The organism is Ruminococcus hominis (assembly GCF_014287355.1).
Lineage (GTDB): Bacteria > Bacillota > Clostridia > Lachnospirales > Lachnospiraceae > Schaedlerella > Schaedlerella hominis.
On the sequence record NZ_JACOPE010000001.1, the window covers coordinates 1787814 to 1845484 of the forward strand.

37 protein-coding genes (2 of these 37 cut by a window edge) are annotated in these 57671 nt (G+C 38.9%); 9 read left to right on the forward strand and 28 right to left on the reverse strand.

Features of this window, described 5'->3' with window-relative positions; all coding sequences use genetic code 11:
* Window positions 1–1943: the 3' portion of a transglycosylase domain-containing protein gene (locus H8S40_RS07970; protein WP_186864991.1), read on the forward strand. 631 nt of this gene lie to the left of the window's left edge; the window shows 1943 of its 2574 coding nt (coding positions 632–2574); the start codon falls outside the window, past its left edge; the stop codon is at window positions 1941–1943.
* Between the two features lie 138 nt (window positions 1944–2081).
* On the opposite strand, the gene hprK is transcribed toward H8S40_RS07970, so the two are convergent.
* From hprK to ftsH, 3 genes are all read right to left on the reverse strand, one after another.
* Window positions 2082–3011, reverse strand: coding sequence for an HPr(Ser) kinase/phosphatase (gene hprK / locus H8S40_RS07975; protein WP_118723526.1), 930 nt, complete (start codon window positions 3009–3011; stop codon window positions 2082–2084).
* A gap of 86 nt (window positions 3012–3097) precedes the next feature.
* The gene (uvrC, locus tag H8S40_RS07980; RefSeq protein WP_022075587.1) at window positions 3098–4948 is read right to left on the reverse strand and encodes an excinuclease ABC subunit UvrC; all 1851 of its coding nucleotides are present in this window, start codon (window positions 4946–4948) and stop codon (window positions 3098–3100) included.
* A gap of 138 nt (window positions 4949–5086) precedes the next feature.
* Window positions 5087–7177 (reverse strand): ATP-dependent zinc metalloprotease FtsH, encoded by a 2091-nt coding sequence (ftsH, locus tag H8S40_RS07985; RefSeq protein WP_186864992.1) that lies wholly within the window; start codon window positions 7175–7177, stop codon window positions 5087–5089.
* Window positions 7178–7382: 205 nt separating this feature from the next.
* On the opposite strand from ftsH, the gene H8S40_RS07990 reads away from it, so the two are divergent.
* Together H8S40_RS07990 and pyrG are read left to right on the forward strand one after the other, a co-directional pair.
* Entirely contained in the window at window positions 7383–8861 is a 1479-nt protein-coding gene (locus tag H8S40_RS07990; protein WP_022075589.1) for a DUF1846 domain-containing protein, read from the forward strand.
* 96 nt (window positions 8862–8957) lie between these two features.
* On the forward strand, window positions 8958–10586 hold the full coding sequence (pyrG, locus tag H8S40_RS07995; RefSeq protein WP_022075590.1) for a CTP synthase: 1629 nt from the start codon (window positions 8958–8960) through the stop codon (window positions 10584–10586).
* 208 nt (window positions 10587–10794) lie between these two features.
* On the opposite strand, the gene H8S40_RS08000 is transcribed toward pyrG, so the two are convergent.
* The 13 genes from H8S40_RS08000 to H8S40_RS08060 all read right to left on the reverse strand — a co-directional run bounded on the left by H8S40_RS08000 (window position 10795) and on the right by H8S40_RS08060 (window position 26417).
* The gene (locus tag H8S40_RS08000) at window positions 10795–12081 is read right to left on the reverse strand and encodes a diaminopimelate decarboxylase (RefSeq protein WP_186864993.1); all 1287 of its coding nucleotides are present in this window, start codon (window positions 12079–12081) and stop codon (window positions 10795–10797) included.
* Window position 12082: 1 nt separating this feature from the next.
* Window positions 12083–12790 (reverse strand): TrmB family transcriptional regulator, encoded by a 708-nt coding sequence (locus H8S40_RS08005; protein ID WP_186864994.1) that lies wholly within the window; start codon window positions 12788–12790, stop codon window positions 12083–12085.
* Window positions 12791–12951: 161 nt separating this feature from the next.
* Window positions 12952–13815: a DMT family transporter gene (locus tag H8S40_RS08010; protein WP_022076181.1), complete on the reverse strand. Its 864-nt coding sequence runs from the start codon at window positions 13813–13815 to the stop codon at window positions 12952–12954.
* A gap of 1 nt (window position 13816) precedes the next feature.
* Entirely contained in the window at window positions 13817–14647 is an 831-nt protein-coding gene (thiD, locus tag H8S40_RS08015) for a bifunctional hydroxymethylpyrimidine kinase/phosphomethylpyrimidine kinase (RefSeq protein WP_186865640.1), read from the reverse strand.
* On the reverse strand, window positions 14647–15324 hold the full coding sequence (locus tag H8S40_RS08020; protein ID WP_022076179.1) for an HAD family hydrolase: 678 nt from the start codon (window positions 15322–15324) through the stop codon (window positions 14647–14649). Before H8S40_RS08020 ends, thiD begins: the two co-directional genes overlap by 1 nt.
* A 26-nt stretch (window positions 15325–15350) precedes the next feature.
* The gene (thiE, locus tag H8S40_RS08025) at window positions 15351–15992 is read right to left on the reverse strand and encodes a thiamine phosphate synthase (protein ID WP_022076178.1); all 642 of its coding nucleotides are present in this window, start codon (window positions 15990–15992) and stop codon (window positions 15351–15353) included.
* Between the two features lie 29 nt (window positions 15993–16021).
* Window positions 16022–16840, reverse strand: a complete 819-nt coding sequence (gene thiM / locus H8S40_RS08030) for a hydroxyethylthiazole kinase (protein WP_022076177.1) — start codon at window positions 16838–16840, stop codon at window positions 16022–16024.
* 127 nt (window positions 16841–16967) lie between these two features.
* A complete protein-coding gene (carB, locus tag H8S40_RS08035) occupies window positions 16968–20171 on the reverse strand; it encodes a carbamoyl-phosphate synthase large subunit (protein WP_186864995.1) in 3204 nt (1067 codons plus the stop codon).
* Window positions 20171–21241, reverse strand: a complete 1071-nt coding sequence (locus H8S40_RS08040; protein WP_117989438.1) for a carbamoyl phosphate synthase small subunit — start codon at window positions 21239–21241, stop codon at window positions 20171–20173. The genes carB and H8S40_RS08040 overlap by 1 nt, the downstream gene beginning before the upstream one ends.
* Before the next feature lie 222 nt (window positions 21242–21463).
* Entirely contained in the window at window positions 21464–22744 is a 1281-nt protein-coding gene (locus tag H8S40_RS08045; protein WP_243238207.1) for a peptidoglycan-binding domain-containing protein, read from the reverse strand.
* 143 nt (window positions 22745–22887) lie between these two features.
* Window positions 22888–24039, reverse strand: a complete 1152-nt coding sequence (locus H8S40_RS08050) for an NAD(P)H-dependent flavin oxidoreductase (protein WP_186864996.1) — start codon at window positions 24037–24039, stop codon at window positions 22888–22890.
* Window positions 24040–24243: 204 nt separating this feature from the next.
* A complete protein-coding gene (locus H8S40_RS08055) occupies window positions 24244–25011 on the reverse strand; it encodes a type III pantothenate kinase (protein WP_118723518.1) in 768 nt (255 codons plus the stop codon).
* A gap of 77 nt (window positions 25012–25088) precedes the next feature.
* A complete protein-coding gene (locus tag H8S40_RS08060; RefSeq protein WP_186864997.1) occupies window positions 25089–26417 on the reverse strand; it encodes an MATE family efflux transporter in 1329 nt (442 codons plus the stop codon).
* 410 nt (window positions 26418–26827) lie between these two features.
* On the opposite strand from H8S40_RS08060, the gene H8S40_RS08065 reads away from it, so the two are divergent.
* The gene (locus H8S40_RS08065) at window positions 26828–28312 is read left to right on the forward strand and encodes an AAA family ATPase (protein ID WP_022076170.1); all 1485 of its coding nucleotides are present in this window, start codon (window positions 26828–26830) and stop codon (window positions 28310–28312) included.
* A 144-nt stretch (window positions 28313–28456) separates the two neighbouring features.
* Here H8S40_RS08065 and bilR read toward each other — a convergent pair whose 3' ends face one another.
* From bilR to H8S40_RS08085, 4 genes are all read right to left on the reverse strand, one after another.
* Window positions 28457–30463 carry a bilirubin reductase, long form gene (bilR, locus tag H8S40_RS08070; RefSeq protein ID WP_186864998.1) on the reverse strand — a complete coding sequence of 669 codons (2007 nt, stop codon included), beginning with the start codon at window positions 30461–30463 and terminating at the stop codon, window positions 28457–28459.
* A gap of 91 nt (window positions 30464–30554) precedes the next feature.
* Window positions 30555–32480 (reverse strand): oxidoreductase, encoded by a 1926-nt coding sequence (locus tag H8S40_RS08075; RefSeq protein WP_186864999.1) that lies wholly within the window; start codon window positions 32478–32480, stop codon window positions 30555–30557.
* 159 nt (window positions 32481–32639) lie between these two features.
* Window positions 32640–33416, reverse strand: a complete 777-nt coding sequence (locus H8S40_RS08080) for a S8 family peptidase (protein WP_186865000.1) — start codon at window positions 33414–33416, stop codon at window positions 32640–32642.
* 110 nt (window positions 33417–33526) lie between these two features.
* Window positions 33527–41893, reverse strand: coding sequence for an InlB B-repeat-containing protein (locus H8S40_RS08085; RefSeq protein ID WP_186865001.1), 8367 nt, complete (start codon window positions 41891–41893; stop codon window positions 33527–33529).
* A 235-nt stretch (window positions 41894–42128) separates the two neighbouring features.
* Between H8S40_RS08085 and H8S40_RS08090 the strand changes: the two genes are divergently transcribed.
* Window positions 42129–42848, forward strand: coding sequence for a LytR/AlgR family response regulator transcription factor (locus tag H8S40_RS08090; RefSeq protein ID WP_186865002.1), 720 nt, complete (start codon window positions 42129–42131; stop codon window positions 42846–42848).
* Complete coding sequence (locus H8S40_RS08095) at window positions 42845–44119, forward strand: sensor histidine kinase (protein ID WP_186865003.1); 1275 nt, start codon at window positions 42845–42847, stop codon at window positions 44117–44119. The genes H8S40_RS08090 and H8S40_RS08095 overlap by 4 nt, the downstream gene beginning before the upstream one ends.
* Before the next feature lie 12 nt (window positions 44120–44131).
* Here H8S40_RS08095 and H8S40_RS08100 read toward each other — a convergent pair whose 3' ends face one another.
* The 5 genes from H8S40_RS08100 to H8S40_RS08120 all read right to left on the reverse strand — a co-directional run bounded on the left by H8S40_RS08100 (window position 44132) and on the right by H8S40_RS08120 (window position 51358).
* Entirely contained in the window at window positions 44132–45817 is a 1686-nt protein-coding gene (locus H8S40_RS08100) for a Na/Pi cotransporter family protein (protein ID WP_186865004.1), read from the reverse strand.
* A 141-nt stretch (window positions 45818–45958) separates the two neighbouring features.
* Window positions 45959–48097 (reverse strand): ATP-dependent helicase, encoded by a 2139-nt coding sequence (locus H8S40_RS08105; protein ID WP_186865005.1) that lies wholly within the window; start codon window positions 48095–48097, stop codon window positions 45959–45961.
* A gap of 57 nt (window positions 48098–48154) precedes the next feature.
* Window positions 48155–48991, reverse strand: coding sequence for an energy-coupling factor transporter transmembrane component T family protein (locus H8S40_RS08110; RefSeq protein WP_022076164.1), 837 nt, complete (start codon window positions 48989–48991; stop codon window positions 48155–48157).
* The gene (locus tag H8S40_RS08115) at window positions 48981–50705 is read right to left on the reverse strand and encodes an ABC transporter ATP-binding protein (protein ID WP_186865006.1); all 1725 of its coding nucleotides are present in this window, start codon (window positions 50703–50705) and stop codon (window positions 48981–48983) included. Before H8S40_RS08115 ends, H8S40_RS08110 begins: the two co-directional genes overlap by 11 nt.
* A 101-nt stretch (window positions 50706–50806) precedes the next feature.
* A complete protein-coding gene (locus H8S40_RS08120) occupies window positions 50807–51358 on the reverse strand; it encodes an ECF-type riboflavin transporter substrate-binding protein (RefSeq protein ID WP_022076162.1) in 552 nt (183 codons plus the stop codon).
* 297 nt (window positions 51359–51655) lie between these two features.
* Between H8S40_RS08120 and H8S40_RS08125 the strand changes: the two genes are divergently transcribed.
* Window positions 51656–53014: an MATE family efflux transporter gene (locus H8S40_RS08125; protein WP_186865007.1), complete on the forward strand. Its 1359-nt coding sequence runs from the start codon at window positions 51656–51658 to the stop codon at window positions 53012–53014.
* Window positions 53015–53110: 96 nt separating this feature from the next.
* Here the strand turns inward: H8S40_RS08125 and H8S40_RS08130 are convergent, their stop codons facing one another.
* The 3 genes from H8S40_RS08130 to H8S40_RS08140 are packed head-to-tail and all read right to left on the reverse strand — an operon-like array spanning window position 53111 to window position 55868.
* A complete protein-coding gene (locus tag H8S40_RS08130) occupies window positions 53111–53908 on the reverse strand; it encodes an ABC transporter ATP-binding protein (protein ID WP_186865642.1) in 798 nt (265 codons plus the stop codon).
* An 8-nt stretch (window positions 53909–53916) separates the two neighbouring features.
* Entirely contained in the window at window positions 53917–54855 is a 939-nt protein-coding gene (locus H8S40_RS08135) for an ABC transporter permease (protein ID WP_186865008.1), read from the reverse strand.
* An 11-nt stretch (window positions 54856–54866) separates the two neighbouring features.
* Window positions 54867–55868, reverse strand: coding sequence for an ABC transporter substrate-binding protein (locus H8S40_RS08140; protein ID WP_186865009.1), 1002 nt, complete (start codon window positions 55866–55868; stop codon window positions 54867–54869).
* Window positions 55869–56082: 214 nt separating this feature from the next.
* Here H8S40_RS08140 and H8S40_RS08145 point away from each other — a divergent pair, with 214 nt between their 5' ends.
* Together H8S40_RS08145 and H8S40_RS08150 are read left to right on the forward strand one after the other, a co-directional pair.
* Window positions 56083–56766 carry a helix-turn-helix domain-containing protein gene (locus H8S40_RS08145; protein ID WP_117992213.1) on the forward strand — a complete coding sequence of 228 codons (684 nt, stop codon included), beginning with the start codon at window positions 56083–56085 and terminating at the stop codon, window positions 56764–56766.
* Window positions 56767–56798: 32 nt separating this feature from the next.
* A protein-coding gene (locus H8S40_RS08150; protein ID WP_186864265.1) for an IS3 family transposase crosses the window boundary here: on the forward strand, window positions 56799–57671 show its 5' portion. It continues 57 nt past the right edge of the window; 873 of the gene's 930 nt are visible here — the first part of the coding sequence; its start codon is at window positions 56799–56801; the stop codon falls past the right edge of the window.

Genomic DNA, 57671 nt, shown 5'->3' on the forward strand with positions numbered 1-57671 from the left:
TTGGTGTTCAGGCTGCTTCGATGCGTTATTTTGGAAAAGATGTTTCACAGCTGACACTTTCTGAATGTGCTGTTATTGCCGGTATCACTCAGAACCCAACCGAGTTTGATCCGGTTGTATATCCTGATAATAATTCGAAACGTCGCAACAAAGTTTTGAAGAATATGTTAGAACAAGGATATATCACTCAGGCTGAATATGACGAAGCAAAAGCCGATCCGGTTTACGAACGCATTTTGCCTAATGCTTCTATAACTGATACAACACCTTATTCTTATTTCAATGATGATTTGTCTCAACAGATTATCAAAGACTTGATGGAACGAAAAGCTTACACAGAGACGCAGGCTTACAACGCTCTTTACAGTGGTGGTCTTACAATTACTTCTACTCAGGATCCTGCAATCCAGCAGATTTGTGATGAAGAAGTTGCCAATGATGCTGTTTATCCTGTTGGAACTGAATATGGTCTGGAATACGCAATGACAATTTATCGTGCTGACGGCTCTGTTGAAAACTATAGTAAAGAGATGCTTGCTGATTATATTCGAAATGCGTGGGGACGTGAATATCCACTTATTTATTCTTCACCGGATGAAGCTTATACTGCTATCAATGAATACAAATCAACATTGAACATTGCTGAAGGCGAAACTGTTGATGAAAGTGTTGATATCACTCCACAGCCACAGGTTTCTGTCGTAGTTATGGAGCAATCTACCGGAAAAGTAAAAGCAATAGTCGGCGGCCGAGGTCAAAAAACATCCAGTCTTTCATTGAATCGTGCAACCGATTCAACCAGACAGCCTGGTTCATGTTTTAAAGTATTATCCACATATGCTCCGGCATTGGATTCAGCCAAATATACACTAGCTTCTCCACTTAAGAATGCTGGTCCTTATGTGTATTCAGACGGCTCGAAAGCTGAAAACTGGGACAAAGTATATCCGGGAACTTCTACAATGCGCTACTCTATCGAACACTCGATCAACGTTGCCGCATTAAATACAATTACAGACATCGGTCCACAGACAGCTTATGATTATTTGATTAACTTTGGATTTTCTACTCTGGTAAATTATGACAACGATAACTTCCCTGGAATGACGGATGTTCTGCCTTCTACAGCTTTAGGTGGTATTACACGTGGTGTATATAACATTGAGTTAACAGCTGCATATGCAACAATTGCAAACAATGGAACTTATATCAAACCAATTTTATATACAAAGGTTGTCGATCATGATGGAAATGTTCTGCTGGATAACAGCACTCCTGATTCACATCAGGTAATCAAGGATTCTACTGCTGCTTTACTGACAAGTGCAATGCAGGATGTAATCAATAAAGGTACCGGTACTGCTGCTCGTCTGGATGGTATGCCAGCTGCAGGAAAGACAGGTACAACTGAAAAAAGTAATGACTTATGGCTTGCTGCTTATACTCCTTATTATACCGCTTCTGTATGGGGTGGATACGACTGTAACAAACCAATGGAAAATATTTATAATCAGTATTGGCATGAAGTAATTTGGAAGAACATTATGACAAGAATTCATGCAGGACTTCCTTCTAAGGACTTTACGATGCCATCTTCTGTTCAACAGAAAACGATTTGTACACAGACAGGATATTTGGCAACTTCAAGTTGTCCGTCATTCACTGAATATTTTGCAGAAGGAACCGGTCCGACTCAGAGCTGTGCCGGTCACGTAACATCAAAACCAGCTGATTCGGATAAGACAAAGAAAACAGAGGACTCGGATGAGAAAAACGATGATAATGACAGTTCATCAGACAATAATACATCATCCGGCACTAATTCAGGTAGTGATTCTTCCAATAGTAATAGTAATACTACAACTACCACTCCTGGTGGTGATTCTAGCGGAGGTACAACCTCTGGCGGTGATAGTTCAGGAACTGATAGTTCAGGTCAGTAATTTATCTCAGTGGGAGTCCAATCTCCGACTGAGATAAACGCTCCGCGAGGATGCACAGTGATTCTAAAAATATTACAAAAAGAAATCCGGCAAAGGTATATTTCCCTTGTCGGATTTCTTTTTATATCTCATTTAATATTATCTGTTCTTTGCAAGATTCTCCTGTACTCTCTTATATAATTCCTGAGCTGCGTTATATCCCATCTGTTTTTGTCTATGGTTGACAGCTGCTGATTCTACTATAATGGCAAGATTACGTCCCGGACGGATTGGAATATTATGGCATACCACTTTATTTCCAAGGAATTCTGTATAACTTTCTTCAAGTCCTAAACGATCATATTCTTTTTCTCTGCTCCAGTCTTCCAAAGTAATAACCAAATCAATATTCTGCGTTTCACGTACACTTTGAACACCAAACATAGATTTTACATCCACGATACCAATACCTCGAAGCTCGATAAAATGTCTTGTAATATCCGGTGCTGAACCTACAAGTGTCTCATCACTTACTTTACGAATCTCCACCACATCATCTGTCACAAGACGATGTCCACGTTTGATCAGTTCCAAAGCGGCCTCACTTTTTCCTATGCCACTCTCACCCATAATCAAAACACCAACACCATAAACATCCACTAATACTCCATGAATAGAAATACATGGCGCAAGTTTTACGTTCATCCAACGAATCAATTCTGCCATAAATCCAGATGTCTGTTTTTCTGTCTGAAAAATCGGAATATCCTGTTTCGCTGCTTTCTCGATAAGTTCCTTATCCGGCTCCAGATTTCTGCTAAATACAATACAAGGAACTTTATATGTCACCAATTCATCGTATATTTTTATCTTTCTTTCATAATCTAAAGTCTGCAAATAAGTGTATTCCACGTATCCGATAATCTGCACACGATCTGAATCAAAATGATCAAAGAAACCTGATAGCTGTAATGCCGGTCTGTTTACCTCCGGAATACTTACCTCTTTTCCTTTCAACTCAACTGTTGGTGTCAGATTTTTTAATTCCATTTTTTCTGCTAATTCACTTAATTTCACACCATGTCCCATAACTTTTCTCCTCTTCTAGCTATTATTTTCATTCATTTTACTGTAGTCTTTGGACTTTTTAGCTTAGCTTTGTATCTATTTTAACACTAATGAAAAAATTTGTATACAGATTCTGCTGCCTTTTCATTCATTGATGGTATTCGAGCTAATTCTTCAACTGTAGCAGCTTTAATTGCCTCCAGGCTGACAAATTCTCGCATTAAACTCTTTCTTCTTGAAGGTCCGATTCCTTCAATATCATCTAATATTGAATGTACCTGTCCTTTTCCTCTCAATTGTTTATGATATTCGATTGCAAATCGATGTGCCTCATCTTGAATTCGCGTAATCAAACGAAATGCTTCTGAAGAACGATCAATTGTAATCTCTTCATTTTGAAAATAGAGTCCTCTTGTTCTATGATGATCATCTTTGACCATTCCACAAACCGGGATATTCAAATGAAGTGCATCTAAAACCTCCAACGCAATATTTACCTGTCCTCTTCCTCCATCCATTAAGATTAAATCTGGAAATACTGTGAACCCGCCTACCTCTTTACTTTCTTCTTTTTCTTTCAGTCCATGCATAAATCTTCTTGTCAAAACCTCTCGCATACTTGCATAATCATCTGCACCTTTTACACCTTTAATCTTGAACTTACGATAATCATTCTTCTTTGGTTTCCCACGTTCATAAACAACCATTGAGCCTACCGATTCAAACCCATTTGTATTTGAAATATCATATGCTTCCATACGATATATATCCTGCACTCCAATTAATTTTTCGATTTCCTTTACGGCACCGATTGTCCGTCCTTCTTCTCTTTTAAGACGTTCCTTATCTTTCGTAAGAACCATTTTTGCATTATTTTCTGCGAGTTCCACCATTTTTTCCTTGGTTCCTTTTTTAGGGACAAGAATAGACACCTTAGCACCACGCTTTGCAGAAAGCCACTCTTCAAGTAAACTACTATCCTCCAGCACTTCCTGAACCATTAAAACACTTGGAATAAATGGCGTTCCTGCATAATACTGCTTGATAAAACTATCTATAATATTTGCTTTTAATTCATCCTGCTGAATTTTTAAATAAAAGTGATCACGTCCGATCAGTCGTCCGCCACGTATAAAAAAGACTTGCACAACGGCATCTTCCTTATCCGTTGCCACAGCCAGAATATCTCTATCCTCCCAACTGCTGTCCGTAATCTTTTGTTTCTGTGCAATTTTATTCACACTATTCAATAATTCTCTGTATTCTATTGCTTTCTCAAATTCCATTTCTTCTGATGCCTTAAGCATTTTCTCTTCCAGCTCTTTTTGAATCGGTGCATAATTTCCTCCCAAAAAGCGTAACACTTCCGCTATTGATTTTCCGTATTCTTCTTGTGATATATACCCCTGACAAGGTGCATCGCATTGTTTAATATGATAATTTAAGCAAGGTCTTTCTTTTCCTATATCCTTTGGAAGGCTTCTATTACAGCTTCGTATATGATATAGCTTATGCAATAATTCAATTGTATCTCTTACCGCCTGACTGCTTGTAAATGGTCCAAAATACTTTGCTTTATCTTTCAACATCTTCCGTGCCAGCATAACTCTTGGATAGGGTTCGTTTGTTGTAACCTTTATAAATGGATATGCCTTATCATCCATCAGCATCGTATTATATTTTGGATGATGTTCTTTAATCAAATTACACTCTAAAACCAGCGCTTCCAATTCAGAATCCGTTACGATATATTCAAATCTACGAATATGCGTAACCATTTGTTCAATTTTCACACTTTTATTTCGGCTGCTTTGAAAATATTGACGAACACGATTTTTCAGACTGATGGCTTTTCCCACATATATAATGTGATCCTTTTCATCATGCATCAAATAGACGCCAGGCTTTCCAGGTAATTTCTTTAATTCTTCCTCTATATTAAAATTCTGTTCCTGCATTCGTTTTTCACCTCTCCCACTGAGACAAATTTGCTGTTACTCACCACCTGAAAGAGGTGGGAGTCTTCTCGACTGAGATAAAAAAACAGGGATAAACTCATCCCTGCTTTTTACTACTCTTCCATCACATCTGGCTTTTTAAGCTTCTGCATCTTCTGTCTCATCTGTATTATCAACTTCTGCATCTTCTGTCGGTTTCATCACAATTCTGTCTTCTTTCTTTTCTTGTGACTCATCTGGTTCAGGGATTCCCTTCACTTCACGGAAAATCTTCATAAATTCTTTTCCTGTGATGGTTTCTTTCTCAATCAAGAATGCTGCGATTTTATCCAAAACTTCTCTGTTCTCGGTCAACAATGATTTTGCCTCATCATAAGCTTTCTTCAGCATCTCCATAACTTCTTTATCTATCTCTGCAGCCGTTGCTTCCCCACAATTCATGACCGCACGACCATCCAAATATCTGTGCTGCACGGATTCCAGACCAATCAAGCCAAACTTTTCAGACATACCATACTGCGTGATCATTGCTCTTGCAATCTTTGTAGCCTGCTCTATATCATTAGATGCTCCTGTTGTAACAGTATCGAAAACAATTTCCTCTGCCGCACGACCTGCCAATGCCCCTACAAGCATTGCCTCTAATTCTTTCTTTGTATTCAAGAATTTCTCTTCTTCCGGTGTTTGCATTACATATCCAAGAGCCCCCATTGTTCTAGGCACGATTGTAATTTTCTGAACCGGCTCTGCATCTTTTTGAAGAGCACTCACCAACGCATGTCCGACTTCGTGATATGAAACAATTCGGCGTTCCTCGTTGCTCATAATTCTGTCTTTTTTCTCTTTTCCAACCAGAACTACTTCAACTGCCTCAAATAAATCTTTCTGACTTACAACCTGACGTCCATGCTTAACTGCATTGATCGCAGCTTCATTGATCATATTAGCAAGATCTGAACCAACCGCTCCTGATGTAGCCAATGCAATTGCTTCCAAATCAACAGTCTCATCCATCTTAACATCTTTTGAATGTACTTTTAAAATCTCCACACGGCCTTTCAAATCCGGTTTATCAACAATGATTCTTCTGTCGAAACGTCCTGGTCTTAAAAGTGCCGGATCCAGCACTTCCGGTCTATTTGTTGCTGCTAAAAGCAAAAGACCTTTATTTGTATCAAATCCATCCATCTCCGCCAAAAGCTGATTCAATGTCTGCTCTCGTTCATCATTACCGCCGCCCATAGCTGTATCACGGCTTTTACCAATCGCATCAATCTCATCAATAAACACAATACATGGTGCCATCTGCTGAGCCTGTTTAAATAAATCTCGTACTCTGGATGCTCCTACACCAACATACATCTCCACAAATGCAGAACCCGATAACGAGAAAAATGGAACCTTTGCCTCTCCAGCAACAGCCTTGGCAAGCAAAGTCTTACCTGTTCCCGGAGGGCCTACAAGTAATGCTCCTTTTGGAAGTTTTGCTCCGATACCTGTATATTTACCCGGGTTATGCAGGAAATCAACTACCTCCTGCAAAGACTCTTTTGCTTCATCTTCACCTGCAACATCCTGGAATGTCACTCCGGTTTCTTTCTCCACATATACTTTCGCATTGCTCTTTCCTATTCCCATCATACCGCCACCTTTGGTCATGCGTTTCATAAGGAAATTAAACAATATCATAAGTAATACAATTGGAAGAATTACTGTTACAAACATTTCAAATATGATAGAAGACATTGTATCAGGAATTTCCTGCTCATAGTCTACCCCGGCATTATACAAACGTTCTGGCAGTGAATCATCATTCACTATCCCCGTATAATAATCCGGTTCTTTTGTGCTCTCCATATCACTTTCTGAAACACCAAGCTGCTTTGCCAGATCATCTGCCAAGTCTTGTGCTTCCTGTAATGTACTGTTCTCAGTTGTCGCAGACTCAGTTGAATTCTGCGTAGTATCGTCGTCGTCCAGTTCTTCTTTTACTGATACGCCATCTTTTAATGTAATATAAATTCTTGATGAACTGATCTTAACTTTATCAACTTTTCCATCATCTACCATTTTCAGAAATTTATAATAGCTGATTTCCTGCGGATTCTTATCCTGCATCAATGAATACAGCCCCATTACAACAAAAATAGCCAGTAAGGTGGTAATTATGATCACACTCCATCCCTGCCGGTTATTTCTAGGCTTATTGTTATTATTTTGATTATCCATTCTGTTCCTCCTAAAGTCCACTGTTATCATTATAAATTCCACAAACTTATAAATCAATAAAAAAATAGTGAAAATATTGTAAACAACAGCAATTATATAGTATACTATAGCATGTAGGATTTTTTCTTGTTACTTTTTGTCATAAAATGTAAGGAATCTTCCTATCAAGAAAAATCAATGTCATTAAATATAAAGAGAGGTCAACATGAAAATAGGTTTTGATAATGAAAAGTATCTAAAAATGCAGTCCGAACATATTCGTCAAAGAATTGAACAGTTTGATCATAAATTGTATCTTGAATTTGGCGGTAAACTTTTTGACGACTATCATGCATCCAGAGTTCTTCCGGGATTTCAGCCGGACAGTAAACTTCAGATGCTGAAGCAATTAAGTTCTCAGGCGGAAATCATCATTGTAATCAGCGCTAAAGATATCGAAAAAAATAAAGTGCGTGGTGATCTGGGGATCACTTACGATTCCGATGTTCTTCGTCTTATGGATTCTTTCCATGATAATGGACTTTACGTAGGCAGTGTCGTAATCACTCAATTTTCCGGTCAGGAAAGTGCACTGATGTTTAGAAACCGTTTGGAAAAACTCAACATTAAAGTTTATATGCACTACAATATCCCTGGTTATCCTTCCAATGTGGCACAGATTGTCAGTGATGAAGGCTATGGAAAAAATGATTATATTGAAACAACCAGACCTCTGGTCATTATTACTGCACCAGGTCCTGGAAGCGGTAAGATGGCAACTTGTCTGTCTCAGTTATATCATGAGCATAAAAGAGGAATTCATGCAGGATATGCCAAATTTGAAACATTCCCTATCTGGAATCTTCCATTAAGCCATCCTGTTAATCTTGCTTATGAAGCTGCAACTGCCGATTTAAATGATATCAACATGATTGATCCATACCATTTAGAAGCATACGGGGAAACAACCGTAAATTACAACCGTGATGTAGAGATTTTCCCTGTACTCAATACTATTTTCCATAAAATTTATGGAAAGAGCCCTTACAAATCTCCTACTGACATGGGAGTCAACATGGCTGGAAATTGTATTTGTGATGATGAGGCATGCCGCGAAGCATCACGTCAGGAAATTATTCGTCGCTACTATGAAGCAAAGAACGCGATTTTAAAAGGAACCTGTTCTGAAGAGACAATACAAAAGCTGGAACTTCTTATGAGTCAGGTAGACGTAACAGTTCAGGATCGCCCTGTTGTTGCAGCAGCAATGAGCCGTGCCGAAGAGACAAATGGTCCTGCTGCTTCTCTTGAACTTCCTGATGGTAAAATCGTAACCGGTAAGACATCTGCTCTCCTTGGTGCGTCCGCTGCACTTTTGCTTAACGCAATCAAGGAACTCGCTGGTCTGGACCATGAACTCCAGATTATTTCACCAGAGTCTATCGAACCGATTCAAAAGCTTAAGACAGAATACTTAAGAAGCCAGAACCCTCGTCTGCATACAGATGAAGTATTGATTGCACTTTCTGCGAGTGCTGCTTCAAGAAAGGATGCTGCACTTGCATTACAGCAGCTTCCTAAATTACGTGGATGTCAGGCTCATACTTCTGTTATGTTGTCTAATGTCGACATTAAAATATTTAAAAAATTAGGTGTTCAGCTTACCTGTGAGGCAGTCTATGAGAACGGACATGTCTATCACTAAAAAATAGGACTGTACTTTCCTTTATCTAAGTATACTTTTTGTAATTTAGGGGAATATAACAAATTTACTTTAGAGATTTATACTAAGGAGGATAATATGGCAGTAAAATATGTATTTGTCACCGGAGGTGTCGTATCCGGTCTTGGAAAAGGAATCACAGCAGCATCTCTCGGTCGTCTTTTGAAGGCCCGCGGATATACTGTGACAATGCAAAAATTTGATCCTTATATTAATATTGATCCGGGAACAATGAATCCCGTTCAGCACGGAGAAGTCTTCGTAACAGATGATGGTGCTGAAACAGACCTTGACCTTGGACATTATGAACGTTTTATCGATGAGAATCTTACTAAGAACTCGAATGTCACAACAGGTAAAATTTATTGGTCTGTATTACAGAAAGAACGTCGTGGCGATTTCGGTGGAGGTACCGTTCAGGTTATTCCACATATTACAAACGAGATCAAAAGCAGATTTTACCGTAATCCTGCTGCTACAGATACTGAAATCGCGATTATTGAGGTCGGTGGTACTGTCGGAGATATTGAGAGTCAACCATTTCTTGAATCCATCCGTCAGTTTCAACATGAAAAAGGAGCAGAAAATGTTATTCTGATCCACGTTACTTTAATTCCTTACCTGAGAGCATCTCAGGAGATGAAAACAAAACCAACTCAGGCAAGCGTAAAAGAATTGCAGGGAATGGGAATTCAGCCGGACATCATCGTATGCCGCTCTGAATACCCATTGGACGCGGGAATGAAAGACAAAATTTCTTTGTTCTGCAATCTTCCTGCTAATCATGTATTGCAAAACCTTGATGTGGATTACTTATATGAAGCTCCACTTGCTATGGAAAAAGAGCACCTGGCACAGGTTGTCTGCGAATCCCTGCATTTGCCTTGTCCAGAGCCAAATTTAAAAGACTGGACAGAAATGGTAGATAATTTGCGTCATCCGACACAGGAAGTTACTGTTGCACTTGTCGGAAAATACATCCAGCTTCATGATGCTTATATCAGTGTGGTAGAAGCATTAAAGCACGGAGGTATCTATAGTCATACTACTGTAAATATCAAGTGGGTTGATTCTGAAACTGTTACATCTGAAAATGTGGAAGAAATCCTTGGTGATGTAAGCGGTATTTTAGTACCTGGCGGATTTGGAGATCGTGGTATTGAAGGAAAAATCGAAGCAATTAAATATGCCAGAACACATAATGTTCCATTTCTTGGTCTTTGCCTTGGTATGCAGCTTTCTATTGTTGAATTTGCAAGAGACGTTATCGGCTACAATGATGCTCACAGCATGGAATTAAATCCAAATACAACGCATCCTGTCATCCATATTATGCCTGACCAGATTGGTATCGAAGATATCGGAGGAACATTAAGACTCGGATCATACCCTTGCGTACTGAAAGAGGATTCTAAAGCTTATGCATTGTATGGAACAAAAGATATCAACGAACGTCATCGTCATCGTTATGAAGTCAACAACGATTATCGCGAAGTATTGGAAGAGAACGGCATGATGCTTTCAGGTCTTTCTCCTGACGGACGTATTGTAGAGATGATTGAAATTCCATCTCACCCTTGGTTCATTGCAACACAGGCACATCCTGAGTTAAAATCCAGACCAAACAAACCACACCCACTATTCAAGGGATTTGTGGAAGCATCTTTAAAATTTTCAAATACAGCATCAGGAAAGACGCTTTCCTAATATAAGACAATAAAAAAAGAGCCACGCGGCTCTTTTTTTATTATTATTTATCTTAGTCGAGAAGACTCCCACCTCTTCAGGTGGTGAGTAATAGCAAATTTGTCTCAGTGGGAGTCCAATCTCCGACTAAGATAAACGCTCCGCGAGGATGCGCAGTGATTCTGATAGGAATATGTCAGCTTCGCTGACCAGAATCACGCGCTAAGTCTCACGGACGTTCGACTTTATTTATTAATTTCTTTCCAATATCAAAACAATCAAATGTCGCAAAATAATCTGCCGGTGTCTCTGCACGGCGAATCAGCTGTACACTTCCATCTTCTTTCAAAAGCAATTCTGCTGATTTTAATTTTCCATTATAATTATATCCCATTGAAAAGCCGTGTGCCCCTGTATCATGAATAACCAGGTAATCTCCTTTATCAATCTTTGGAAGCATACGGTCAATTGCAAATTTATCATTATTTTCACACAGGGATCCTGTAATATCGTATTTATGATCACATGGCTGGTCTTCTTTCCCCATTACAGTAATATGATGATATGCACCATACATTGCAGGACGCATCAAATTCACAGCACATGCATCTACACCGATATATTCTTTATGTGTATGTTTCTCATGGATTGCTTTTGTAACCAGACATCCATAAGGTCCCATCATAAAACGACCTAATTCTGTATAAATTGCAACATCTCCCATTTTGGCAGGAACAAGAACTTCTTCATATACACGACGGACACCTTCTCCAATTGCACGAATATCATTTGGTGTCTGGTCTGGTTTATAAGGGATTCCAATACCGCCTGAAAGATTAATAAACGTAATATGTGCTCCAGTCTCTTTCTGAAGTTTAACTGCTTCTTCAAACAACACCTTCGCAAGCATTGGATAATAATCATTTGTCACTGTATTACTTGCAAGAAATGCATGAATTCCAAATTCTTTTGCTCCTTTAGACTTCAGGATCTTATATGCCTCTGTCATTTGTTCTGTTGTCATTCCATATTTTGCATCTCCGGGATTATCCATAATATCGTTACTTATCTTAAACAATCCACCCGGATTATAACGACAGCTGATTCTTTCCGGAATATGTCCAATTGCTTTCTCCAGGAAATCAATATGTGTAATATCATCTAAATTGATTGTGGCACCCAATTTATCTGCATACTGGAATTCTTCCATCGGTGTATCATTTGATGAAAACATAATATCCTGTCCTACTGCTCCCATTGCCTCTGAGAGCATCAATTCAGTATATGAAGAGCAGTCGCACCCACATCCATATTCTCTTAAAATCTGGATTAAAAATGGATTTGGTGTTGCTTTGACAGCAAAATATTCTTTATATCCCGGATTCCATGCAAATGCTTCTTTCAATGCCTTTGCATTTTCACGAATTCCTTTTTCATCATAAAGATGAAAAGGTGTTGGATATGTTTTTGTAATTTCTTCAATCTGCTCTTTTGTCACAAATGGTTTTTTACTCATCTTATTGCTTCTCCTTACTTAATGTCATTAGTTTTATCTCATTCGCCAATGCATTTTTATAAAGCATCACGAAATTCTTTTTTCCGGAATAAAGGCAGGTATTCATACTTCCTTTCCCATACTCACCTGTCAGCACATGTTTGGAATCTGTAATAATTCCAATCTGTTTTCCCTTTGAATCACCGATATATACTTGTACATTTTCCAATGGACAGACTCCATCCGTAATGATCACAACCTTTTTGCCCTGCTGTTCCAATTTCATTAATTCCTCTTGAAATTCACTTAAATATAGATATGAACAGGAAAGATATACCCTCTCCTCTGTCTCATTCAAAAGATTATGTATCTTATTACTGATATTGCTCTCTCCTTCAATTGTAATATACCCTTCCTCATCCACATAAGAACTCGGAAGATTTTCAAGCATCCAGGCTTTCTCTTCTTGCATGCGTCTGATACTGTTTTCACAGAACTCTTCCAGTGCAACCGGAATATACTTCTTGGCATTCTCCTCTAAAATATAAGCCGCACCTTTTTCTGTCAGTGCAGCCAGTGCACTATAAGCATTCGATCTGGAAATTCCTGTTGCTTTCGCTATCTCATACCCTGTCTGTTTCCCATCTGTCAACAATCTGTGATACACAATTGCCTCTTGTCTTGTCAATCCATAGTGGATCAAACATTCTATAAACTGATGTTCATCCATTGTAGTACACCATCCTTGTTTTTACTAGTAGTTCTTTCTAGGAACACTATACAGCCAGTCTTTCTATTTGTCAATATTTAAGAGCTATTTTATGAATTATTATCAACTACGAGAAAAAGAGTTACTATTTTCTTTTCCAAAAATAGTAACCCTTTTGTATTTTATTCTTTATTCTTATTATATAAAAACATGACTACTGCCATTGTGCAGATGATAATATATCCAATCCAGCTATAGATATCCGGAACCTGTCCAAATATAATAAATCCAAGCAATGCTGAAAAAATAATCTGTGAGTAGTCATATACAGAAATTTCTTTTGCAGGTGCATGAAAATACGCTGCTGTAATACTAAACTGTCCGCCACTTGCCGCCAGACCTGCAAAAAGTAAACACACGATCTGCATTATTGACATCGGATGATAATCTACGATTAAAAATGGTAATGTAGCAATACATGAAAATGAGGAAAATACAAATACGATAAATGGACCTTTTTCACCTTTTTGACCTAACACACGTACGTATGTATATGCGACTCCTGCCCCTAATCCACCTAACAAACCAATGAGTGATGCCGGCTCTGAAAAGATTGCAGGTGTCGGTTTAATGATTAACAAACTTCCCAGAAATGCACCGATAACAATCAATGCCTGCGGAATTTTCACCTTTTCTTTCAATATCAAAGCACTAAATATAATAGCAAAAAACGGAGACATTTTATTAAGCATAGAAGCATCTGACAGCACCAGATGATCTACTGCATAAAAATTGCATAAAATCCCGATTGTTCCTGCAAGTGAACGTATAAATAAATATTTTACATTTTCTTTTTTTCCTGAAAATCCAATCCTATCTTTCTTTAAGAGTACAAATGCAAATATCAACGCTACCAGGTTTCTGAAAAAACTTTTTTGAACAGATGGCAAATCTCCGGCTAATCTCACAAACATCGCCATCAGTGCAAAACAAAATGCAGAAATAATAATATAAAGAATTCCCATATATTTCTTTTTTGTTTTCATCCTATGCTTCCTCTTCCTTAGAGTCATCATTTACACATGTCACATACTTTCCCGTAATATTAAAACAATGCTTCATAGGACCAGAGCCTTTTCCCAAATCCAACATTGCCTCCAAAGCTTCTGAAATATAATCTTTTGCTCTTTTTACGGATTCGTCCATGCTATATCCCTTTGCAAGGTTCGAAGCAATGGCACTGGATAATGTGCAACCTGTTCCATGGGTATTTGAATTTTGGATTCGTTTTCCATGAAACCATTTATATTCTCCGTCTCGATACAAAAGGTCATTTGCATCATTCAACTGATGACCTCCTTTACAGAGCACCGCACAATGAAATGTTTCACTGATTTTCTTTGCCGCAAGGATCATCTCCTCTTCTGTCTCCACCTTCATTTCAGCCAATACTTCTGCTTCCGGAATATTTGGTGTTAAAATAGAAGAAAGTGGCATCAAGCATGTTTTTAGAGTTTCAATTGCATCATCACTAATTAATTTTGAACCACTTGTAGCGACCATGACCGGATCAACCACAATATTTTCTGCTTTATATTCTTTCAATTTTTCTGCAATTACCTGAATTAAAGCAGAAGAAGATACCATTCCTATTTTTACCGCATCCGGACGGATATCTGTAAAAATACTATCCAATTGCTGAGCCAGAAATTCCGGTGTCACTTCCATAATCCCTGTCACACCTGTAGTATTTTGTGCTGTCAATGCCGTAATTGCCGTCATAGCATATACTCCATTTGCAGTCATGGTCTTAATATCAGCCTGAATCCCGGCCCCTCCACTAGAATCACTTCCGGCAATTGATAATGCTGTTCTCATCATACTTCATCTTCTCCTTTTTCTGTCATACTCCACCAAAATTTTTGAAAATCATCATATCCCGGCAAATATACATCCGCCGTATTCCATATCTTAGCCAAATCTCTGTCATTTGCCTGATCGTACACTCCTACTGTAATAAATCCAGCCTTCTTTGCTGTTACAATTGCGTGATATGCATCTTCAAAAACAATTACTTCATCCGGATCACAATCCATCTGAAGTGCTGCCGCAAGGTAAATATCTGGTTTTGACTTATCTGTCTGCATCTCTGTACATGTCAAAATTCCTTCAAACAGATTCCTGATTCCCAATCGCTTTAGGGCTTCCTCAAGATTCTTTCGATCTCCCGTTGTAGCGATTACCATCGGAATATGTAACTCACGAAATCCTTCAAGAAAACTTCGGACGCCTTCTTTTAAAGGTACCTTCTTTGCATAGTATTCTTCTATCTCACGATTCAGTCCATCTATGATTTCTTCTTCTGTCAGATTCAAATGATACTCTTGAATCAAATACCGGGCTGCCTGCGGAAGACTCATTGTAAAGAGGACTTCCCCGAGACCCTGTTTTGCTTCAATCCCCATAGATTTTAAATAAAGCTCTCCTAAATTCTCCCAGATAGGCATGGAATTCAAAAGCGTTCCATCCGCATCAAATATTATTCCTTTCACCATTTCCTTTACCTCATCCATTTGCAGTGTTATTTTGCAAGCATCTGTTCCGTACGGCTCCTTAAATCTTTTGTTGCCTGTTCAATATCCGGCTGAGCAAACAACGCGCTGATAACTGCAATGCCACTAATACCACTTCCTGCAAGTTCTTCTACATTATGCGCTCCAACGCCTCCAATTGCAACAACCGGAATAGAAACCGCTTCACATATTTCCTTCAGAACCTCTTTTCCGACTTCAACTGCATCTTCTTTGGTCCCTGTTGGAAATACTGCCCCAACTCCTAAATAATCTGCACCTCTTTTTTCAGCTTCCACTGCCTGCTGTACAGTCTGTGCTGAAACTCCGATAATTTTATCCGGACCAAGTTTTGCACGAACATCACCGGCTTCCATGTCACGCTGTCCTACATGTACTCCATCTGCATCAATTGCTGCTGTGAGTTCAACATTATCATTAATTATAAATGGAACATGGTATTTACGGCAAAGCTCCTGGATTTCTTTTGCCTCTTCCATAAAATGTTCTTCATCCAGATTCTTTTCGCGCAGCTGAATAAATGTCGCCCCACCCTTCAATACTTTTTCAACCTGACTGTAAAGTGTCTCTCCATTTAGCCAATGACGATCTGTTACTGCATATAAAATCAAATCTTTCTTCTCACAATTCATTCTATTTTACCATCCTTTTTGTACAAAATTTATCGAATTTCGTAGTTTGCACCCTTTTCTAAAATATCTCCTGTCATATTATAAATAGCATCTATAATACGATTGCGATAGGTAGCGTTGCCGTCTCCTGTTTGCATCCTGCTCCATCCAATCTCCCCGGCAAGTCCCATAGCGCAGACCGCCGCTGCTGCCGCTTCGAGCATTTCATCTGGATTCGCAGTAATAAATGCTGTCATCATACCGGATAACTGACATCCTGTCCCGGTGATTTTCCCCATCTCCGGACGCCCATTACGGATCACATAACATCTATTTCCATCTGTAACCAAATCGATTCTACCTGTCACAGCAATAATCGTTCCCGTCTTCTTAGAAAAAGCTTTCACAAACTCAATTGCCTGTTCTAAATTTTCTTCTGTTACGGCATCCGACACGTCTGCATCTACACCCTTTGTTGTCCCACTTCCAAGTGCCAGAGTTTTTATTTCGGAAATATTCCCCCTGATAACTGCCAGATTTAATTCTTGCATTAACCGCAGGGCCGTTTCTGTACGGAATTTACTTGCACCTGCTCCTACCGGATCTAATAAAATCGGATGATGCAAATCGTTTGCCTTTTTTCCTGCACGCAGCATACCTTCGATACTTGATTTATGTAATGTCCCGATATTGATATTCAATCCATTACAAATAGATGTGATATCTTCCACATCTTCCACCTCATCTGACATGATCGGACTCCCTCCACACGCAAGCAGGATATTGGCGACATCATTCACCGTCACATAATTTGTAATATTATGTATCAAGGGCATTGTTTTTCTAAGCAGATCAAATTGTCTCTTCATGAATGCTATCTTCCTTTCAACAAACTCCAAAAAGCGGACATTCCACTCAAGTGATGTCCGCTTCAATTACCTTTACTATTATAACTCACATTTTGTAAATGTAAAGTTTTTTATCTCTCACATTTTCTTACTGCACTTTTGCAATGTCGATCAATGTCAGTTTCTGAATATCTGTATTTTCAAGACTGGTGATCAAGGCTTTTGCTGTGTCCATTGCTGTCAATACATTAACACCTGTCTCAATCGCATTTCTTCGGATAATAAATCCATCTTTTGAATGCTCTGCTCCCTGTGCCGGAATATCAATAACAAGATCAATTTCATGACCAAGAATTAAATCCAGAAGGTTTGGAGACTCCTGTTCAATCTTACGAACCGGGATTGCCTTCACGCCTGCCTCTCTTAAAGTAGCCGCTGTTCCGCTTGTCGCGAAGATACGATATCCGATATCAGCAAATCTACGGCCAATCTCCACTGCCTCTTCTTTTTCTTCATCACGAACTGTCATGATCATATTTTTATATTTCGGCAATTTGATTCCTGCACCGATAAATGCTTTGTATAATGCTTCGTCGAATGTCTTTGCAATTCCAAGACACTCTCCTGTCGATTTCATTTCCGGTCCAAGGCTGATATCTGCTCCTCTAATCTTCTCAAATGAGAATACCGGCATTTTAACCGCAATATAATCTGCTTCCTTCTGAAGTCCCGGTGTGTAGCCTAATTCACGTATTTTCTTACCGATGATAACCTGCGTTGCAAGTGGTACGATCGGAATGCCTGTTACTTTACTGATATATGGCACCGTACGGCTGGAACGAGGGTTTACTTCGATTACATATACATCGTCCTCTCCGCATACAATAAACTGAATATTGATCATACCGATTACATGCAGTGATTTTGCAAGTCTTCTTGTATATTCTGCAATCTTATCCTTTGCTGACTGTGTCAGGCTCTGTGCCGGATATACTGAAATACTGTCTCCCGAATGGATACCTGCTCTCTCAATATGCTCCATAATTCCCGGAATCAGAATATCCTCTCCGTCACATACAGCATCTACTTCGATTTCTTTACCTTGTAAATATTTATCTACAAGAATTGGGTGATCCTGTGCAATTCTATTGATGATTCCGATAAATTCATCAATATCATGATCATTGATTGCAATCTGCATACCCTGTCCACCAAGTACGTATGAAGGACGAACCAGTACAGGATATCCAAGTCTGTTTGCTACTTCTTTTGCTTCTTCTGCTGTAAATACAGTTCCACCTGTCGGTCTCGGAATCTCACACTCTTCCAGGATTTCATCAAAGAGCTCTCTGTCCTCTGCTTTGTCTACATTTTCTGCAGATGTTCCAAGAATCGGAACTCCCATCTTCATCAGACTTTCTGTTAATTTAATCGCTGTCTGTCCACCAAACTGAACAACTGCTCCATCTGGTTTTTCAATATCCACAATGCTTTCCACATCTTCCGGTGTTAATGGCTCAAAATACAACTTATCTGCAATATCAAAGTCAGTACTTACTGTCTCCGGGTTGTTATTTACAATAATTGTTTCATAATTTTCTTTTGAAAATGCCCATGTACAATGTACGGAACAGAAGTCAAACTCTATACCCTGACCGATACGGATTGGGCCGGAACCTAATACCAGTACTTTCTTTTTATCATTTGTCTTCTCGACTTCTGATTCACAACCAAATACAGAATAGTAATATGGTGTCTCGGCTGCGAACTCAGCTGCACAAGTATCAACCATCTTATATGCTGCAACGATACCATTTGCATGACGCATATCATGAATCTCACGTTCATCTTTTCCTGTCAAATCGGCAATCACATTGTCTGGGAATTCAATTCTCTTTGCTTCTTTTAAAAGCTCTGGTGTGAGTTTCTCTGTTCTCAGTCTTTCTTCCATCTCTGTAATAATCGCAAATTTATCGATAAACCAGATATCAATCTTTGTAATATCATGAATCGTCTCATATGACACTCCGCGGCGGATTGCTTCTGCTATTCTCCACATTCTCATATCATCTACTATATGAAGTTCTTCCATCAGATCATCATCTGACAGATTTGTAAAATCATAAGACATAAGACTGTCTACATGCTGTTCCAGAGAACGTATTGCTTTCATTAATGCACCTTCAAAGTTATCACAGATACTCATAACTTCTCCGGTTGCTTTCATCTGAGTTGTCAATGTTCTCTTTGCACTGATAAATTTATCAAATGGAAGTCTTGGGATTTTTACTACGCAATAATCAAGCATTGGTTCAAAGCTTGCATATGTTTTATGTGTGATTGCATTTTTAATCTCATCCAAAGTATAACCAAGCGCAATTTTGGCAGCTACCTTTGCAATCGGATAACCTGTCGCTTTGGAAGCCAAAGCAGAAGAACGGCTTACACGTGGATTTACTTCAATTACACAATATTCAAATGAATCCGGATTCAAAGCATACTGTACATTACATCCACCTGTGATATTCAATTCGCTGATGATATTTAATGCAGAAGTACGGAGCATCTGATACTCTTTATCTCCCAATGTCTGCGATGGTGCTACTACAATACTATCTCCTGTATGAACTCCGACAGGATCAATATTTTCCATATTACATACTGTAATGCAGTTTCCTTTACTATCACGCATCACTTCATATTCGATTTCTTTCCAGCCGGCGATACATCTCTCAACCAAAACTTGTCCTACTCGAGAAAGACGAAGACCATTTTCCAAGATCTCGATAAGCTGCTGTGAATCATGGGCGATACCACCTCCGCTTCCTCCTAATGTATATGCCGGACGAAGTACAACCGGATAACCGATGCTATTTGCAAATGCAAGACCATCCTCTACATTCTCGACAACAAGTGAAGCTGCTACAGGCTCCCCGATTTTTTCCATTGTAGCTTTAAATTCAAGACGGTCCTCCGCCTTTTTAATTGTCTCTGAAGTTGTACCGATCAAACGAACATTATTTTCCTTTAAAAATCCTGCCTCTTCCAATTCCATTGCAAGATTGAGTCCTGCCTGTCCTCCAAGTGTTGGAAGCACACTGTCAGGCTTCTCTTTTTTGATCAGCTGCTCAACTACTTCTATTGTAAGTGGTTCGATATATACGCGGTCTGCAATATCTTTATCTGTCATGATGGTCGCCGGATTTGAATTCAAAAGAACAACTTCAAGACCTTCCTCTTTTAATGAACGACATGCCTGTGTTCCTGCATAATCAAACTCTGCTGCCTGTCCGATAACAATCGGACCTGAGCCAATAACCAATACTTTTTTTATACTATTATCTCTAGGCATTATTTGACTCCTCCCATCATATTAATAAATCTGTCGAATAAGTATCCTGAATCCTGTGGTCCAGGGCAAGCCTCCGGATGGAACTGTACAGTGAAAATATTCTTTCCTACATATGCAAGTCCTTCATTTGTTCCATCATTAACATTTACAAATGCCGGTACTGCAATATTGGAATCTACGTTTTCAGCATCTACTACATAACCATGGTTCTGTGATGAAATATATACACGACCTGTCTGTAAATCTTTTACCGGATGATTTCCACCTCTATGTCCATATTTTAACTTGTGTGTAGACGCACCTGTAGCAAGGGCCATCAACTGATGTCCTAAACAAATAGCAAATATTGGAATATCTGTATTGTATAATTTCTTGATTTCTTCGATAATAGATGTGCAATCTGCCGGATCTCCAGGTCCATTGGATAACATAATTCCGTCAGGATTAGAAGAAATGATTTCTTCTGCTGTTGTATGTGCCGGATAAACAGTCACCTCACAACCGCGTTCATTTAATGATTTTGCAATATTATTCTTTGCTCCAAGATCTAAAAGGGCAACTTTTTTCCCTGTTCCCTCTAATGTATACTTCTCATCGCAGGTTACTTTAGAAACGACATCACCTACTGTGTAAGCTTTTAATTTAGGAAGAATCTCTTCTAAATTATAATTTTCGTTTGTTGTAATCATTCCATTCATGGTACCCTTTTCTCTTAAAACTTTAGTAAGAGCACGAGTATCAATACCAGCAATTCCCGGAATATCCTGTTCTTTTAAGAAATCCTGAATTGTTCCCTGGCATCTAAAATTACTAGGAATACGAGATAATTCTTTAACAATATAACCGTCCGGCCATGCCTTTCTCGATTCCATGTCTGGTGTAATTCCATAATTACCAATCAGTGGATAGGTCATCACAACGGCCTGTCCCGCATAAGAAGGGTCCGTTAACACCTCTAAATATCCTGTCATTGAGGTATTAAATACGATTTCACTGATCATATCCTTTGTTGAACCTATGCTTGTTCCAGTAAACACGGTTCCGTCTTCTAAAATTAGAAACGCTTTCATCTGTTCATCTGCTCCCTTCATCTTATTGTGCTATTTTCTTTAAGCATTATAACCTTTATTGTTTTACTTCTGCTCAAATTGTTAAGATTATACTATATCCTTTTTTATAATTCAACCGATTTCTAACAGCTTTTTTTTTTGATTTATCTAAAAATTTTTTAGATATTTTCAGCTATAAGAATTTCTAAATTTCTATAATTAGTCATTCTTATAGCTGTCATTTTATCTAAGCTCTGCGATTCTTGATACTCCTACATAAATTTCTGATATTTTATACCAGGTACGATAATCTACCACTCCGGTTTGAGGTAATCCAAATACAGATTGAAAAACACGAACAGCTTCTGCTGTCGCCGGTCCATATATCCCATCCACTGCAATTTTAGGAATTAACGGATAGGCTTCTGCCACCACATTTAATTGTTCTTGTATCTGCCGTACTTTCTCCCCGCTCGCCCCATTTTCCAGATCATATCCCGGCCATGATGAAGGAACCCCTGACACCTCCTGCGCTGTATTAATATAAATATCATCGCCATAATAATATCGCAGGATTTCTATTGCCGAATACCCCTGTTCTCCAAGACTTTGACTGCCCCATTGTGTTAACCAGTTCGGACACTGCACCCTTCTGCCGTCACAATACTGTGTTAATATCGGCTGTCTTACATTCGGTCTGGACAAATAATCTGCAAAAAGTTCATCTACAATAGTTGATATCGTATCGAAATAATTTCGATTAGGAATCCATTTATGGTCAAATGCTGTAGATGATGTGATTGTAAAATCGTATCCCCGATTACGATAGTATTCTGTATAAACGCGATTTAACGTAAAAGACATAATTGCCAGCACATTTGCCCTAATTGCATTCTCTGTCCATGTCGCATATATTTCACTCGATGCAACATTTTTAATATAATCTTTGTATTTCACATAGTAATTTGTGGCTGTGCTGTCCCGTGGCGAACCATCGTGTACAATAACATATTCAGGGATTACTACTCTGCTAAGTACAATTTCCCCGCTTTCATCAATTGGCTTTATTTCATCTTCCGGAATTTTAGGTGGGTATTCTCCGTATAATGTATGTGCCGGAATAACATACACTTCCGGCTCTGCATCTTCTATGAGCGGATGCAGTCGTACATCCTGCAGTGCTGTAACATCTGCTAAAATCTCAGCTCCTGCTATGCTGATTGGTTCAAATCCCGGAGCATTCACCTGCAATGTATATTCTGAATATGGCTGCTCCTCTATTGTCTGGTCCAGACTATATTCCAATGGCGGCGCATCCAGCTCCACAACCTCTGTCTGCCCTACCTGGTTCGTCTGCAATTGTTCTAGTGTACTATTTGGCACACCCGTATAAGAGATTGAAATTGTCGCATTTTCAATAGGATAAGCTGTAATTTCTGATGTTACATTAATTTGCAGCCTGCCCCTGTCCACTGCCTGGTCTTTATTTCGCTGCACACCTTCCTGCATCATTTTCACCAGCATAAACGATTACCCTCTTTGATACTGTTCTTATGATTTTTACAAACAGTAATATCTACTTTCATACACTCTCTGCTTAGTATATGTTTCCCACTTCCACTTTGTGCATTTTTTATTATTTTTTACGCAGCACATCATACGCTGCCCTATCTTTCTATTTCTCCTGTCAACTCTTTGATTACATCCTCAACATGCATCATTTCCTGGATTTTTCCTACATTGGAGCCGCAAAATATCAATCCATGCTCTACATCACCTTTCACTGCATCTACCAATGCCTTTGTTATACAGTATGGAACTTCTGCAGGATTACATTTTGCCAGACATTGATAGCATTTTTGAATTTTACATTTTTCTTTTTCTGTCTTTTCCACAAATGCGTTGCGTACTGCACGCCCCGGCAATCCAACCGGACTTTTAATTATTTGTACGTCTTCTTCTTTTGCATGCAAATATGCCTGCTTATACGCCTCAGAAGCATCACATTCATAGGTTGCAACAAATCTGCTTGCAACCTGTACTCCATCTGCTCCTAATTCGAATGCATGCTTCACATCTTTGTACTCAAAAACACCACCTGCCATAATCACAGGTATATTACATTGGTATTTTTCTTCATACTCTTTTTTTAATTTAATAATTTTCTGTATCTCTTCGTCCATTGCAGCCTGTCCTTTTTCATTGGCCTGCTCCATACTTTCTTTATCTTTTTTCTGCAAATAACCATATTCTTCCAACTCATCCATGTGAAAACCAAGATGTCCTCCTGCTGCAGGACCTTCCACTACAATAAAATCTGCTGTTCGCTTGTATTTTCTGTCCCACTGACGGAAAATAAGCCTGCATGCTCTTGCACTTGATACAATAGGTGCAATTTTAGTTTCACTTCCTTTCACTAATTCCGGAAGCTCCAGCGGTAACCCCGCCCCGCAAATTATTACATCACTACCTGCTTCCACTGCAGCTTTAACATGTTCCTGATAATGCTTCAATGCAACCATTACATTGACACCGATCAGTCCATGACATTCTCCATTCTCGTCTTTAGCAATTTCTTTTGCACGTTCAATATGCTTACGTATTGCCTTTAGATTTGCTTTTGCCTGATCCTTTTCAAATCCTTCTTCATCATAACCAATCTGTGCTGTGGAAATAATTCCGACACCGCCTTCTTTCGCCACTGCTCCTGCCAGTGAAGAACGGCTGACACCAACCCCCATTCCCCCCTGGATAATCGGAATTCTTGCTTCTTTCCCTCCGATTTTTAAACTTGGAAATTTTTCTCTTATTTTATTCATTTGATTACCCCATTTATATTTATTTTGATATTAAAACTATTTTATAATATAAGTATTTTCTTTTAAAATGTCAAGCTAATCTTGTTTTTATTTCTTTTTTATATGGTTTTAAATACTATATTCTTGCCGGTAAATTATTTTCAGAAAAAAAAGAAGCAGAACACACTCTATGTACTCTGCCTCTTATATCTTCTCTTTTGTTGTTTATTTTCTATTTTTTTCGTAAATAATCTGCAGCCCTTTTAATAACAGCTCCTCGTCTATTATCATCTTTCTCTTGCAATATGGGACTACTTTATTCGCCAGACCACCGGTTGCAATGACCGTTATTGATTGTCCGAGCTCTTCTTCCAAACGATCAATAATACCATCTAATGCTGCTGCATTTGAATAAATAACTCCGCTCTTCATACAATCTATCGTATTTTTACCGATTATTTTCTTCGGAGCTTCCAGACCAATTCCCTGAAGCTGAGATGCATTGGAAGTTAATGCATTCAATGAAACATTGATTCCGGGATAAATCATACCTCCCAGATAATTTTTCTTCGCATCAATGACACAAACTGTTGTAGCCGTTCCAAGATCACATACTGCAAGTGGAGTTGGATACTGTGCAATTGCAGCTACTGCTCCTGCCACAAGATCGCTTCCAAGCTGGGATGGATTATCAATCAAAATATTTAATCCAGTTTTTACTCCCGGACCGATAACTAACGTTTCTCTTTTCAGAATCTTCTCTGCAGCTTCTTTAACCACATAAGTAATCTGTGGAACTACGGAGCAGATAATTGCCCCATCTAATGTCTCCACATCAATCTCATGAATATCAAGTACCATCTTAATATCAATTGCATATTCCAATTCCATTTTCGTCTTGTTTGTGGCAAGTCTTTCAATAAAATATGTCTTTTGATTGTCTACACATCCGAGAACAATATTTGTATTGCCTATATCAATTGCTAAAATCATATGAATTCTCCTTCTTTTATTAACAAATCCAATTTGTCTTTGTAAATTATAACATGTCAATTTAAAGTTCAAAAGTATTATTCTTTCACTTTTCCATTTTTTACTTTTTGATAAAAAACAATCGTCAATACTGTTGCAACAATCCAACCAAACGGCCATGCCATCCAAATTCCTGTACTACCGAAACGAGATGATAAAACAAGTGCGAAACAAATTCGCAGAATCAGATCCGGTACTGTTGCGATAATGAAATACATCATGGCGCCTGCACCTCTGATAATTCCGTCCGTCATCAATTTTACCGCTATAATAAAATATAGTGGAGAAACAATTCTTAAAAAAGCGATTCCTGCCTGGATTGCTTCCATGCTTCCATCATCTAAAAATAATCCCATCATCTGACGACTAAATATAAAATACAATATAAAAAATGGAATCACTGTAATCTCTGACAGTTTAACTCCTGTTTTAAACCCCAATGGAATCCGTTCCTGCTTTCCTGCTCCAATGTTTTGTGCTGTATAACTAGATAAACAAGAACCCAGACACATAAATGTATTGATTGCAAATGTATTTAGCTTGATTGCTCCCGAATATCCGGCAATCACCGATGAGCCAAATCGATTCACAATATCTTGAACAAATAAATTTCCTACACTTAATACACTTTGCTGAATAATACTCGGAACTGCAATTTCTATAATCTGCCACAATAAGTGTTTATCCACAAATGGCTGTTTTTCATTTGATATATGCCTAAGTCGCACAGACATTGTAACAAGAGCAAAAATCGCTGCACCTCCCTGTGCTATAAATGTTGCCCAGGCAACTCCGGCAACTCCCCAGTAAAGCTTTGCAACAAATATGTAATCTAATATGATATTTCCGATTGATGAGCCAATCAAAAAATATAACGGTGTCTTTGAATCTCCCCATGCTGTAAATACACCTGTGCAAACATTATAAAACATCAGAAAGAAAAAGCCGAACACATAGATCCGTAAATATAAAATTCCTTCTGCCATAATGTTTTCCGGCGTATGTATCGCACTCATCATCCATCTACAACAAAACACCCCAAATATACAAAGTATCATGCTAAGCAGCAAGCACGCCGTCAATGCAGTGGTCACTGCACGTTTGACACCCTTTTTATCTCCTGCCCCAAACAAACGTGAAACAACTACCGATGTTCCGAGATTCATTCCTACAGCAAAAGCCATAAAAATGATTGTAATCGGATAAGATGCCCCGACAGCTGCCAATGCATCCTCCCCTGCAAATCTTCCGACGATCACACTGTCTGCAATATTATAAAACTGTTGAAACATCACACTTATCATCATTGGCAACAGAAACTTCCATAATGTTTTATCAGGATGTTCCTTTGTCAGATCCATTACCATTCTTATCCCTCCCTCTGCCACTGTTTTTATATTCAAGAATGCCTCTGCATTCTTGCTGCGAGATGCGCGTCATGCAATGCATGACATACTTCTTCTGCGCATCTCTGCAATCCTGCCGGAGGCTATATCAGATGGGGGATTGACTCCCACCACTGATACTGATTTATTACTCGCCACCTACAGAGGTGGGAGTCATCTCACATCTGATATAAAACAGTAACATTTTTCATTGTATCACTTCTTTATATAAATGATAACATATTTTACAAAGATATTTTTACAAGATATTTTAATTCCCATCTGGTCATATGGACATGAAATTGCTATAATCAGAATATTAAGATTTTCAATTTAATTGAATTTCAAACTTATAAACAGACTCAATTAGCATTACACAAGGAGAATGAATCATGCCAGTATTTGATTTTAATGACACAACAGACGCTAAAAACAAATCCATTTGTACCTATACAACATTTCAATCCAGTGAATCTGACCCTTCCCCGGAAAAACCGATTATGTTACTTGATAACACAAGTAGAAAATGGGAGCATTATTCCTGTGGTGTTTTCACTAACCCTGTAAAGCGTACTTCCTTTGAATTTGATACAGAAGAAGGTACTTATACAGCAGATATTCTTCAAATCGACAGCCGCTTTGTAAGTCTTTTAAAATGGCTTGGACAGAACCATATCAACGTTCGCTTATCAGGAGAAAACCGACCAGATGGCTATGCGATATATCGTATACGTGAAATTGCATTTGGAGGAGGCACAAAGCTTTCAGCTGAAGATGGTTTTTTACAGTTTATGATTGACCGTCTTTTAGCAAGCAGTGCCCCTACAGAGGAAGCTGAAGATGAAGAAGCAATGGAGGACGGCGATGAAATGAAGCTTACAAGTCTTCAGAGCATCACTGACTTCATGACTTGTGCAGGTCGTACACTGCCAGATAATATCCGGCTCTGGGCAAGACGTAACCTTGCTGTTGCCCGTTCACACGAAGTTTCTCCTGAAGAGCGCCGCCATGCACAACGTGCACTTTCCATTATGATGAATATCCAATGGAAAAATAATTATTTTGAGGCAATTGATCCTGTTGAAGCACGACGCATCCTTGATGAAGAATTATACGGCATGGAACGTGTAAAACAACGTATTATTGAAACAATCATTCAAATTAACCGAACACATACACTCCCTGCGTATGGACTTTTACTGATTGGTCCTGCCGGAACCGGTAAATCACAGATTGCCTATGCCGTAGCACGTATTCTGAAACTGCCTTGGTCAAGTCTGGATATGAGTTCCATAAATGACCCGGAACAGTTGACAGGAAGCTCACGTATTTATTCCAATGCAAAACCGGGCATTATCATGGATGCTTTCTCTATGGCAGGAGAATCTAATCTCGTTTTCATCATTAACGAATTAGATAAGGCTTCTTCCGGAAAGGGAAATGGAAATCCTGCCGATGTACTCTTAACATTACTCGACAACCTTGGATTTACTGATAACTATCTTGAATGTATGATTCCTACTTCCGGTGTTTATCCGATTGCAACGGCCAATGATAAAGATCAGATCAGTGCTCCTTTGATGTCACGTTTTGCAGTAATTGAATTACCGGATTACACTATCGAAGAGAAGAAAGTCATCTTCTCAAAATTTGCACTTCCAAAGATTTTAAAGAGAATTGGATTAAAGGAGAATGAATGTATTATTCCTTCTGATGCTTTGGATGAAATTATGAAAATCTATACAAACACTTCCGGAATACGTGATCTTGAACAGGCAGCTGAACATATTGCAGCGCACACACTCTATCAAATTGAAGTGAATCACGTTACTTCTGTTACATTTACAGCAGATATGATTCGAAAACTGCTTGTATAAAAACATATAAAATATTCGTTATTTCTTAATTTAAAAAAGATGATGTTGCCAAGCTTATAAAGAAAGCTTAAACAACATCATCTTTTTATTTCATTTTATTAATCAGCAATATAAACTTTTCCGAAATTAAATTTAAAACCTCTGTTATATTTCATTTCCTGCTTGATATCCACTGCGGATAGCTACCGAAATATCTGCTGTTCTTTCACCACTACAGTCTCCAACATATTCAAATGGAACTGTCAGCTTACTGTCATCAAAGAGATTTTTCTTTGAGCCAAGAGCATTGATGATTGTATCAGCTTCGATTGTTATATCTGCTCCGTCTTTTGTATTCGTTGCAAAAATCACATTATTTTCAATAGATTTTACTTTTGTATTTACATATTGTTTCACATCATGCTCTTCAAAATCTTTCATAATCAGCGGCATTACTGTCTCAGATTCTCCAGTTGCAATCTGAGACAGCATTTCAATAATACTGACTTTCAATCCTTTTTGTGCTAAGAATTCTGCGGTCTCTGTTCCTACAAGTCCCCCACCGAGAACGACACAATTTCCACTTACAGCCTCTCCATTTAAAACATCCCACGAAGATACCACATTACTATTTTCTACAGACATTGGAAGTTCCATATTATGTGCACCTATCGCCAGAATTACATTGTCATACTGATTCAATTCTTCATAGGCCGGCTCTGTATTCAATTCTACTTTTACAGAAAGTTCTGGGAGAATTTTTTCATAATATTCTATTGCTCTTAAAATCTCATTTTTTCTTGGTGGAACTGCTGCCAAATGAATCTGTCCGCCAATTTTTTCTGATTTTTCATAAACAACAACGTCATGTCCGCGTTTTGCTGCAACTCTTGCGGCTTCAAGCCCTGCAATCCCGCCGCCTACAACTGCAACTTTTTTCTTATCCTGTGCCGGTTTAATAAATACTGTACCTTCGTTTCCATTTTCTGCATTTAATACACATGAAATATAACGGCGTCCCTGAATCGCATCCACACAGCCTTTATTACAATTAAGACATTCTCTAATACATTCTCCGGATTCTGCTTTATTCGCAATATCCGCATCAGCTAGCATAGACCGTCCATAAGCTACGATATCAGCATCTCCGTCTTCAAGGATTTTTTCTCCTGCTTCTAAGCTGACAACACGGCCAACTGTTGCAACCGGAACAGATACCAGTTTTTTCACTTCTCTGGCAACCGGAAGTGTCCAGTTATATGGAACATCTCCCATCGGCGGGATTGTATCTCCCATGTTTCCTGTATGGTTTGCCTGAGCAACCTGGATCATATCAATTCCTGCTTCATCAAGCATCTTAGCAAACTGGATTCCTTCTTCTGCCTCAAGTCCTCCTTTTCCACGAAGTGTTCCGTCAGGATTTACTGTAATAATTGGCAACTTGTACTCAATCATAAGATCCGGTGCTGCTTCTTTGATTGCTGCTACTACTTCAAGTGCGTATCTTGTACGATTCTCAAGGCTTCCTCCATACTGATCTTCTCTATGGTTCAGAATCTTAGAGCAAAGAGAACCAAGGAGACGGTCTCCATGTACTTCAATCGCATCGATTCCGGCTTTCTGTGCCTTTTCTGCACATGCAGCGATGCTGTTTTTAATATCTTCTAACTGTTCAACAGTTGCCTCTGTTACAAAATGCTGCATATCATGATGAAGTTTTGCATAAGCGCCTTTTGTAAGTCTGTCGCATTCTTCCATCTGTTTCTTTGCTTCTTCTGCATTTCCCTCAGCCTGTGCTTTTGCCGCAGCCTGTCTTGCGATACCTGCTTCCATGATCATGCGTCCTACTCCCGGTACATCATACTCCGGATGGAATAGCTGAAGTGCAAGCTTACAATCATACTTATGTAATGTGTCTGCCAGATTTTTATATACCGGAATCTGACTGTCATCATAAAGCTTCGGTGTCGGTGAAGCTGTTCTTACAGGAGCTACATCTCCGATAACAACATACGCTGCTCCACCTTTCGCAAGTCTTTCATAAAAGTTTAAGCTTCTCTCCCCAATAGATCCGTCTCTTTCTTCATATCCTGTTGTAAGCGGTGGAAACATGATTCTGTTTTTTAAAGTAAGATTTCCAACTTTAATTGGTTCTAATAATTTCTTTCCCATCTATATTCTCTCCATTCTTTATTTCTTAATCTCTTTCAAATTAACACACTTAGGATTCTTGTCAGCATTTGCTGACACATTCTTTTTTCGATTACAGTTCTTCTGCCAGTTTATGTCCTGCAGCAATTGCATCTTTCAAAGTTCCGACTTTATCACAGTCTCCGATAAAATGAACTCTTTCTTCGGTATTCTCTACCTTGTTCGGTGCATATCCGACTGCAAAGATCAGCGTATCAGCATCTGTAATATGGTATTCCTTTCCGTCCTTCTCATAAGTGATTGTAGTCTCATCAACCTTTGTTACCTGACTGTTTAATTCAATCTTTACACCTTTTCTCTTGAGTCTCATTGTCAGCTGACTCTTCGCTGCCCCGCCTTCTCCCGGCATCAGCGATGGGGTCATCTCGATAATTGTAATGTCACGGTTTGCAGGGAACATATCATCAATCAATGGTGCAAGGTAATCTGCTGTTTCACATCCTACAGATCCGCCGCCAAGAACAACGATTTTTCTTCCTGGATATTTTCTTCCGGCAAGTACATCATCTGCTGTCATCGTCTGCTTAAAGACCTTAAAAGGAGGGATTTCCTTAGGAACTGCTCCTGTTGAACAGACAACCTCATAATCCTTAAATTCTCCGGCAAGCATTTCTGGAGTTACTTCACAATTCATACGAACTTCAATTCCTTCATTCTTCAGACGACGTGTCATGAATTTGATTACTTTACAAAGTTCCTGCTTTGCAATTGGAACGGCTGCAAGTCTGAGAAGTCCTCCCAGCTCTCCACTCTTTTCACAGAGAACAACTTCATGTCCACGTTTCTTCGCAACATACGCTGCTTCCATTCCTGCCGGTCCTCCACCGATCACAAGAATTTTTTTCTTATCTTTAGCTTCTTCGATTTCTTCAGATTCAACCGATGGATTCACTGTACAGCTAATCGGATTACCAAACATAATTCCCGTCAGACATCGGCCACATCCAATACATGGACGAATATCATCCGTCTTTCCTGCAGCCGCTTTATTTGCAAATTCACTGTCACATAAGTTTGGACGGCCAATCATACAAATATCTGTTTTTCCATTTGCAATCAATTCTTCAGCTACCCAAGGCTCATTAATTCTTGCAACTGTAGATACCGGAATATTCACATGTTTTCTGATTTCTTCACTTGCATGCGCATGAGGTGCAGGTGATGTACCAGGTGCCGGCATAGAACTTCCTCTTTTGATCGTGTTTCCTCCGGAAACATGGATGAAATCAACACCTGTCTTTTCAAGCTGTTTTGAGACATAAATCATGTCATTGAGTGTCAATCCGCCTTCACTATACTCATCACCCGAAATACGGACATCAATGATAAAATCATCGCCGCAAAGTTCACGAATCTTGGCAATTACTTCCAGTGTCAGTCTAAGACGACCATTAATATCTCCGCCGTACTCATCTGTTCTCTTATTATAAAGTGGAGTAAGGAATCCTCCAAGCAGACCATGTGCATGTGCACACTGAATCTCAACTCCGTCTCCACCTGCAATCTGGAAACGACGTGCAGCTTCTCCGAACTGCTGAACCAATACATGCAGCTCTTCTACTGTGACTGCTCTCGGTGCAGATTTTGCATAATATGGTCCTACATTAGATGGTGCAATCAGCTGTGGTGTTCCCGGAATTGGAAATGCCATATAAGCCGGGTGGAATAACTGTGCCAGAATTTTTGTATCATACTGATGCACAGCATCTACCAGTTTCTTCCAGCCAGGAATATAAGAATCATCATAAATAGACATATCTCCCGGCAAGTAAGTATATACAGGTTCTACTGTCGTAACTTCTGTAACAATAAGTCCGACCCCACCCTTTGCTCTGGCTGAGTAATGCTCAACTAATGCATCTGTCACATATCCTTTGTCTGCCATGTTAGTAGAGATTGGTGGCATAAAAATTCTGTTCTTTACAGTTGTTTTTCCAATTTTGATTGGCTCAAATAAATGTGGAAATTTTTCGTTCATTTTTTCTTTCCTCCGCTTTTGTTACAAATTGCTTTCCAAAAACAATTTGATATTTTTTTATCATCACTGCATTATAACATTGTTTTCTCTATTTGAAAACAGCTTGGTTTTCCCTCCCATAAAATATTTTCTTCGTTAAATTATATCTGCGTTTTATTGTCAATTACTTAGCATCTTTTTCAATTCATCCACTGTGATTTCCGCATCATTTTCTATCTTTAAAGCTGCCTGTCCGGTCATCTTTGCCGCTGAATAAGATGTTCCATCCCCCACACTGGTATTCCCGCTCAAGGTCTTAATTTCCACCTGCTCGCCAACTGTGTAAACATCTACCCATTCCCCTCTTTGAGAAAATGCTGCAATTTCAGTTCCGTCTTTATTCAAAGCTCCTACTGCCAGAACACTCTCATAAGCTGCCGGGTAATATCTTACAGCCCCGTTTTCTGCATAATCATTTCCTGCAGATGCAATAATAAGAACATTCTTCTTTTCTGCGTATTCTACCGCCCGCCTTACAGATTCTTTATCTAAAACAAGTCCCGCACTCAAATTGATAACCCTGCAGTGGTAGATGTCCACCGCATCCCGTATCATTTGTGCCAATGTATCATTATCAACCTGTTTTATTTTTCCATTTTCAAATACATTACTTACCAATGGAACAATCTGTGTATTCTTTGCTTCTTTTAAGATAATAGATGCCACCGCTGTCCCATGCCCGTAGGTATCTTCTGTGGATAATTTAGTATCTACATAATTTTTTCCCTTGGCTATATGTTCTTTTGAAATGGCATTCGTGGAAATACCTGTATCAATCACTGCAACACGAACCGATACTTTTGTTTTTTGCTTCCCGCATCCCTGAAATAATAATGCCATTATCACAACCATCAATATTACTATGATTCTATATTTTTTATAATTTTTCGCATTCATCTATAACACTCTTTTACGTTTATTTACTCCTTTATAATACCATAGGACACCACATAAATGGTGCCCTATCGGTATTTTTCACTTTGAAATTTTGCTATTTTTATGACCTATTAATTGCCAAATACATCCTTAACTGTACCCGTTACCGGCTTCAGATTCTTAATGTCGTTGTTCACATTCGGAGTCACTTCAAAATCCTGTGCCAGTGTCGCTGTAAATGTAAGTGCATTTGTTCCTTCTCCTCCCGCATATTGCACATTTGTCAAAGGAATATTTGCTACTCCCAAAAGCCCTATATTCGATGCTGACTTGATCACTTCATCATAATGAACTGTAATTGAAATCTGTTCACCTGCTTTGTACTGTCCAAAGGCAAGGCAACTAACTCCAACCTGCTGTGGTGCCCGGTTATCAAGAATCATATAATGTAAATCTGTTGTACCGAACTGCCAGGCATTTTTTCCTTTTCCACTTTCTGCAAGTTCAAGCTGTACTCTGTCATTGATTCCGATCCTTGCATAGCACGGTGAGCCAAATACAACTTGTCCATTATGACTTTTACTCTCATATTCTGCTCCATTTGTCTTTGATCCGTTATATGGGAATGGAACATCGATTTTCCATCCCTTTCCCTGCAGATCGAGCTTATACTCTGCAAAATATGCTCCGCCGCCATAAAATCTAAACCATAGATATCCATCATTTACTTCCTTCAAATCCGAAGTCATACGGAAACCGGCATTCGTTGCTGTTCCTGCAATGTATTTCTGCTTTGCTTCATTAACATTCTTGCTTCTCAAAACTTCCATCAAACTATTAAATGTATATGGAGTTCTTTCATTATAATGATAATTGTTTATCTTCGGATCTCCTGTACGGATTGTATAACTATGCCATTGATTATAGCATTCCTTTATCAAATCTTCCAAGCAGTATGCTTTTTCTGCATCAATCACGCGCTGAGAAGAAGTCTGCTCTCCTAATACGCCTCCGCAGGTTCCTATTGTATCTACAATTTTATAAAGCTCTATATTATAATAACGAGCTGTATTATTTAACTGGAATCCTGCTGCACTATCCGCTGTTGTGTTCATTCCCCATTCTTCAATCGTGAATGTTTTTTCCATATCGTTCTGTCCAAATGTCAAATATACATCTTCTCCTCCAACATGTTTGAAATGACATTTATCACTCTCTGAATCAACGGTAGAACCATATGCAGTTCCATTTACTGTACGATAATAAATGTGCTGTGGATTTGTTGTTGGCACAGTACCTTCCGGTAATGTTCTAGTCACTTTGTAGGTTAAACGAGTACCCTCTTTTCCTACGTATACCAGATTAAATGTACCTCCATATCCCCATTTTGCTGTCAGCCTATAATCTTTTTGTGTTCCTTTTACAATCTCAGATACCAATGTATCTGCGTCGTACCATCCAAGGAACTGATAACCGTCTTTTGCAGCCGGTGCTTCCAGCTGTATGTCATTATCTTCAATACTATAGCTTTCTGGATTTGTCTGACTGATTCCTCCTGCTCCAAGATCATATGTGATTTTAAATACATTCAGCTCCCATACAGCATATAATGTTACATTGCCTTCACCTGCAAGATTCTTAACGTTTTGACCGTCTTTATAAACAACTGCTCCATCTTTTTCCAGTGCCCATCCGGTAAATGTATATCCCGGTTTCTTAAAGTTTCTCATTTCAGAAACCAGATCCAGATTGTCCGCTTCATCGTACATCATCAGCTGTGTTTCTACCGGCACTGTATCACCCAGACAACTGTCAAATGTAACGGTGTATGGGTTTGGATTCCATTTTGCATAGAATCGCCAGTCATGTAGTGCATCCAGTATGATTGTTCCACTAACCTTCTTTGTAAGAGATGAATCACTATACCATCCATCAAATGTATAGCCTGGTTTTCCTACCGGTTCGTGTAAATTAAATGTATTCGATACAACGGTAAATTCAGTCGGGTTATCCGGTGCATTTTCTGCTCCATCCATATTTTCATATAGAATCTGATATGCCTTCGGCGTCCATACTGCATACAAATGTACTTCACCCTGATTAACTGCCGACAATTTACTTACTGTCTGACAATCCGCATATACAACTTCTTGGTTTGGTATCAATGACCATCCGGCAAATGTATAGCCTTCTCGCACATATCGATTTGTATCCAGCATTTTCACTTCTGTATATGAGAAATTTTGAACCTTACTTCTGTCTTCCTCATTGTTGGAATGGAATACAACCTTATAGCGATTCTCACTCCATTTTGCATAGAGAATGATATCACCTGTACTCTTTGCAGGAATTGCCACAACAGCATCATCACTTAAATCCGCCTTTTCGTGCCATCCTTCAAATCTGTATCCTTCTTTTTCTGCCGCTGATAGTGTAAGCAAGCCTGTTTCAATATTATATTGTGCCGGATTCGTATTTGTTGCTCCATCTGCGCCGTAATAATCAATCTTGTAATTGATCGGTATAAAACGTGCATAAATGGTGTGGTCGCCTGTCGCTGTTACCAGTGTCTCACCTGTAATCTCTGTGCCGCCTTCCGGCTCTGAATACCATCCTGCGAAAGTATATCCTTCCTTTTCAAGCTTCGGTAGCGTATCATAAGCTGTTCCGTATGTAACCGTTTTTGTCAGAAGCTCACCATCACCTGTTACATATCCGCCGTTTGGCTCCATTGTAAGCTGATAGCTTTGAGGAGTCCATACTGCTTTATAAGCAAGATCCTTCGCCGGCATATTCTGCTCTATCTTCATGTTCCATACACAAGAATTTCCATCCTTTACAGCTGCCGGTGCTATGATTGGTGCGTCATAATAGACTTGTCCTTCTGTATAGCCGGACACTGCCATACCGCCATCAAGATCCCAGCTTAAGGAGTATTTATTTCTCGTATAATAATAGTCTGCCACATTTGCCCGCTCATCTGTTGTTACTATGATCTGCTTTGCTTTTTCCGGTGCTGTAAATCCTGTATATTGTTTTAATTCCGGCTCGATAACACTATCCATTGCCGCTGTTTGGTGAACGGATTCTTTTAATGTATAATTTTCAGAACCATCCACATTTTGCTGATAATAATTCACTGTATATCCATACTGTCCTGCCACCCATCTTGCCTGTAATACCGTATCTTCTGCCGGCATTGTATGACTTGTGAATTTTTCTTCTCCTACATACCAGCCTTCAAATCCATATCCTTCTCTTAGCGGAATCGGAAGCTGTAATTCTGATTCATATTTGCCATAAATGACAGAGTCGACACCCTCTGGAAGTATACCGCCATCCACATTCAATGTAACTGTTACATCCTTACGTTTGTACTCATAACGGACACACGTACTTCCATCTGCTGCAATTGACACAGTCTGCACTTCCGGTATTATAAATCCTTCATAATTCTTTGTTTCTAATGTTACCAGACTGTCAGATGTACCTTTCAGCTCATCTGTATCTGCAAGAACCATGTTCCAATCGAGTGCTTCTTTGTAATGCTCTACTTTATAAGGAGTGTCTGTATTCGCCTCCCATTTTGCATAGAATATCTTATCTCCTACAGAGCCTTTTTTAATTTCCCTGACCACTTCTCCTTCACATGCTTCATTCTCATACCATCCCTTGAATGTATATCCTTTTCGTACAGGATCCATCAACGTAATGGTTTCTGTCTCAACATTGTAATTTGACGGATTAGTATTTATCAGTCCTTCTGCTTTGTTGTAAATGATGTTGTAATTCTTCATATTCCATACTGCATACAGTGTAACGGCTGCTTCATTTTCTGCCGTCAAATTCAAGACACTTGCAGTATTTTCATATTCCACGCCTGTTCCTTTTCGTGTGGTCCATCCTAGAAAATCATATCCATCCAGTACAAATGCATTTTCATGTAAATTCTGTCCTTCATCGTATGCAAACTGCATCTGCTCCATCTCGCCTGTAGCCGCATCATGATTCTTATCAAACTTCACTGTATATGTATTCGCTTTCCATAAAGCTGTGTATGCAACATCTCCGGTTCCCATCTTATTTTCCGGTTCAACTACATTTACCCCGTCTATGCTCCAACCGATAAATGTATATCCCGTCCGCTGCATTTTTTCCGGACTGTGGATATGATCTCCATAATAAGATTCCTGACTTGATGACTGTTCTCCGTCTCCGGTGTCATAACCATAAGAGAAGCTTATTTTGTACTTCTCACGTTTGTAGTTGATCTTGATTATAGATTTTCCACTTCCCTCTACAACCGCAGTTTCTTTTGCCAGTCCATTTACTGTAAGATTTTCAAATACAACTCCATTTTCTTCCACATATTTTTGCTCAGCAGTCGTCTCACCGTCGATTGGAAGATTTCTCAATGTGTCTGCCGAAATCTCTTCTCCTGTGAAGCCCATGCCTTCATACAGATGTTTCAGTTTATATTTTCCGTCGACATCCTGTACATAATACTCTACTCTGTAAGCAGTATCCGGATTCTTCGTCCACTGTGCGGTATAGACAAGATTCTCTGTTCCCATGTTTGAAACAACTTCGCTGTCCCATCCGGTAAATGTATATCCTTTTGCTGCCATCATTGGTGCAATGATCGTTCCGCCATATTTCAAATCGTAAGTAATCTTTTCTCCTCCGACTTCGCCCGGATCAAATGTAACTGTATGATTTTCTAATGCGTAATAATAACGTAATACAGAACTTCCATCTGCAATGATCTTGATTTCCTGTTCTGCCGGCATCCGATAACCAACATATTCTTTTATCTCTGGTGTCACGAAACTTTCCGTTGTACCGGTCAGTTCCTCTGCTTCTGCCAGCTCGTATTCTCCTGAACGCAACTGCTCTGTATAATATTCTACACGATATGGTGTATCTGCTTTGGCAACCCATTTTGCATAGATATTTGTATCTGCCGCAGGCATGCTCTCCGGAAATTCATAAGCTTCTGTCAATGCCTCATCACTATACCAGCCTGCAAAATCATATCCCGGTTTTACCGGATCTGCCGGTTTTTCTACTTTTGCTTCAAATTTTGCATTGATGATATTGATATATGTTCCACCGTTTGTATACGGAACAATGACATATCCGTCACGCAGATTGTCCCAATACAGAGAAATTGTTCTCTGTATTGGTCTTGATGAAAATGCCAGTGGGTAACGAATCCACGTAATAATCATCTCGCCTTCCAGTTTTTTGTCGTCTTTTTCCGGATTTACACTGACCGTGTTTGTCTTCGGATCATATGTGAATTTATCATTTGTCATGCGGATATCAAAATTTTTACGATTCGTCAGGCTTTCTGCCTTATTGGAATCATAATCATCATTGTAAATTGCCTGCTTCTCCTGGCCGTCCTTCAAATCCAGATAATCCATAGAGAATACTGCATCCGGAAGCATCGCATCCCTCACATGCTGCTTCAACTTGATATCCGGCATCTCTTCTTGTTTTGTCGCAAAATCCAGCACATTATCTTGTCGGCCGACCGTCCACAGTGACCATTCATTATCATACAGCTTCAATTCTGTAGAGAAGGTATCCTTTAGTGCCTGGGCTTTTAATCCGACCTCCAGATATGCTCCCACATCAATAAGCATTGCTCCATTATATTGCTGGTCGCGTCCATTACTTGTGCTATACCTCAACTCATAATAGAAATATCCCCATAGCTTACTATACGCACCGGCTTCCGACCTAAATCCGACCGATGCCAGATCTGTTGAAAATAATCCTATTTTAAATTCAAATTCTAATCCTGCTTTTATTTCCAGTCGTCCCATTGTATAGAAATCAAACTGATATGTCTCTTCTAACAATGTAACGGTATCGTTATAAACCGCTCCTGCAAATACATCGATCGTATATGTATATCGTTTTCCTGTCATATATTCAAAATCGAATCCAACAGAAATGCATGCATTCATTTTTACAACAAAATCGATTTCTGTATTAATTGCAATAATCGGGAACGGCGGTGGAACCTGCTGTTCATTATCTACAATATTCTGTTCAATGACGCGTACCCAATCCGAATCTCCTTTCATCATTTCACTGTAACGTTTGATCAGATTGCTTTTTCCTTCTTCCGATTCGTCATCTTCTCCGTTTTCCTTATTGCTGTCGATCAACTCTTTAATCTGTCCTGCAATCTCTGCTCCTTCATCAAAATGTTCATTTCCACTTTCATCATTTGACTGGGTCATCATCATAGCATTGACTTCCACGCTGGTATAATTCAATACATCAACATTGGCTGTCACGCGATATTCGGCAATATACGGGAAGATTCCCCATACCTTCCAGACTGCTTTACTTCTTACTCCGAGGTCAATCCCTACCTCTTCTGCAAATGTTCCGCTAATGTTGATCACAAGCTGATTATCAGAGCCCTGCTTGCCAATCGTAATCTTTGCCTGCACTTCCAGCTGAACGCTAAGACCTTTATCCTTTGCAGCGGTTCCGTTCGCCTGATTAAGCTTGGTCGGGTGTGTGCTAATGGTTGCTTTCGGATATCCTTGTTCCATCTCACACTTTGCAGAAATATTAGATGCCATCAGCTGTAACTCTTCCGGCGAAACAGGTGTTCCATCTTCCAGAGTTACTTTATAATCTTCCAGATTGAGATTATCACTAAGTTTCGTAAAATTCTCTGTTGCAAGTGCCATTGAGCCAAGATATTGTGCCGCTTCTTCTGCGAATCCACTTTCAAGGGCCTGCTGCTCAATCTGTGCTTCAAGGGCTGCTGTATCTACGCCTTCCAGCATATCTGTACCGGTCATCGTATCTTCTGCGTAAATATCCATCGCCTGCTGTACTTCATCCCAGCCAACCTCTTTGAATCCGATGGTTGTCGTATCACCTGCTCCTGTCTTTACTCCTGTAATTTTTCCATATCTCTCAAGCTTTGCCGCATCGCTTCCGCTTTCGACTCCAAATGTTCCGCTATAGAACATAATGAAATCTCCGACATCCACTGTTGTCTGACTATCCAATTCGATATTTGCATACACATCGGCAGAATAATCAAGCAGTTGATTATCCACTGTGATCGTATCTGCTGCTTCATCCATATCTGCCCCTATTGGGATCGGCAACATATCCGGCTCAAAAATAACATCTTCCGGCTGTGCATTTTTATAACTATATCTGTTTCCATTTCTTGCAGTAATCTCTACATATGCAAGCTCACCGTTCTCTTCCTTCGGCGTATCCAATGTACGTTTGTCCGGTCTTAATCCCGCATAAATAGAAACGATATCGCCTAAATGGAGTTCCCCTTTTGTATAATCAAATTCTCCCTGCGTCATATTGGCAGGTCCAAGTGTTCCATCTTTGTCTGCCTGATAAAGTGCAATACTCAATGTTTCAACACTCTTATCTCCTGACGTGATATTGCTGATATCCTCTATCGGGATATATACAATCCCGTCATTTAAAGATGTGTTCAATACTTGTTTCTTATCTGTTGTAAAATTATATTCTCTTACTGTCTTCGGCTGATCTTCAAAACAAAGTCTGGTATCTGTCAAGGCAACCCGATATGTACAGCCTTCGGCAAATCCATCCACAGCGTCCATTTTTCCATCTTCTGAAACCGGATTCTTACCTGAGATTGTAAACGTTCCACTTTCGCCTGTCACCTCTATAATATCTGTCTGCTTTGGATCTGTTAGATTCGAAGCTGTAATCCCGGCTTTCACAGCATCCAGATTCAATTTTTTATTCTTCGCTTTTACTATAATCTTAAAATCTGTCTTAACTCCTGTTGCACTGGCAAATGTCACCTGTTCTACATTTTCAAGTGGTGTCTGTGCCGCGTATTCTGCATAAAGACTTACATTGCTGTTAATCTCATCTTCTTTTGAAGCAAGCTTTTCCCTGTTCTTATCATAATACCAGCTGACAAAAATATAATTATCGCGATAAGGTGTCGGCAGTGAACTAATCTTTGTTCCTTTGTTAACTTTACGTGCTTTTAATTTACTTCCGCCTTCTGTATAAAATGTAACCTTATACTGTTTTATTTTTGTATCTTCCGGCTTCTTATCGTCGTTTCCTGTAATCTTATCGACAACTTTGTCTATAAAAGATTTATTCGGATTCTCCGGCTGCTTGCTCTTTTTTTTGGTATTCACATTTGAAGAAGCGACCTTTTTATTATCCGCAGAAGTTCCCTTTGCTTTTTCTTTATCTGTCGAGGATTGAATGCTCTTATTATCCAGCTGTTTGCTGCTACTTTGTGCCGGCTGTTTCTCTTCTTGCTGTTTCTCTGCCGTCTCCTTCTTTTCTTCCGCTGTCTTCTGGTCTACCGTAATATCTGAATCAGCCTTCATCTGCTTCCCGTTTTTATTTGCGAAAAATGCTGCCGCAGACAACGATACTACCGTCAATACAACGATAAGTATTATGATCCCTTTCTTATCATTCCAAAATTTTTTCCACATATGCGTTCCCCCTGTGTTCTTTTTTTCCTGCGCTATATTTGTAAAAACATGAATGAATCTTTGTTTACAAAATACCTGATTTTCCTATATTCTATAGTACAAAATTTCATTCTTTTTGAGGAAACACCTACATGAATTACACTTTTTTCGACATGAACGATACCTTATCTCTATGGCATTTTATTTCATTTCAAGTTATAATAAATTCACATGAAACTACAGGAGGAAGCGACTTATGAAAATCGCTATATGCGACGACGATAAAACAGAACAACTTCAAATTTTAGAACTATTGGAAGGATATTTTAAAGGAAGAAAAAACAAGCCCGCTATCAAAACTTTCAGCAGCATTGAGCTTGCTTCCATCGCCCGCTATGAACAGTTTGACCTCTATCTTCTTGATGTTATCATGCCTGTATTAAATGGCATCGAGCTGGCAAAAGAAATCCGTGGATTTGACAAAGCTTCCGATATTATTTTCCTTACATCATCACCGGAATTTGCTGTCGAAAGCTACACAGTCAAAGCTTCCAATTATCTTGTGAAACCAATACAAAAAGCTGCTTTTTTTCAGGCTTTAGATGATATTTCGGAAAAGAGAATGGAAGAATCCGGCAAATCAATTATTGTAAAAAGTTCGTTTGGTGTACATAAAATTTATTTGTCCGGATTGATTTATGTAGAAGCACTGAATCGAAAAGTAATTTATTATCTAAAGAATGGAGAGCAGATTACAACTGCGGAACGTTTTTCATCGGTATGTGATATACTGATGCAAAACTCAGAATTTATTCTTCCGCATCGTTCCTTCCTTGTAAACATGAATTACATCCGTTCGATCACTACTACAGATATGCACTTACAAAACAATAAGATCATCCCTTTAGCACAGAGAAGGGTGGCAGATATTAAAAAACATTATCTTGCATTTCAAATGGAGGAGGTTTCACCATGAATTTTGCAACGCTCTGCGATTTTATCAATTATGGACTGGTTCTTTTTTTCGGAATTGTTGTTTCACTTTATCTTGCAGACTTTCCATTTGAAGACCATAAAAGTTTTTACACACTGACAATATGCGGTTTCGGGATTGTACAGATTCTCTTCTATTTCATAATGGGTGAAACAAATCTGTACCATTGTTATCCTTTATTGATCCACCTGCCGCTTTTTCTGTTAATTCGATTTGGGTTGCACCGCAACCTCTATATGTCTATGATTGCAGTACTGTCTGCTTATTTACTATGTACACCGAGGAAATGGTTTGGAACACTGATCGCATCCTTTTTTGATTACAATCCTGTTATATCCGATATTGCTTCCAGCCTGATTACAATTCCACTTTTATTTTTTGTTATAAAAATAATCGCACCTTACATTATTAAACTAAAATATGAAAATAAAACAACACAAATGTTACTTTTCCTATTGCCTCTTTCTTACTATATTTTGGAATATATTTTTACAGTTTATACAGATTTACTTTATACCGGCGGTGCAGTTATCATTGATTTTCTTGACAGCTTTCTTGTACTGCTCTATTTTATTCTCTCGATGCTCACGATTGAATACGCAAGCCAGCGAAGCCGTACCGAGCGTGACAATTTACTTTTCACTACCGTTTCTATACAGGCAAAAAAAGAGATTGCGCAGCTTTCTGATTCCAAAAAGCAGGCCGCAATCTATCGTCATGATTTAAGACACCATATGAACTTTATTCAAAACTGTATTCAAGAACAAAAAACTGAAGAAGCCCTCTCTTACATTAACGAAATCTGTACAACATTGCAGTCTGGTGCAATCCAAAAATACTGTGAAAATGAATCTGTCAATCTGATTCTCTCTTCCTATATTGAAAAAGCACAGGCACTTCAGATTCAAACTACAATTTCTGTAACTGCAACTGATTTTTCAAGATTTCAGATTACAGACCTTTGCAGCTTGCTTTCAAATGCTCTGGAAAATGCGATCCATGCGTGTACACAGATCACATATCCGGAAGGTCGTTATATCAATCTGAAACTCTATGAAAAAAATGAACAATTATGTATCAACCTTGCAAACAGCTACGAAGAAGAACCTGCTTTTGAAAACGATATTCCTATTTCACACAAAAGCGGACATGGCTTCGGTGTACAAAGCATGATTTCTGTCGTAAATAAATATTCAGGTATCTATGGTTTCTTTGCCCAAAATGGTGAATTTAGATTTCAGGCAACATTTTAAAAATGTTGTCTTCTAATTCACTGTCATAAAATAACTCAGGCTGATTTCATTTGCTGCTACATCCGCAAGATTTAAGCAGCTGTTTCCCATACGGTCGATCAGATGAAGAATATTTGTGAATGGTGCTGTCAGACTTGCTTTACATTTTCCTTTATTTACACGTTGCAGATGCGCCTTTCTCATCTTAATATCCAAATCCATGATCTTATCTTTTCGCTTAAGCATTTTATCTATCTGAACCGATTTATCTCCCTGCAATGCCTTCATTGAATCAATAAACATTTTTTCCAGTGTTCTTAGACTCTTCTGTAATTCATCCATTGCTTCCGGCGTATATTTATAATTATTTTGTTCCTTCTCCTGGATACATTTTGCAATTTCCACACTTAAGCTTCCCATACGTTCCACATCACTTAAAATATACATTAAGCTCGCCGTCTGAGCTGCCTGCTGCTCTGTCATTGTTCCGGAAGAGAATAAAAGTGCCAGATATTCGGTTGTTTTTTCCGTCAATGCTTTGATATTTTTCCCCTTCTCAAGCAAGCCTTCCAATTGACTGATATCTTCTGTTTTAACTATTTCAATCGTATTACTTACCGCATCCTTCACTATATCGCTGATATGTAAAATCTCTTTTGCCACAAGCTGAAGTGCTGCTGTTGGCTGATTTGTCATCTTTTCATCCAAATACAATGGCTTTGCCGGATCTACTGCAACTGTCTTTCCATCTGGGATTAAAGTCATAACAATTTTTACCATTACATTAATCAGACATACCCAGATCAAAGTCATTGTAATATTAAATACTGTATGTGAATTTGCAATCTGTCGGGAAATCACTTCGATTTCCGGTCCTTTCGGTGAAATATACTGAATTAGTGCTGCAAATGGTTTAATAAACCAGATAAACAGCAGACATCCTGATATATTAAAAATACAGTGTGCTACAGCTGTACGTTTCGCATCCTTATTCTGTCCGATGCTGGCTAAAAGTGCCGTGATCGTTGTTCCGATATTATCTCCAAGAAGAATCGGAATTGCTCCTGTCAATCCTAATATACTTGTCACACCATCCGGTCCGGCCTGAGCTGCAAAGTTCTGTAATACTGCGATTGTTGCACTACTGCTCTGTACTACCAGAGTCATCAATGTACCGACCGCAACTCCAAGTACCGGCATATTTGATACTTTCGCGATCAAATCTGTAAATACCGGGCTAGATGCCAGTGGCTTCATAACATCTCCCATCGTTTCAATTCCAAGGAACAACAGACCGAAGGCAAATATCGTCTGTCCGATACTTTTTATCTTCTCTGACTTCGCCACAAAAGAAATGATAAAACCGATAAATATGATAATGTAAATATAATCTGTAATTTTAAATGCAATAATCTGTGCCGTCATTGTCGTTCCAATATTCGCACCGAAAATAATGGAAATTGCCTGTGGCAGGCTCATCAATCCTGCACTTACAAAGCCAATCGCCATAACCGTTGTCGCACTACTGCTCTGCAAAACTGCAGTTGTGATTGCTCCTGCCAACACTCCTAAAACTGGATTTCTTGTCAACAGTGCCAAAATACTTTTCATCTTCTCGCCTGCCGCTTTTTGCAGACATTCACTCATCATATTCATGCCGTAGATAAATATTGCAAGACCACCTACAAGCCCAAATACAATCTGTAACTTCTCATTCATACCAATTCCTCACATTATTTCAAATATTATTTTCTTGTTTCATGCGAGTTAATTGTATGTAATACGTATGCAAGATAAATCAAATTTATGTTAAATGTATGTTAAATCGTAAAAGAAGTTATTTAAGAAGGCATATTTTCACTAACTCACTTCTAGAAATCCGCCTTGTATTAACATACGCATATCCAGATTTCTCAGCTTTTCCCCAAACAAAATCTGTACGCGCTCTTCATCCATTGAGACGACAACCCCATCACCAAATTTTTTATGTTTCACGAGTACACCTGCTCCAAGCTGTTCTTTAAACTTCTTATATTCTTCAGCCGTCGTTGGCTTCATCCTTGATTTTGTATTCTGTGCATATGGATTTGCCTGAGAAAATATTTTATTAGTGGAAACTACTTTCGTGCTATTCTTTTGAATAAATGTTTTCCCTAATATTTCCCTGCAAAATGAACTTTCCCTGTTTGTTGTAAACAATGTCAGTTGTTGTTTTGCCCTTGTAACACCGACATAAAATAAGCGGCGTTCTTCCTCGTAAGTCTGCAATTCTTCCTTAGAAGCCCGCTTCGGATTTTGCAAAGCCTGCTCCGGCAAAATTCCATCCACCACATCGATCAGATACACATGCTCATATTCTAACCCTTTGCTTGCATGTATCGTAGAAAGAATAAATGGACACTGTGCATCCGATTGTTTTTCCAAAATGATAGATTTTAATTCTTCCAGACGCTTTACAAGCCGCTCGGGCGATTCTTCCCCGGCTCCCAGCATCCGTAAAATTTCCAGTTTGCTGTCGCTTACCCCGATTCGATTCAAATATTCACGATATCCCATATATTGTGAAATTCGATTGACCGCTTTATCTCCACTTTCCTGCAGCATATTTTGCAAATGCGTCCGCACTGATTTGACGCATCCTATAACATGTCCGCTCAAGCCTTGATAATCTGCCGCCACATCAAGCACCGGCAAATCCTTTTCCTCACTAATTTCCGCTATCCTCATAGCCTCCTGCTTACGAAGATATGTACCGATCTTATAATATACCTGCAAAAATGCTTCCGTATCTTTCGGATTCAGCGCTAATTTAATAATGTTCACAACATCTAAAACTATTCTATGCGAAAAAAATGTCAGTTCTGCATTTCTCATCTGATATGGAATGTTATTTCGCTCTAACAGATCAACCAACGGCAAAATACATTCATTATCCCGATACAGCACTGCTGTTTGCGTTGTACAGTCATCCGCAACTTTCATAAGATAACTGTACTGGGCTTTCCTGCTTTTTAGAGAAATCTCTTTAATTTCGTCCATTCTTTCCTTTGTTGCCCGCATATGCTTTTCATGACGCAATGTATTTTTCTGGATAAATTGGTCTGCTGCCTCAACAATACTGGCATTCGAGCGGAAGTTATCTTCCATCAACAGCACCCTTGCATTCGCGTGATTCTTTTCAAATGACAACAATGCTTCCGGATATGCCGCACGAAATCCATAAATACTTTGATCCTCATCTCCGACCATAAACAAATTTTCCGTTTTAGAAGCAAGCAACGCAACAATCGCATGCTGGATTTTCGATGTATCTTGTGCTTCATCCACACAAATATAAGGATATAAATTTTGAAAATGTTCCAGTAATTGAGGGAATTTACGAAGCATTGTATATGCGTATACCATCTGGTCATCATAATCCATCAGATGATGTTCCCGAAGCTGCCTGCAGTATTCCTTATAAATAACCGAAATTTTCATTTCCTCTTTTTCATCCAGCTTAAGAATTTCTTCTTCACTCAACATCATGTTTTTAATATATGTAATAAGTGTACGGACATTTTTCAAATCACTCTCTGTCGCAAATTCATGTTGAACCTGCTGATAAATTTTAGATAACAGCCCTGCCGTCATCTTTTCATCCCTGACCAGTTCAAACGCTGTCCTGCCAACCATTTTTCCATAATATTGAATGATTTTCGCACATATCCCATTAATCGTCCGAAACTCTAAGCGCTCTGCCATATCATTTCCAAAATAACCTGCAAAACGCTTCGCCATATCCTTTGTTGCCGCAACCGTATAAGTAACTGTTAATATTTTACTCGGATCAATCCCCTTACAATACACCATATATCCCAATCGGGTCACCAGCACGGTAGTCTTCCCGGACCCCGGTACAGCAAGAAGCAGTACAGGACCATCCACGCTCTGTACCGCTTCTTTTTGCTGAGTATTCAATTGTATCGGGAATCTCTGTTCAAATTCCTTCCAATTCATCGTTCTCTTACTATCCTATCTTTCTTGTCTTCTCTTCCTTGCAAACCAATCTATTTGTCAGGCAGCAATAAATGGATTATAAAATCTTCCCCACTTTATCGTCACACTCAGGCTTATCACCAAAAGCACAACCCCAAATCCTATCACTGCAAAATCTGCCTTTGCAAATGGACGTTTCATATACCAGGTTCGTTTTGGGTTCTTTCCAAATCCGCGCAATTCCATCGCATTAGAAATTGTATCGATTCGATTCAGGCTTGTCAGAATCAACGGTAATAAAATACTTACTGAATTTTTTAATCTTGCAAAAAAGCGCTCATTCTTTCCGAGCTCTACACCTCTTGCCTGCTGTGCCTGACTGATACTGTGATAATCTCTCTGAATATCCGGAATATAACGCAATGCTATCGCAACTGAATAACCCACCTTGTAGGAAACCCCGATGCTGTTAAGACTTGCCGCAAATTCACTTGGATTTGTTGCAGAGATAAATAATATTGCAACCGGTAATGCCACGAAATATTTCAAAGAAATATTCAACATGTAAAACAATTGCTCTGCTGTCAGATCATATCTCCAGAACAAATGACATAATACATGTCGTGTGCCATATAATGTTGTACCCTGATTTGGATCAAACAAAAATATAAACAAATTGTTCAAAAGCAGGAATATCAACATAAATACCATCATAAACCGCACTTCTTTCAGTTTGATCTTACTCAATCGAAATGCCACAATACTCACTGCAAATAATCCTAACAATACCCACGTATTATATGTAATCATACTCGCAAATGTAAACAGTAAGAAGAATGCAAGCTTTGTTGTTCCGGTCAACCGATGTATGACACTCTTTCTCGGTAGATAATTTAATACAGTTTTAGCAGCCATGTTTTCTTACCTCCCGGTCTTCTTCTATAAAGCATTCTACAAATTCTTCCGGCGGTACAATACCGCATCGGTTTGCCAGTGTAAATAAGCTCGTCTCCTTTAAAGCTGCATGACTTATCAGCTCCGGGTCACACAGCACTTCTGCCGCACTGCGGTCTGCGATCATCTTACCATCTGCAAATACCACTGCCCTTGGCGTATATTCCAGCATCAGATGCATATCATGTGTGATCATAATGATCGTTACACCCTGCTCGTTTAGCTTTCTTAAGAACTCCATAATTTCTGTATAATGACGGAAATCCTGTCCTGCTGTCGGTTCATCCAAAATAATAAGTTCCGGATCTTGTACCAGCACACTTGCGATTGTCACACGTTTCTTCTGGCCAAAGCTAAGTGCGGAAACCGGCCAGTTACGGAATGGATACAACCCACATATTTTCAAGGTTGCTTCGACTTTTTCTTTGATTTCTTCCTGACTCAATCCTTGATTCTGTAAGCTCAACGCCACTTCCTCAAAAATCATCGTCTTCGATATCATCTGATTTGGATTCTGCATTACATACCCGATATATTTTGCACGATGTCGGATGTTCTCTTTAAGCAAGTCCTTTCCTTTAAACAGAATCTCACCAGAATCCGGTGTTTCAAAACCACATATCAATTTTGAAAATGTTGATTTTCCGGCACCATTCTTCCCAACAATACTTACCATCTCTCCTTTGGAAATGGATAGACTGACATCACTTAATATCTTCTGCCCTTTCACATATCCAAACTCCAAATTCTTCACTTCCAACAATGCTTCTTTTTTATCATTATTTTTTAATACCGGATGTGACTCAAACCATTGATTGAGTTTTTTTGTATCTTCCTCATCTAATACTACCGAATCTACGTGAGATGCTTTCTTCTGTGCGGTTATTTCAATTCCTGCATAACGCATAGCAGTAACATACAACGGCTCACGAATCCCGTTCTCGATCAGCAAATTAGACGCAAGTAATTCATCCGGAGATAAATCTGCCAGAATCTGTCCGTCATTCATTAATATAATGCGGTCCACATCTCGCCAAAGCACATCTTCTAGACGATGTTCGATAATCAATACTGTTGTATCTGTTTTCTGCTGGATTTCATCAATCAATTCGATGGTCTGCTTTCCTGTCGCCGGATCAAGACTTGCAAGCGGCTCATCAAACAGCAAAATCTTCACCTGATCCACCATAACTCCGGCCAGACTTACTCGTTGCTTTTGTCCGCCGGACAATTCATGCGGAGCATAATCCAAATGATGCTCAATCCCTACCAGTTCTGTCACATGTTTTGTAATGGAATGCATCTCATCCTGCGGTGTACAACTGTTTTCCAATGCAAATGCGATATCTTCGCCAACTGTCAAACCTATAAACTGACCATCCGGGTCCTGCAGCACAGTTCCGACATGGGCAGATAATTCAAAGATACTGCTCTTGGTGGCATCTACTCCATTCACCTCCAGTGAGCCCTCACATTCTCCTGGATTCGAATATGGATTTAACCCGTTAATACATCCGGCCAATGTACTTTTTCCACACCCGGAAGGTCCTGCGATCAACACACGCTCACCGGGATATATATCTAGATTAATTCCTTTCAGTGTCGGTTTTTTCTGTGCACGATACTGAAAAGAATAATTCTTAAAAGAAATAATCGGAGAATTCTCGTTTATCATTCATGATCCTCTTTCCTATGAACTAAATATAGCTGTCATTTCATATGATAGTTATTCTACCACAAGAAATGACAGCTGTAAGTCTTTTTTTCAAAAAAATCTTATTCCTGATCCAAAGATCCTTTCTTTGCGATTGTCTTTGTATAAGCCAGGATCAAAAGTCCTCCAACAATTACACCTGTAATTGTATTAGAGATTGCTGCAAATACACCCTGAGCAAATACTTTGTTTGCCGGTTCTGCATAGATCAAGATATCAAGTACAGGTGCTACAACTACCCATCCAACTACATGTGCAATTACATTAGCCAGAACGAAAATAGTCATCTTACCTTTTCCGAAATCTCCATCTTCTACTTTTAATTTCTTAGCAAAGATTCCAATCACTACACCTACAAATGCTGATGTGATAACCCAGCTCCACCATGGACTTCCTCCCCATGACAGGTCAATCAATGTGTGACCGATGAATCCGATCAGTCCACCGGCAACCGGTCCGTACATTGCAGCTAAAAGCGCAAGTACTGCATACTGAAGACTGATATTAGTATTCGGCACAGGACTTGGAATTGCTACAAAACGTCCAAGTACAAAGAATAGTGCTGCACCGATACCTACCGCTACAACTGTTTTGATACTGCTGTTACTTTTCATTTGTATATCCTCCTCTACACTTCTCTCATACTAGGCTCTATCAAAGCCTTTTCATAGTATACGATTATTACAGGCTTTTTTCAAGATACAAAATCTGTAATCAGTTGCTTTTCTACTTATTTATAAGTAGAAAAATAACCTTTCAGAGATTTCCTTATAACAGTTGACAAATATTAGTAAAACATTTACGATAAAATTTAGCAATACCGAAGAGGTCTATTGCTTTTATTTTGGGAATTTTTCTTTGATCCGGTCCATAGATTCCGGATTATTTCTATGTTGATGGGGGACGTAATTATGGAGAAGAAAAAAAGGAGGTTTTCCCGCACAATTGAGATGACTAGCGGGTCTTTATGGAAGAACATTTTTTTATTCAGTCTTCCACTGATGTTTTCTCAAATATTGGAGGTTTTATTTAATTTAAGTGACGTTGCGATCGTTGGCCGGTTTTCCAGCTATCAGGCTCTTGGTTCGGTTGGTTCTACTACTCTTTTAGTCACACTGTTTACCGGCTTTCTGATTGGCATGGGCGCCGGTGTAAATGTACGAACAGCTCATGAGCTTGGAGCAGGAAATCAGGATAACATTACCAAAACCATTCATACTTCTTTACTTGTATGTCTGGCGGTCGGACTGATCATCTGTACCATCTGTATTCTCTTTTCGGAAAATATTCTTCATCTGTTGAACACAAAGGATGAATTGATAGATGGTGCTGTATTATATATGAAAATTTATTCACTTGGTATGCCTGCCATGGCAATTTATAACTTTGGTAACGGTGTATTAAGTGCCCGCGGAGATACAACTAAGCCATTGTTTTACCTCTCTATCGCCGGGGTATTGAATGTCATTTTAAACCTCATTTTTGTTATTTATTTCCACATGGCAGCAGAGGGAGTTGCACTTGCAAGTGCAATCGCACAGTATGTTTCTGCCGCATTAATCATCATTAATTTATTACGACGCAATGACGAATGTAAATTACATCCTTCTAAGCTTCGTTTTCATAAGAAGGCAAGCCTTGCTGTATTAATGCTCGGTATTCCTGCCGGTATTCAAAATGCGATTTTTGCACTGGCAAATCTGTTCGTACAGACCGGTCTAAACTCTTTTGATGCCGTTACCGTATCCGGAAACTCTGCTGCGATCAACGCTGATACCCTGGTTTTCAACCTAATGTATGCGTTTTACATTGCCGGTTCAAGCTTTATCAGTCAGAATTATGGGGCGAAAAATAAAAAACGTATGCTGCAAAGTTATTTCATCAGCGTCTTTTATGCATTTGCCGCCGGTGCCATATTCGGTATTTTACTCCTCCTGTTTGGAAGACAATTTTTATCCTTATTCGCTACAAATCCAGATGTAATAAGTGCCGGACTTCAGCGAATTAAAATCATGTGGTTTGCATACTGCATCAGTGCATTTATGGATGGCTCTATTGCCGCATCCCGTGGAATCGGCAAAACAATCGTTCCGACTATACTCGTAATCATCGGTTCCTGCGTGTTCCGTGTTATCTGGATTTATACAATATTTGCCCATTTCCATACAATACCATCTTTGTATTTATTGTATTTCTTCTCATGGGTATTGACATCAATTGCAGAAATTATTTACTTTGCGATAAGCTTCCACAAAGTAAAGATGGATTAAAAATGGAAAACACAGGAGGTAGAATTTCTATCCCCTGTGTTTTTCTTTTCCCTTATATATTTTTCATACTACTATTTTTACTAATGTTACGCTCTACTATTTTGCTAACATCATGCGATCATTTGCAAATTCTCCGCCGCTGACTTCCTCAAATTTTTTCAGAAGGTCTGCCACCTTCAGATTTTTCTTTTCCTCTCCTGATACATCATAGATTACTTTTCCTTCATGCATCATGATCAGTCTGTTACCATGATTAATGGCATCCTTCATATTATGTGTAACCATCATGGCTGTCAATTTGTTTTCATTGATAATCTGATCTGACAGAGCAAGCACCTTTGCCGCTGTCTTTGGATCCAATGCCGCTGTATGTTCATCTAAAAGCAACAGCTTCGGTTTCTTTAAAGAAGCCATCAAAAGTGTGATTGCCTGTCTTTGTCCACCGGACAAAAGACCTACTTTACTGCTCAATCTGTCTTCCAAGCCAAGATCTAATTCTTTGAGTTTTTCTCTGAACTCTTCTCGCTCTTTTTTAGTAATTCCCCAGCCAAGCCCACGACTCTGTCCTCGTCTTGCGGCAATCGCCATATTTTCTTCAATTGACATTGTCGCTGCCGTACCTGTCATCGGGTCCTGAAATACACGACCTAAGAATTTTGCTCTTTTGTGTTCAGAAAGCTTTGTAATATCTACGCCATCAATAATAATCTTGCCTTGGTCAACACCCCACACACCTGCGATTGCATTCAATGTTGTCGATTTTCCGGCTCCGTTACCACCGATGATTGTAACAAAATCTCCCGGATTCAGATTGAGATTTACTCCATTTAATGCGATCTTTTCATTGATCGTTCCTGCATTAAATGTTTTATGTATATTCTGGATTTCTAACATATAACTCATTATGCAGTCCTCCGTTTCTTGAAATATTTTTCTTTCATATAAGGAACTGCCAGGAAACATGCAACCACAACTGCGGAGAACAGTTTCATATAATCTGATGGCATCTTCAGCCATAATACAAATGCAATTACGATATAGTAAATGATTGCTCCTATAAATACCGCTCCTAATGTAAGTGCAAATGCAATTTTCTTTCCTGCACAGAATTTCCCAAAAATAACTTCGCTGATGATAACTGCTGCAAGTCCGATTACGATTGCTCCACGACCCATATTTACATCGGCTGCGCCCTGATACTGTGCATAAATTCCACCACAGAGACCTACAAGTCCATTGGAAATCATAAGTGCAAGAACTTTATTAAATGATGTATTGATTCCCTGTGCACTTGCCATCTGTGGATTACATCCGGTCGCACGGATAGCGGCTCCAAGCTCTGTTCCGAAAAACCAGTAAATAACTGCAATCAGTACAATTGCCGCCAGAATCAGTTTGACAAAGAAAAATCCGCTTCCTTCTCCTGTAACATATCGAAGAGATGCAACCAGTTTGTATTGAAGCACATTGATCGCCTGATTTGATTTTCCCATAATCCCAAGATTTACAGAATATAATCCGATCTGTGTCAAAATACTTGCCAGAATTCCCGGAATGCCAAATACTGTATGTAAAATTCCAGTTACAAATCCTGCTGCCATTCCTGCTAAAAATGCAAATATAAGTGCAATTGCCGGGTTCATGCCCCCGCGGATCAGCATAACTGCTACTGCTCCGCCGGTTGCAAGTGAACCATCCACCGTAAGATCTGCAAAATCTAAAATACGAAATGTAATATATACCCCAAGTGCCATAATTCCCCAAATGATTCCCTGAGCAACGTTACCCGGAAGGGCACGTACCAGAGTCATCGGGTTTAGGCTTGCCAGATAAATCCCCATAATTTATTCCTCTATTCTTCTATTGCTTCATATTCATCTGGAACTGTAATTCCAAGTTCTTCACAAATTGTCGGATTGTACATCTTTGTTACGTTTGGTGCTGTCTCAATCTCCATTGTTGTAATGTCGGCACCATTTACCAAAATATCATATGCCATCTCACCGGCTTTGTATCCGATATCATAGTAGCTGATAGATAATGTTGCAATACCGCATCCTGAACAGATTCCCTGCTCACCTGCAATTACAGGAATTTTTGCCGGAAGACAAATGTTGTTGATGATTTCAGTGTTTGCTGCCATTGTATTATCTGTAGGAATATAAAGTGCATCACACTCAGCTACTGCTGATGTCACAACTGACTGAATCTCATTTGAATCTGCCGCTGTATATTCTTTACATGTAATTCCATCCTTCTTCAGTGCTTCTGCAAATAAGTTTGCCTGATATGCTGAATTAGGCTCTGCTGAACAATATAAAATACCAACTGTCTTTGCATCCGGTACTAATTCTATAAGCATCTCTTCCTGCTTATCGATCGGAGCTAAGTCACTTGTACCTGAAATATTCATTCCTGTTGCTCCTGTCCAATCGGAAATATCCAGAGCTGTTGCATAATCTGTGATTGATGTTCCAAGAATCGGAATATCACTTGTTGCGGCTGCTGAACACTGGAGTGCTGTAGTCGCATTTGCCATAATCAAATCCACATTATCAGCGACAAAATTATTTGCAATTGTTGCACAGTTTGCCTGCTCGCCCTGTCCATTTTGTAAATCAAATGTTACGTTGTCTTTTCCAAATTTTTCTTCACAGGCATCCTCAAATCCCTTTGTAGCCTGGTCAAGTGCCTCATGCTCTAACTGCTGGCAAATACCGATCTTGTATACTTTTCCAGAATCTGATGCGCCATCTGCACTCTTTGAATCTGATGAAGAGCTGCCTCCACATGCTGCCAATGATAATGTCATTGTTGCGGCTAACATAACCGCTGCTATTTTTTTTGCTTTCATAATACCCATTCCTCCTATATTGTTTTGTAACTGTTGCTTTAAAGCACTACGCTTTAAATCGTTACGCTTTAACGTGATAAAATGTAAGTCATGTTAATTATTATAGTCTTGTTTTACATAATAGTCAAGAGGGAATTAGGAGCCATTTGGGGATGGTATGATTCCCCTTAAGTAGACAAGGTAAATAACCAAAATCTACTTAAGGGGGTTTTTTATGTCTAAATATTCAAAAGAAATAATTATAAAAGTATGTGAAGAATACTTATATGGAAACCTTTCAGAAATGGAATTATGTGATAAATATGGCATTCATTTCAAAAATGGCAATTCTATTATCACTGATTGGATTCCAAGATATCTTCAGGATGGAGTTGATGCATTTCTTCCTTCTAGTGGTAACAGAAATTATTTATCATCTGATAAGATTTCGGCGGTTGAAGATTATATTGCTGGAAAAGGTAGTTTAAGAACGATTGCTGCTCGATACGGAATTCCTTCAAAAGAAACACTTAGACGATGGGTTTTATTGTATAATGCTAATAGAAAACTTCGGGATTATAATCCTAAACGGGAGGTTTATATGGCAGAATCAAGAAAAAAAACAACCATTGAAGAACGTAAGAAAATCGTGGATTACTGTATTAATCACAACCACGATTATAAAGGAACAGCAAGTATTTATGGTGTTTCTTATAATCAGGTCTATTCTTGGGTAAGAAAGTATATTACACAAGGTGAAGAAGGATTAACTGATAGGCGAGGACAACATAAAACAGATGAAGAAGTAGATGAATTAGAACGCCTTCGTAGAGAAAATGCTCGCCTAAAAAGACAATTACAAGAAAAGGATATGTTGGCTGAATTATTAAAAAAAGTACAGGATTTCGAAAGGATGTGAGGCTTGGAAAACTCCGCTATGATTCAAAATTTATGGCAATAAAGTTTTTTTATGAAACAAAGAACTGGAGTATTAATTGGATGTGTAAGCAACTTGAAATATCAAGATCTGCCTACTATAAATGGTTGCATCGCGAGATTCCTGAACAAGAAGCAGAAAATATGAAATTGGCAGAACTTATAAAGGAGTATGACGAATGCTTTAATCATATCTTAGGATATAGAAGAATGACTTCATGGATTAACCATTTCAACCATACAAGCTATAATCCTAAACGAGTACATAGAATCATGAAAAAGTTAGGAATTCATTCTGCAATTAGAAGGAAAAAGAAGAACTATACTCCCTCGACACCAGAATCTGTTTCAGAAAATAAGTTAGGCAGAGATTTTTATGCGGATGCTCCTAATAAAAAGTGGACTACGGATGTGACTGAATTTAAAGTTCCAGGTACAAACAAAAAATTGTATTTGAGCGCAATACTTGATTTATATGACAGATATCCGGTTGCATATGTAATTGGCATACGAAATGACAGTAGGCTTGTGTTTAAAACCTTTGATAAAGCACTGGCTGCCAATCCTGAAGCAAGACCACTCTTTCATAGCGATAGAGGATTCCAATACACTAGTAAAATGTTTCAAAAAAAGCTCAACGAACATGAAATAGAACATTCTATGTCACGTGTTGGGCATTGTATAGATAATGGTCCAACGGAAGGGTTTTGGGGGATTATAAAAACGGAAATGTATCAAATGTACGAGATAACAGATGAGACATCATTAAGATTTGCAATATCAGATTACATTAAATTTTATAGTGAGAAACGACCTCAGGATAGGTATCATTGTAAAACCCCACTAGAAATAAGAACGGAAGCCCTTTCCACCGGACAACCAGTTGAA

What these genes read in the sequence shown, in the direction of transcription:
- H8S40_RS08060 (WP_186864997.1), bottom strand. Translation starts at nt 26,417, where the DNA reads ATGGTAATGGATCTGACAAAGGAACATCCTGATAAAACATTATGGAAG.
- H8S40_RS08055 (WP_118723518.1), bottom strand. Translation starts at nt 25,011, where the DNA reads ATGATTTTAGCAATTGATATAGGCAATACAAATATTGTTCTCGGATGT.
- H8S40_RS08105 (WP_186865005.1), bottom strand. Translation starts at nt 48,097, where the DNA reads ATGAATTGGAAGGAATTTGAACAGAGATTCCCGATACAATTGAATACT.
- H8S40_RS08130 (WP_186865642.1), bottom strand. Translation starts at nt 53,908, where the DNA reads ATGTTAGAAATCCAGAATATACATAAAACATTTAATGCAGGAACGATC.
- H8S40_RS08095 (WP_186865003.1), top strand. Translation starts at nt 42,845, where the DNA reads ATGAATTTTGCAACGCTCTGCGATTTTATCAATTATGGACTGGTTCTT.
- H8S40_RS08010 (WP_022076181.1), bottom strand. Translation starts at nt 13,815, where the DNA reads ATGAAAACAAAAAAGAAATATATGGGAATTCTTTATATTATTATTTCT.
- H8S40_RS08100 (WP_186865004.1), bottom strand. Translation starts at nt 45,817, where the DNA reads ATGAATGAGAAGTTACAGATTGTATTTGGGCTTGTAGGTGGTCTTGCA.
- thiE (WP_022076178.1), bottom strand. Translation starts at nt 15,992, where the DNA reads ATGAATTGTGAGAAGAAAGATTTGATTTTATATGCAGTAACAGATCGT.
- H8S40_RS08045 (WP_243238207.1), bottom strand. Translation starts at nt 22,744, where the DNA reads ATGCTGGTGAAAATGATGCAGGAAGGTGTGCAGCGAAATAAAGACCAG.
- H8S40_RS08075 (WP_186864999.1), bottom strand. Translation starts at nt 32,480, where the DNA reads ATGAACGAAAAATTTCCACATTTATTTGAGCCAATCAAAATTGGAAAA.
- H8S40_RS08125 (WP_186865007.1), top strand. Translation starts at nt 51,656, where the DNA reads ATGGAGAAGAAAAAAAGGAGGTTTTCCCGCACAATTGAGATGACTAGC.
- H8S40_RS08145 (WP_117992213.1), top strand. Translation starts at nt 56,083, where the DNA reads ATGTCTAAATATTCAAAAGAAATAATTATAAAAGTATGTGAAGAATAC.
- bilR (WP_186864998.1), bottom strand. Translation starts at nt 30,463, where the DNA reads ATGGGAAAGAAATTATTAGAACCAATTAAAGTTGGAAATCTTACTTTA.
- H8S40_RS08140 (WP_186865009.1), bottom strand. Translation starts at nt 55,868, where the DNA reads ATGAAAGCAAAAAAAATAGCAGCGGTTATGTTAGCCGCAACAATGACA.
- H8S40_RS07990 (WP_022075589.1), top strand. Translation starts at nt 7,383, where the DNA reads ATGAAAATAGGTTTTGATAATGAAAAGTATCTAAAAATGCAGTCCGAA.
- H8S40_RS08040 (WP_117989438.1), bottom strand. Translation starts at nt 21,241, where the DNA reads ATGAAAGCGTTTCTAATTTTAGAAGACGGAACCGTGTTTACTGGAACA.
- H8S40_RS08020 (WP_022076179.1), bottom strand. Translation starts at nt 15,324, where the DNA reads ATGGTGAAAGGAATAATATTTGATGCGGATGGAACGCTTTTGAATTCC.
- H8S40_RS08120 (WP_022076162.1), bottom strand. Translation starts at nt 51,358, where the DNA reads ATGAAAAGTAACAGCAGTATCAAAACAGTTGTAGCGGTAGGTATCGGT.
- H8S40_RS08050 (WP_186864996.1), bottom strand. Translation starts at nt 24,039, where the DNA reads ATGAATAAAATAAGAGAAAAATTTCCAAGTTTAAAAATCGGAGGGAAA.
- carB (WP_186864995.1), bottom strand. Translation starts at nt 20,171, where the DNA reads ATGCCTAGAGATAATAGTATAAAAAAAGTATTGGTTATTGGCTCAGGT.
- thiD (WP_186865640.1), bottom strand. Translation starts at nt 14,647, where the DNA reads ATGAGAACAGCATTATCAATTGCCGGAAGTGATTCTAGTGGAGGGGCC.
- H8S40_RS08080 (WP_186865000.1), bottom strand. Translation starts at nt 33,416, where the DNA reads ATGAATGCGAAAAATTATAAAAAATATAGAATCATAGTAATATTGATG.
- ftsH (WP_186864992.1), bottom strand. Translation starts at nt 7,177, where the DNA reads ATGGATAATCAAAATAATAACAATAAGCCTAGAAATAACCGGCAGGGA.
- pyrG (WP_022075590.1), top strand. Translation starts at nt 8,958, where the DNA reads ATGGCAGTAAAATATGTATTTGTCACCGGAGGTGTCGTATCCGGTCTT.
- H8S40_RS08115 (WP_186865006.1), bottom strand. Translation starts at nt 50,705, where the DNA reads ATGATAAACGAGAATTCTCCGATTATTTCTTTTAAGAATTATTCTTTT.
- H8S40_RS08000 (WP_186864993.1), bottom strand. Translation starts at nt 12,081, where the DNA reads ATGAGTAAAAAACCATTTGTGACAAAAGAGCAGATTGAAGAAATTACA.
- hprK (WP_118723526.1), bottom strand. Translation starts at nt 3,011, where the DNA reads ATGGGACATGGTGTGAAATTAAGTGAATTAGCAGAAAAAATGGAATTA.
- H8S40_RS08110 (WP_022076164.1), bottom strand. Translation starts at nt 48,991, where the DNA reads ATGGCTGCTAAAACTGTATTAAATTATCTACCGAGAAAGAGTGTCATA.
- thiM (WP_022076177.1), bottom strand. Translation starts at nt 16,840, where the DNA reads ATGAAGAGACAATTTGATCTGCTTAGAAAAACAATGCCCTTGATACAT.
- uvrC (WP_022075587.1), bottom strand. Translation starts at nt 4,948, where the DNA reads ATGCAGGAACAGAATTTTAATATAGAGGAAGAATTAAAGAAATTACCT.
- H8S40_RS08005 (WP_186864994.1), bottom strand. Translation starts at nt 12,790, where the DNA reads ATGGATGAACATCAGTTTATAGAATGTTTGATCCACTATGGATTGACA.
- H8S40_RS08085 (WP_186865001.1), bottom strand. Translation starts at nt 41,893, where the DNA reads ATGTGGAAAAAATTTTGGAATGATAAGAAAGGGATCATAATACTTATC.
- H8S40_RS08090 (WP_186865002.1), top strand. Translation starts at nt 42,129, where the DNA reads ATGAAAATCGCTATATGCGACGACGATAAAACAGAACAACTTCAAATT.
- H8S40_RS08135 (WP_186865008.1), bottom strand. Translation starts at nt 54,855, where the DNA reads ATGGGGATTTATCTGGCAAGCCTAAACCCGATGACTCTGGTACGTGCC.
- H8S40_RS08065 (WP_022076170.1), top strand. Translation starts at nt 26,828, where the DNA reads ATGCCAGTATTTGATTTTAATGACACAACAGACGCTAAAAACAAATCC.